Annotated in this window: 58 protein-coding genes and 2 other RNA genes (2 of these 60 only partly in view); 22 read left to right on the top strand and 38 right to left on the bottom strand. The window is 65.5% G+C overall.

Annotation, left to right across the window (positions count from 1 at the left end; genetic code table 11):
• Both BES08_RS01775 and BES08_RS01770 read left to right on the top strand, forming a co-directional pair.
• A protein-coding gene (locus BES08_RS01775) for a TonB-dependent receptor (RefSeq protein WP_231958128.1) crosses the window boundary here: on the top strand, nt 1–1,707 show its 3' portion. It extends 1,077 nt beyond the left edge of the window; only the last 1,707 of its 2,784 coding nucleotides appear in the window; the start codon falls outside the window, past its left edge; its stop codon occupies nt 1,705–1,707.
• A gap of 145 nt (nt 1,708–1,852) precedes the next feature.
• Entirely contained in the window at nt 1,853–2,641 is a 789-nt protein-coding gene (locus BES08_RS01770; RefSeq protein WP_036522615.1) for a sulfotransferase family protein, read from the top strand.
• Here the strand turns inward: BES08_RS01770 and BES08_RS01765 are convergent.
• A complete protein-coding gene (locus BES08_RS01765; protein WP_069707538.1) occupies nt 2,592–4,415 on the bottom strand; it encodes a M2 family metallopeptidase in 1,824 nt (607 codons plus the stop codon). The two genes, BES08_RS01770 and BES08_RS01765, sit on opposite strands and share 50 nt — an antisense overlap.
• Before the next feature lie 205 nt (nt 4,416–4,620).
• Here BES08_RS01765 and BES08_RS01760 point away from each other — a divergent pair, with 205 nt between their 5' ends.
• The gene (locus BES08_RS01760; RefSeq protein ID WP_197524415.1) at nt 4,621–5,034 is read left to right on the top strand and encodes a hypothetical protein; all 414 of its coding nucleotides are present in this window, start codon (nt 4,621–4,623) and stop codon (nt 5,032–5,034) included.
• Nucleotides 5,035–5,132: 98 nt separating this feature from the next.
• On the opposite strand, the gene BES08_RS01755 is transcribed toward BES08_RS01760, so the two are convergent.
• The 14 genes from BES08_RS01755 to hrpB all read right to left on the bottom strand — a co-directional run bounded on the left by BES08_RS01755 (nt 5,133) and on the right by hrpB (nt 18,840).
• A complete protein-coding gene (locus BES08_RS01755; RefSeq protein WP_069707536.1) occupies nt 5,133–5,891 on the bottom strand; it encodes an alpha/beta fold hydrolase in 759 nt (252 codons plus the stop codon).
• A 19-nt stretch (nt 5,892–5,910) separates the two neighbouring features.
• The gene (locus BES08_RS01750; RefSeq protein ID WP_069707535.1) at nt 5,911–6,354 is read right to left on the bottom strand and encodes a GFA family protein; all 444 of its coding nucleotides are present in this window, start codon (nt 6,352–6,354) and stop codon (nt 5,911–5,913) included.
• The gene (locus BES08_RS01745) at nt 6,351–6,890 is read right to left on the bottom strand and encodes a DUF1993 domain-containing protein (protein ID WP_008830020.1); all 540 of its coding nucleotides are present in this window, start codon (nt 6,888–6,890) and stop codon (nt 6,351–6,353) included. The genes BES08_RS01750 and BES08_RS01745 overlap by 4 nt, the downstream gene beginning before the upstream one ends.
• 68 nt (nt 6,891–6,958) lie before the next feature.
• Complete coding sequence (locus tag BES08_RS01740; RefSeq protein WP_008830021.1) at nt 6,959–7,984, bottom strand: aspartate-semialdehyde dehydrogenase; 1,026 nt, start codon at nt 7,982–7,984, stop codon at nt 6,959–6,961.
• 107 nt (nt 7,985–8,091) lie between these two features.
• A complete protein-coding gene (locus BES08_RS01735) occupies nt 8,092–9,468 on the bottom strand; it encodes a DUF418 domain-containing protein (RefSeq protein ID WP_069707534.1) in 1,377 nt (458 codons plus the stop codon).
• Nucleotides 9,469–9,568: 100 nt separating this feature from the next.
• A complete protein-coding gene (locus tag BES08_RS01730) occupies nt 9,569–10,108 on the bottom strand; it encodes a HEAT repeat domain-containing protein (protein WP_069707533.1) in 540 nt (179 codons plus the stop codon).
• Nucleotides 10,109–10,192: 84 nt separating this feature from the next.
• Nucleotides 10,193–12,541 carry an endopeptidase La gene (gene lon / locus BES08_RS01725; protein ID WP_231958209.1) on the bottom strand — a complete coding sequence of 783 codons (2,349 nt, stop codon included), beginning with the start codon at nt 12,539–12,541 and terminating at the stop codon, nt 10,193–10,195.
• 411 nt (nt 12,542–12,952) lie between these two features.
• Nucleotides 12,953–13,288, bottom strand: a complete 336-nt coding sequence (locus tag BES08_RS01720; RefSeq protein WP_008830943.1) for a YbaB/EbfC family nucleoid-associated protein — start codon at nt 13,286–13,288, stop codon at nt 12,953–12,955.
• Nucleotide 13,289: 1 nt separating this feature from the next.
• Nucleotides 13,290–15,194, bottom strand: a complete 1,905-nt coding sequence (locus BES08_RS01715; RefSeq protein WP_037519972.1) for a DNA polymerase III subunit gamma/tau — start codon at nt 15,192–15,194, stop codon at nt 13,290–13,292.
• Nucleotides 15,195–15,315: 121 nt separating this feature from the next.
• An RNA gene (gene ffs, locus BES08_RS01710) (signal recognition particle sRNA small type) lies at nt 15,316–15,412 on the bottom strand.
• 36 nt (nt 15,413–15,448) lie between these two features.
• Nucleotides 15,449–15,718, bottom strand: a complete 270-nt coding sequence (locus BES08_RS01705; protein ID WP_069707532.1) for a Txe/YoeB family addiction module toxin — start codon at nt 15,716–15,718, stop codon at nt 15,449–15,451.
• A 9-nt stretch (nt 15,719–15,727) separates the two neighbouring features.
• On the bottom strand, nt 15,728–15,982 hold the full coding sequence (locus BES08_RS01700) for a type II toxin-antitoxin system Phd/YefM family antitoxin (protein WP_069707531.1): 255 nt from the start codon (nt 15,980–15,982) through the stop codon (nt 15,728–15,730).
• A 53-nt stretch (nt 15,983–16,035) separates the two neighbouring features.
• Nucleotides 16,036–16,314 carry an ETC complex I subunit gene (locus BES08_RS01695; RefSeq protein ID WP_008830939.1) on the bottom strand — a complete coding sequence of 93 codons (279 nt, stop codon included), beginning with the start codon at nt 16,312–16,314 and terminating at the stop codon, nt 16,036–16,038.
• A gap of 45 nt (nt 16,315–16,359) precedes the next feature.
• Complete coding sequence (gene hrpB / locus BES08_RS01690) at nt 16,360–18,840, bottom strand: ATP-dependent helicase HrpB (protein WP_069707530.1); 2,481 nt, start codon at nt 18,838–18,840, stop codon at nt 16,360–16,362.
• Nucleotides 18,841–19,031: 191 nt separating this feature from the next.
• Here hrpB and BES08_RS01685 point away from each other — a divergent pair, with 191 nt between their 5' ends.
• Nucleotides 19,032–20,960 (top strand): putative bifunctional diguanylate cyclase/phosphodiesterase, encoded by a 1,929-nt coding sequence (locus BES08_RS01685; protein WP_069707529.1) that lies wholly within the window; start codon nt 19,032–19,034, stop codon nt 20,958–20,960.
• A 2-nt stretch (nt 20,961–20,962) separates the two neighbouring features.
• Here BES08_RS01685 and BES08_RS01680 read toward each other — a convergent pair whose 3' ends face one another.
• Both BES08_RS01680 and BES08_RS01675 read right to left on the bottom strand, forming a co-directional pair.
• Entirely contained in the window at nt 20,963–21,721 is a 759-nt protein-coding gene (locus BES08_RS01680) for an energy transducer TonB (protein WP_069707528.1), read from the bottom strand.
• A 242-nt stretch (nt 21,722–21,963) separates the two neighbouring features.
• Nucleotides 21,964–22,980, bottom strand: coding sequence for a polyprenyl synthetase family protein (locus BES08_RS01675; protein WP_036522601.1), 1,017 nt, complete (start codon nt 22,978–22,980; stop codon nt 21,964–21,966).
• 108 nt (nt 22,981–23,088) lie between these two features.
• Between BES08_RS01675 and BES08_RS01670 the strand changes: the two genes are divergently transcribed.
• Nucleotides 23,089–23,403, top strand: a complete 315-nt coding sequence (locus BES08_RS01670; RefSeq protein ID WP_008832035.1) for a chorismate mutase — start codon at nt 23,089–23,091, stop codon at nt 23,401–23,403.
• A 135-nt stretch (nt 23,404–23,538) separates the two neighbouring features.
• Here BES08_RS01670 and BES08_RS01665 read toward each other — a convergent pair whose 3' ends face one another.
• From BES08_RS01665 to BES08_RS01650, 4 genes are all read right to left on the bottom strand, one after another.
• On the bottom strand, nt 23,539–23,742 hold the full coding sequence (locus tag BES08_RS01665) for a hypothetical protein (RefSeq protein WP_008832034.1): 204 nt from the start codon (nt 23,740–23,742) through the stop codon (nt 23,539–23,541).
• 100 nt (nt 23,743–23,842) lie between these two features.
• Nucleotides 23,843–25,159, bottom strand: a complete 1,317-nt coding sequence (locus tag BES08_RS01660) for a sensor histidine kinase (protein WP_231958208.1) — start codon at nt 25,157–25,159, stop codon at nt 23,843–23,845.
• A gap of 61 nt (nt 25,160–25,220) precedes the next feature.
• Complete coding sequence (locus BES08_RS01655; RefSeq protein ID WP_008832032.1) at nt 25,221–25,898, bottom strand: response regulator transcription factor; 678 nt, start codon at nt 25,896–25,898, stop codon at nt 25,221–25,223.
• 104 nt (nt 25,899–26,002) lie between these two features.
• On the bottom strand, nt 26,003–26,302 hold the full coding sequence (locus tag BES08_RS01650; RefSeq protein WP_008832031.1) for a PepSY domain-containing protein: 300 nt from the start codon (nt 26,300–26,302) through the stop codon (nt 26,003–26,005).
• A gap of 272 nt (nt 26,303–26,574) precedes the next feature.
• Here BES08_RS01650 and BES08_RS01645 point away from each other — a divergent pair, with 272 nt between their 5' ends.
• From BES08_RS01645 to BES08_RS01635, 3 genes are all read left to right on the top strand, one after another.
• Nucleotides 26,575–28,359, top strand: coding sequence for an ABC-F family ATP-binding cassette domain-containing protein (locus BES08_RS01645; protein ID WP_069707527.1), 1,785 nt, complete (start codon nt 26,575–26,577; stop codon nt 28,357–28,359).
• A 160-nt stretch (nt 28,360–28,519) separates the two neighbouring features.
• The gene (locus tag BES08_RS01640; RefSeq protein WP_069707526.1) at nt 28,520–29,092 is read left to right on the top strand and encodes a helix-turn-helix domain-containing protein; all 573 of its coding nucleotides are present in this window, start codon (nt 28,520–28,522) and stop codon (nt 29,090–29,092) included.
• A gap of 23 nt (nt 29,093–29,115) precedes the next feature.
• A complete protein-coding gene (locus BES08_RS01635) occupies nt 29,116–30,336 on the top strand; it encodes a glycosyltransferase (protein WP_069707525.1) in 1,221 nt (406 codons plus the stop codon).
• A 43-nt stretch (nt 30,337–30,379) separates the two neighbouring features.
• Here BES08_RS01635 and BES08_RS01630 read toward each other — a convergent pair whose 3' ends face one another.
• Nucleotides 30,380–31,138, bottom strand: a complete 759-nt coding sequence (locus tag BES08_RS01630) for a glucose 1-dehydrogenase (RefSeq protein ID WP_008830437.1) — start codon at nt 31,136–31,138, stop codon at nt 30,380–30,382.
• Between the two features lie 133 nt (nt 31,139–31,271).
• On the opposite strand from BES08_RS01630, the gene BES08_RS01625 reads away from it, so the two are divergent.
• Nucleotides 31,272–31,634 carry a putative quinol monooxygenase gene (locus tag BES08_RS01625; protein ID WP_069707524.1) on the top strand — a complete coding sequence of 121 codons (363 nt, stop codon included), beginning with the start codon at nt 31,272–31,274 and terminating at the stop codon, nt 31,632–31,634.
• Between the two features lie 135 nt (nt 31,635–31,769).
• On the opposite strand, the gene BES08_RS01620 is transcribed toward BES08_RS01625, so the two are convergent.
• From BES08_RS01620 to BES08_RS01610, 3 genes are read right to left on the bottom strand one after another with little or no spacing between them, the layout of a single operon-like run.
• The gene (locus tag BES08_RS01620; RefSeq protein ID WP_069707523.1) at nt 31,770–32,189 is read right to left on the bottom strand and encodes a nuclear transport factor 2 family protein; all 420 of its coding nucleotides are present in this window, start codon (nt 32,187–32,189) and stop codon (nt 31,770–31,772) included.
• On the bottom strand, nt 32,186–33,511 hold the full coding sequence (locus BES08_RS01615; protein WP_069707522.1) for an aromatic ring-hydroxylating oxygenase subunit alpha: 1,326 nt from the start codon (nt 33,509–33,511) through the stop codon (nt 32,186–32,188). The genes BES08_RS01620 and BES08_RS01615 overlap by 4 nt, the downstream gene beginning before the upstream one ends.
• A gap of 28 nt (nt 33,512–33,539) precedes the next feature.
• On the bottom strand, nt 33,540–34,082 hold the full coding sequence (locus tag BES08_RS01610; protein ID WP_069707521.1) for a nuclear transport factor 2 family protein: 543 nt from the start codon (nt 34,080–34,082) through the stop codon (nt 33,540–33,542).
• Between the two features lie 244 nt (nt 34,083–34,326).
• Here BES08_RS01610 and BES08_RS01605 point away from each other — a divergent pair, with 244 nt between their 5' ends.
• The 3 genes from BES08_RS01605 (at nt 34,327) to BES08_RS01595 (ending at nt 36,345) form a co-directional block, all read left to right on the top strand.
• Nucleotides 34,327–35,034, top strand: coding sequence for a TetR/AcrR family transcriptional regulator (locus BES08_RS01605; RefSeq protein WP_069707520.1), 708 nt, complete (start codon nt 34,327–34,329; stop codon nt 35,032–35,034).
• A gap of 167 nt (nt 35,035–35,201) precedes the next feature.
• Nucleotides 35,202–35,888 carry an SDR family NAD(P)-dependent oxidoreductase gene (locus BES08_RS01600; protein ID WP_069707519.1) on the top strand — a complete coding sequence of 229 codons (687 nt, stop codon included), beginning with the start codon at nt 35,202–35,204 and terminating at the stop codon, nt 35,886–35,888.
• 13 nt (nt 35,889–35,901) lie between these two features.
• Nucleotides 35,902–36,345 (top strand): nuclear transport factor 2 family protein, encoded by a 444-nt coding sequence (locus BES08_RS01595; RefSeq protein ID WP_069707518.1) that lies wholly within the window; start codon nt 35,902–35,904, stop codon nt 36,343–36,345.
• A gap of 41 nt (nt 36,346–36,386) precedes the next feature.
• On the opposite strand, the gene BES08_RS01590 is transcribed toward BES08_RS01595, so the two are convergent.
• On the bottom strand, nt 36,387–37,160 hold the full coding sequence (locus BES08_RS01590; protein WP_069707517.1) for an SDR family oxidoreductase: 774 nt from the start codon (nt 37,158–37,160) through the stop codon (nt 36,387–36,389).
• A 99-nt stretch (nt 37,161–37,259) separates the two neighbouring features.
• On the opposite strand from BES08_RS01590, the gene BES08_RS01585 reads away from it, so the two are divergent.
• A complete protein-coding gene (locus BES08_RS01585) occupies nt 37,260–37,646 on the top strand; it encodes a winged helix-turn-helix transcriptional regulator (protein WP_069707516.1) in 387 nt (128 codons plus the stop codon).
• A gap of 46 nt (nt 37,647–37,692) precedes the next feature.
• Here BES08_RS01585 and BES08_RS01580 read toward each other — a convergent pair whose 3' ends face one another.
• Together BES08_RS01580 and BES08_RS01575 are read right to left on the bottom strand one after the other, a co-directional pair.
• The gene (locus tag BES08_RS01580) at nt 37,693–38,043 is read right to left on the bottom strand and encodes a hypothetical protein (protein ID WP_008830426.1); all 351 of its coding nucleotides are present in this window, start codon (nt 38,041–38,043) and stop codon (nt 37,693–37,695) included.
• Nucleotides 38,044–38,153: 110 nt separating this feature from the next.
• Entirely contained in the window at nt 38,154–40,259 is a 2,106-nt protein-coding gene (locus BES08_RS01575; protein ID WP_069707515.1) for a malate synthase G, read from the bottom strand.
• Nucleotides 40,260–40,570: 311 nt separating this feature from the next.
• Here BES08_RS01575 and BES08_RS01570 point away from each other — a divergent pair, with 311 nt between their 5' ends.
• Nucleotides 40,571–40,846, top strand: coding sequence for a hypothetical protein (locus BES08_RS01570; protein ID WP_069709114.1), 276 nt, complete (start codon nt 40,571–40,573; stop codon nt 40,844–40,846).
• Between the two features lie 3 nt (nt 40,847–40,849).
• On the opposite strand, the gene BES08_RS01565 is transcribed toward BES08_RS01570, so the two are convergent.
• The 3 genes from BES08_RS01565 to mscL form a co-directional block, all read right to left on the bottom strand.
• Nucleotides 40,850–41,200 (bottom strand): GFA family protein, encoded by a 351-nt coding sequence (locus BES08_RS01565; RefSeq protein ID WP_069709113.1) that lies wholly within the window; start codon nt 41,198–41,200, stop codon nt 40,850–40,852.
• A gap of 91 nt (nt 41,201–41,291) precedes the next feature.
• Nucleotides 41,292–41,655, bottom strand: a transfer-messenger RNA (tmRNA) gene (gene ssrA / locus BES08_RS01560).
• A 156-nt stretch (nt 41,656–41,811) separates the two neighbouring features.
• A complete protein-coding gene (gene mscL / locus BES08_RS01555) occupies nt 41,812–42,276 on the bottom strand; it encodes a large conductance mechanosensitive channel protein MscL (RefSeq protein WP_069707514.1) in 465 nt (154 codons plus the stop codon).
• Between the two features lie 200 nt (nt 42,277–42,476).
• On the opposite strand from mscL, the gene BES08_RS01550 reads away from it, so the two are divergent.
• From BES08_RS01550 to BES08_RS01530, 5 genes are read left to right on the top strand one after another with little or no spacing between them, the layout of a single operon-like run.
• On the top strand, nt 42,477–43,079 hold the full coding sequence (locus BES08_RS01550) for a LemA family protein (protein WP_008830421.1): 603 nt from the start codon (nt 42,477–42,479) through the stop codon (nt 43,077–43,079).
• A gap of 4 nt (nt 43,080–43,083) precedes the next feature.
• Nucleotides 43,084–43,902 carry a TPM domain-containing protein gene (locus BES08_RS01545; RefSeq protein WP_069707513.1) on the top strand — a complete coding sequence of 273 codons (819 nt, stop codon included), beginning with the start codon at nt 43,084–43,086 and terminating at the stop codon, nt 43,900–43,902.
• 3 nt (nt 43,903–43,905) lie between these two features.
• Nucleotides 43,906–44,589, top strand: a complete 684-nt coding sequence (locus BES08_RS01540; RefSeq protein ID WP_069707512.1) for a TPM domain-containing protein — start codon at nt 43,906–43,908, stop codon at nt 44,587–44,589.
• Complete coding sequence (locus tag BES08_RS01535; RefSeq protein WP_375154512.1) at nt 44,586–45,134, top strand: NUDIX hydrolase; 549 nt, start codon at nt 44,586–44,588, stop codon at nt 45,132–45,134. The genes BES08_RS01540 and BES08_RS01535 overlap by 4 nt, the downstream gene beginning before the upstream one ends.
• A gap of 1 nt (nt 45,135) precedes the next feature.
• Nucleotides 45,136–45,372, top strand: a complete 237-nt coding sequence (locus tag BES08_RS01530) for a hypothetical protein (protein ID WP_036522589.1) — start codon at nt 45,136–45,138, stop codon at nt 45,370–45,372.
• 89 nt (nt 45,373–45,461) lie between these two features.
• Here BES08_RS01530 and mmsB read toward each other — a convergent pair whose 3' ends face one another.
• The 6 genes from mmsB to BES08_RS01500 all read right to left on the bottom strand — a co-directional run bounded on the left by mmsB (nt 45,462) and on the right by BES08_RS01500 (nt 51,476).
• Complete coding sequence (gene mmsB / locus BES08_RS01525) at nt 45,462–46,331, bottom strand: 3-hydroxyisobutyrate dehydrogenase (protein WP_069707511.1); 870 nt, start codon at nt 46,329–46,331, stop codon at nt 45,462–45,464.
• A gap of 123 nt (nt 46,332–46,454) precedes the next feature.
• A complete protein-coding gene (locus tag BES08_RS01520) occupies nt 46,455–47,240 on the bottom strand; it encodes an enoyl-CoA hydratase-related protein (protein WP_008830415.1) in 786 nt (261 codons plus the stop codon).
• Nucleotides 47,237–48,280, bottom strand: coding sequence for an enoyl-CoA hydratase/isomerase family protein (locus BES08_RS01515; protein ID WP_069707510.1), 1,044 nt, complete (start codon nt 48,278–48,280; stop codon nt 47,237–47,239). The genes BES08_RS01520 and BES08_RS01515 overlap by 4 nt, the downstream gene beginning before the upstream one ends.
• A 10-nt stretch (nt 48,281–48,290) precedes the next feature.
• Nucleotides 48,291–49,433, bottom strand: a complete 1,143-nt coding sequence (locus tag BES08_RS01510; RefSeq protein ID WP_036522582.1) for an acyl-CoA dehydrogenase family protein — start codon at nt 49,431–49,433, stop codon at nt 48,291–48,293.
• 46 nt (nt 49,434–49,479) lie between these two features.
• Nucleotides 49,480–49,977: a hypothetical protein gene (locus BES08_RS01505; protein ID WP_069707509.1), complete on the bottom strand. Its 498-nt coding sequence runs from the start codon at nt 49,975–49,977 to the stop codon at nt 49,480–49,482.
• 74 nt (nt 49,978–50,051) lie between these two features.
• Nucleotides 50,052–51,476 carry an aldehyde dehydrogenase family protein gene (locus tag BES08_RS01500; RefSeq protein WP_069709111.1) on the bottom strand — a complete coding sequence of 475 codons (1,425 nt, stop codon included), beginning with the start codon at nt 51,474–51,476 and terminating at the stop codon, nt 50,052–50,054.
• A gap of 391 nt (nt 51,477–51,867) precedes the next feature.
• Here BES08_RS01500 and BES08_RS01495 point away from each other — a divergent pair, with 391 nt between their 5' ends.
• The 3 genes from BES08_RS01495 to BES08_RS01485 all read left to right on the top strand — a co-directional run bounded on the left by BES08_RS01495 (nt 51,868) and on the right by BES08_RS01485 (nt 54,122).
• Nucleotides 51,868–52,359, top strand: coding sequence for a flavin reductase family protein (locus BES08_RS01495; RefSeq protein WP_036523302.1), 492 nt, complete (start codon nt 51,868–51,870; stop codon nt 52,357–52,359).
• Between the two features lie 113 nt (nt 52,360–52,472).
• Nucleotides 52,473–53,225 carry an SDR family NAD(P)-dependent oxidoreductase gene (locus BES08_RS01490; RefSeq protein ID WP_036522578.1) on the top strand — a complete coding sequence of 251 codons (753 nt, stop codon included), beginning with the start codon at nt 52,473–52,475 and terminating at the stop codon, nt 53,223–53,225.
• A 102-nt stretch (nt 53,226–53,327) separates the two neighbouring features.
• A complete protein-coding gene (locus BES08_RS01485) occupies nt 53,328–54,122 on the top strand; it encodes an alpha/beta fold hydrolase (protein WP_069707508.1) in 795 nt (264 codons plus the stop codon).
• A 177-nt stretch (nt 54,123–54,299) separates the two neighbouring features.
• On the opposite strand, the gene BES08_RS01480 is transcribed toward BES08_RS01485, so the two are convergent.
• Nucleotides 54,300–54,394, bottom strand: partial view of an SDR family NAD(P)-dependent oxidoreductase gene (locus BES08_RS01480; protein ID WP_231958127.1) — the end only. The gene runs 346 nt beyond the window's last position; only the last 95 of its 441 coding nucleotides appear in the window; its start codon lies beyond the right edge, outside the window — the gene reads right to left on this strand; it ends in the stop codon at nt 54,300–54,302.

Raw genomic sequence — 54,394 nt, 5'->3', positions numbered from 1 at the left:
GCCAACATCTACCGCCGCCTGAGCGAGATCGGCGACCGCGTGCAGGTCACCGACAGCAAGGCGGTGCGCGGCCTGATCGGCGCGCGCGGCGACATCGGCCACGACTGGAGCTACGACGTCTACGCCAGCTTCTCGCGCACCCGGCGGACCGAGTACCAGTACGGCAACATCTCGCGCAGCCGTTTGCAGCAGGGCCTGCTGACGACCTATGACGCCAACGGCAACCTCGTCTGCACCGACACCAGCAACGGCTGCGTGCCCGTCAACATCTTCGGCGAGGGCAACATCAGCGACGCGGCGGTCGACTTCCTGTCGATCGACACCGTCAACCGCTCGACCATCACCGAGAAGGTCGTCAGCGGCGCGATCAGCAACAACAACCTGTTCGACCTCGGCGCAGGCCCGGCCGGTTTCGCGTTCGGCGCCGAGTACCGCTCCGAGCACGGCAGCTACAACCCGGACGAACTGCTGTCCTCCGGCGACGTCGTCGGCTTCAACGCCAGCGATGCCACGGCAGGCGGCTACAACGTCAAGGAACTGTTCGCCGAGATCGACGTGCCGCTGATCGCCGACAAGCCCTTCATCGAGCGCCTCGAATTCAACGGCGCGGCCCGCTACTCGTACTACTCGACGGCGGCCAAGTCGGTGGGCACCTTCTCGGCCGGGCTCGTCTACGCGCCGATCAAGGACATCAGCTTCCGTGGCCAGTTCTCCCGCGCGGTGCGTGCGCCGACGGTGAACGACCTCTACAGCGGCAGCTCGCAGAACTTCGAGACCGCGACCGACCCGTGCTCGACCCCGGACGCGACGAGCTACTCCAACCTTTACGCCGCCTGCGTCGCCTCGGGCGTCGCCGCTGCGGACGTGGGGAACGACCAGTACAACGCCGCCGCGACCCAGATCGAAAGCTACAACGGCGGCAACACCAAGCTGCGCGAGGAGACCGCGAACACCTACACCTTCGGTGTCGTGCTCCAGCCGCAGATGATCCCGGGCCTGTCGATCACGGCCGACTACTATCACATCAAGATCGACAACTTCATCACCGCCGTCGGCACCGCCAACCTGCTCACGGCCTGCTACGGCGACGCGGGCAACAACTACACGTCCTACGACAGCAGCACCTGTTCGCTGCTGCCGCGCGACAGCACCGGCACCATCGTCGGCGCCATCGACAACCTGAGCAACACCGGCGGCGTCAAGACCGACGGCATCGACTTCGACGCGCAGTACACCATCCCGCTGGCGTTCGGCCGCAACAACTCCAGCAAGCTGAACCTGCGCGTCGCGGGGTCTTACCTGATGAACTGGACGTTCCGCCCGATGGCCTCGCTGCCCGACCTCGTGGTCGACTGCGCGGGCAAGTTCGGCCTGAGCTGCAGCAACGTCTACGCCAAGTGGCGCCTCAACAGCCGCGCCACTTGGTCGACCGAGGACCTGAGCGTGTCGCTGGCATGGCGCCACCTCTCGGCAGTGGACGACGACACCGGCGGCTATGCGGTCGACCACATCCCGGCCTATAACTACTTCGACCTCAGCGCGAGCGTCGACGTGGCCAAGCGCTTCACCTGGAACATCGGCATGAACAACATGTTCAACAAGAAGCCGCCGGTCCTTGGTGACAACCAGGAGCAGTCGAACACCTATCCGTCGACCTACGACGTCTACGGTCGGACGTTCTTCACCGGCATCACCGTCGACTTCTGATCGAAGGCGCAGGGGCGATGCGAATCGCCCCTGTCCACCGGGAATGGATGCGTCCTTGCGGTACTCGCCGCAGGGGCGCTTCCGCTCGCCTGAATGAAATATTGATGAAATTGCAGGTTCAAGTTCGCCCCATAGCGTCCGGGGCATGCCAAAGCCCTCCCAGACTTCGACTTCAGGTACCGCCGGCACTGCCGGGATCAACCGCCTGATCGCCTCCGCCTTTCGCGTCCGCCTCGTCAGCGACGTGCCCGAAAGGCTGGCCCGATCCCCGCTGCCCTACCGGCCCAACGCCAAGCGGCGCGAGCGGATCACGACCATCCAGCGGCGCGGCGTGCTGTTCATCCATGTGCCCAAGAACGCGGGCACCTCGGTCTGCCACCAGCTCTACGGAACCCAGATCAAGCACGAAACCGTGCGCTACTACGCCAGCGTCGCCCCGCGCGTGCTCGACCTTCCGAGCTTCGCCATCCTGCGCGACCCGGTCTGCCGGTTCCTTTCGGCCTTCGCCTATGCCAGCAACGGCGGCACCCGCGATCGCAAGGTCGCCCGCCCCTTCAACGCGCGCTACCGCGCGTTCGAAACCGTGGACGACGCCATCGACCACCTCGCCACCGCGCGCAGCCCGTTCGACATCGACCACATCTTCCGCCCGCAGTCCTGGTATCTGACCGACGCCAGGGGCGACTGCCGCGTCGAAAACCTGATCCCCTACGAGGAGATCGACAGCCTCGGCGCCATCATGGGGCTGGACGAACTCGACGCCCTGCCCCGCCTCAACCGCAGCAATAAAGCCGCCGCGCCGATCCGGCTCAATCCCAGCCAGGAAGCCTTCATCGAGGACTTCTACGCCGGGGATTATGCCCTGTGGCGCGGCGCCATGCGGGTCACCAGCCTGAAGTCTCGCCCTTGTTCTGCGCGTCGAGCCACTTCTTGAGCGGCGCGAAGTAGTCCAGCATCGGCTTGGCGCTCATCTGCGGCGAGCCGGTGAACGTCTTGAGCGCCTCGGGCCAGGGCTTCGACATGCCCATCGCCAGCATCGCATTCAGGTTCTCGCCGACCTTCTTGTTGCCGTAGAAGCTGCAGCGGTGCAGCGGCCCCTTCCACCCGGCCTGCTTGCACGCCGCCTGATAGAACTGGAACTGCAGAATCCGCGCGAGGAAGTAGCGGGTGTAAGGCGTGTTGCCCGGAACGTGGAACTTCGCGCCCGCATCGAACCCGTCGTCCGAGCGCGCCGAGGGCGGGGTGATGCCCTGATAGTCGAGGCGCATCTTCGTCCACGCCTTGTTGTAGTCGGCGGGCTGGATCGAGCCGTCGAAGATGCCCCAGCGATAGCGGTCGATCATCAGGCCGAACGGCAGGAACGCGACTTTGTCCATCGCCTGACGCAGCAGCAGGCCGATGTCCTTGTCGGCGCCGGGGACCTTGCTCTTATCGAGCAGGCCGATCTGCACGAGGTACTGCGGCGTGATCGACAGCGCGATGAAGTCGCCGATCGCCTCGTGGAAGCCGTCGTTGGCGCCGTTCAGGTAGAGATATGGCTGCTTGTTGTAGGCGCGCTGGTAATAGTTGTGGCCCAGTTCGTGGTGGATCGTGACGAAATCCTCCGAATTGACCTTCGTGCACATCTTGATGCGGATGTCGTCCTTGTTGTCGACGTCCCATGCCGAGGCATGGCAGATCACCTCGCGGTCGGCGGGCTTGGTGATCATCGAGCGGGTCCAGAACGTGCCCGGCAGCGGATCGAAGCCCAGCGAGGAATAGAAGCCCTCGCCCGCCTTCACCATGTCGAGCGGCTTCTTGCCCTGCGCCTTCAGCAGATCACCGATATCATATCCGAGATCGCCCGCACCCTGCGGCGCGACGAGCGGGTAGACGTTGCCCCATTCCTGCGCCCACATGTTACCGAGCAGGTCGGCGCGGATCGGCCCCTTGCGCGGCTGCACCGCATCGCCGTACTTCTCGTTCAGCTTGCGGCGCACGTAAGTATGCAGCGCCAGATAGAGCGGCTTGGTCTCTTCCCACAGGCGCTGGGTTTCCGCCGCGAACTGCTCGGGCGTCATGTCGTAGCCCGAACGCCACATCGCACCGACGTCTGCATAGCCCAGTTCCTTCGCGCCCTGGTTGGCGATGCCGACCATCTGCGCGTAGTCCGCCTTCATCGGCGCGCCGACGTTGTCGTGCCAGCTGGTCCACATTTCGGCGAATTCGGCCGGGCTGTGCTGCAGGTTGCCCATCTCCGCCTCGATGTCCGAGCCGTTGATCGGCTTGCCGTCAAGCGTGCCCTTGCCCTTGCCATAGGCCGACGATAGCCGCGTGGTGATCTCGCTCAACTGCGCCGCCGCGCCGGGCGTGTTGGGCGCGGGCAGGACGATGCCCTGACGCAGGATGCCCAGCTTGCGCGACACGTCCGCATCGAGACCGGAAACCTTCGCGAACTTCGCCGCCTCGACTGCGTACTTCACCTGCTTCTCGGTGAGGTCGCCGTTGGACTTCGCCGCCAGCGCGTCGGTATCCTCGGTGATGTAGGTGTAATTGACCCAGTTCGCCTGATTGTTACCCAGCGAGAAGTCAAACAGGTCCTTCTCGGCATCGGCGACGAACTTCGCGGCACCCTCTGCCGTCTGCGGGTAATCCTCCGCATGGGCCGGGACGACGGCGAACGAAAGGCTTGCAGCCAATGCGGCAAGCGCGGTGGAGGCGAATTTCATGGGGGAACCTCTCTGAACCTTTGAATGGCCGCGAGACTAGTCGCCCCTCGCGCGGGATCAACCGCTGGCGAAGGAATATCCGCGGTCACGAGTGCAGCAATGCATCGCCACCAAGCGATCAAAGGAGTGGCCGGGCACACTGAAGCGAGGTTTTGCGACCATGCTGCGGGCTGCTTCCATCAAGCAAGGGGGACGCTCGCTCCACATGCCGATCCATGTCGTCTACGCCACGCCGGAAGGCCGCTCCCGCATGAAGCCCGTGACCATGGCGGGCGGCCTGTCCTACCTCGACCCGCCGCGCCCGGCACTTGGCTGGCGCACGGTGATATGGGAAGGCCTCGCCTTCACCGACATCTTCCACACCGCCAGGGACTTCGGCAGCCTCCAGACGATCCTTGAAGGCCGCCTCACCATTACCGTGACGGATGGAGACCTGCGCCGCGTGACCGGCGGCCCCGGCGACGCCTTCGTCTTCGTCGACACGACCGGTGACGGCCATGAGGCCTCCCGCCCGGACGACGCCACCTTGTGTGCGATCAACATCCGCTTCGCAGACGACTGGGCCGCACTCACCGAAACCTTCGACGGCTGGCCGGAAGAGGCCGTGCCTTTCGCCTGAAACATCCGCACCGTCATTGCGAGCGCAACGAAGCAACCCAGAGCCGCTCGGTGTTGCCCTGGATTGCTACGCTGTGCTCGCAATGACGATAGGCGCGGTCAGCCCAGAAACCCAGCGATCGCCCGGCCGAGATCCTTGAACGTCACCGACGACATGTGATTGCCCGGCACTTCGGCATAAGTGCCCTGCGGCAGTGCCGCCGCGAGGTCCTGCGCCGAGCCGTTGTCGCGATCGTCCGCGCCACACACGCACAGCGTCGGCATCGTCACTTGCGCGATGGCGTCGGGCGCGGTGTCGTCCACCGAGCCAAGCAGCAGGCGCGCGGCCACGCGGTCGATCTTCATCGACTTCATGAAAGCCTGCGCCACGAACGCCTTGTCGCCGCGCTCGATGGTCCCGAAGCGGTCGATGGCGTCGACGAAATGCGCGCTGCGCTTCGCCCAGCCCGACAGGCCCGTCAGCCCCATTCCGCCCAGCACCAGCCGCTGCGGCGCCAGCCCCGCCAGCACGCCGCGCACCGCCGTCCGCGCGCCAAGCGAAAAGCCGCCGAGGTCGTATTCCGAAAGGCCCAGCGAGCCGATCACCGCCTTGAGATCGCGCACCAGCACGTCGGACGGATAGGCATCCGCATCGTGCGGGGCGTCGCTCTGCCCGTGAGCGCGCAAGTCCGGCATGAACACCTCGAAGCCCGCATCGGCCAGGATCTTCGCATTGCCGAACTTGATCCAGTTCACCTCGGCGCTGGAGAACAGCCCGTGCAGCAGCACCAACGGCCGTCCGCCGGTATCGCCCATGGTGTGTAGGGCGAGCTTCGCCCCGCCGAAACCTTCGACGAAATCGGTCTTCACATCGCTCACAGGCAAACTCGCTTTCCGGTCATTCAGGCGGCTCGAGACCGGCGGCCTTCCATCGGTCCATGACGCCCGCATTCTCGGCGCTCGTCATGCCGGGCAAGTGCCGCACGTCGGTCCATGCCGTCAACATGCTTTCGGTCGCATAGTTCTGGCTCGGGCGGAACGGCGCGGGATCGTCGAAACTGCCGACGGTCAGGTCGATGTTGTCCCCGTCCAGAAATGCGAAGCCCAGCGGCGTGCCGCACTGCGAGCAGAACGGCCGATGCGCGATCGGCGATGAGGCGTACCAGTCCGGCTCCGTCTCCCACCGCACCGCGGACTGCGGCGCATTGACGAACGCGATCGACACCCCGCCGGTCGCCCGCTGGCACATGCGGCAATGGCACAAGTATGCCTTGTCGGGCTCAACCTCGGCGCGGTAGCGGATGCGGCCGCACTGGCAGCCGCCGGTCATTGCCCGCGTCATGACGCCGGCTCGGGCGCCAGCGGCCGGATATCGCCGCCAATGTGCCGCATGAAGTCGGCCTTGCCCAGCGGCACGCCCTTCATCCGCAGGATCGCGTAAGCCGTGGTCAGGTGGAAGTAGAGGTTGGGCAGGATCCAGTCGTCGAGATAGCGCTGCGCGGGCAGTTCGAGGTAAACGCCCATTCGCTCCAGCACGATCCGTTTGGCTTCGGGCGTGACGGCCGCGACTTCCGTAGCCAGCAGCGCGATCGTGTCTGCAAGCACCGCGCGGGCTTCTGCCCAGTCGACCACCGGCTGCACTTCGTTGGGCAGGTCCGCGCCCCGGCTCCAGGCGACGAACTGCAGCGGCTGCGTGCAGGTTCCCGCGACCTGCCAGGCCAGCGGATGCATGTCCCCGGCCAGCCGCGCCGCCGCCAGTTCGTCAAACGCGACACCCGCCTCTGCCGCCCATTCCTCGGCCTTGTCGAGCACCGCCGACAGCGTCTCCAGCCGCGCGGCCAGCAGTTCGAGGGCGTTCTTCGTCTCGGCGGCGTCCATGCAATCCTCCATCCCGGTATCAGGTGAAGGTTAGGTGGCTACCGCCGAGCCGATTGCAAGCGCGCCCCTCAGCCCTTCTTGAGGTGGCGGCGGCCCAGCAGTTCCGCGATCTGCACCGCGTTGAGCGCCGCGCCCTTGCGCAAGTTGTCCGACACGCACCACAGCGCCAGGCCGTTGTCCACGGTCGGGTCCTCGCGCACGCGGCTGACGTAGGTAGCGCCGTCACCCACCGCCTCGATCGGAGTGACGTATCCACCGTCCTCGCGCTTGTCGACGAGCATCACGCCCGGCGCCTCGCGCAGGATGTCCTGTGCTTCCTCGGCGCTGATCTCGTTCTCGAACTCGATGTTGAGCGCTTCGGAGTGGCCGACGAAGACCGGAACGCGCACGCAGGTGGCCTGCACCTTGATCTTGGGGTCGAGAATCTTCTTGGTCTCGACCACCATCTTCCACTCTTCCTTGGTGGAGCCGTCGTCGAGGAACACGTCGATGTGCGGGATCACGTTGAAGGCGATCTGCTTGGTGAACTTGCGCGGCACGACCGGGTCGGCGACGAAGATCGCGCGGCTCTGCTCGAACAGTTCGTCCATGCCCGCCTTGCCCGCGCCGGACACCGACTGGTACGTCGCGACGACGACGCGCTTGATCTTCGCCTTGTCGTGCAGCGGCTTGAGCGCGACGACCATCTGCGCAGTCGAGCAGTTGGGGTTGGCGATGATGTTCTTGGCCTTGTACCCGTCGATCGCCTCGGGGTTCACCTCGGGCACGATCAGCGGCACGTCGGGGTCCATGCGGTAGAGCGACGAGTTGTCGATGACCACGCAGCCCTGCGAGGCCGCCTTGGGCGCATAGATCTTCGTCGCGTCCGAACCCGCGGCGAACAGCGCGATGTCCCACCCCGTGAAGTCGAAATGTTCCAGGTTCTTCACCTTGAGCATACGGCCGGTATCGCCATACTCGACTTCGGTGCCCACAGAGCGCGAGGAAGCCACGGCGGCGATCTCGTCCGCCGGGAATTCGCGCTCGGCAAGGATGTTGAGCACTTCACGGCCGACATTCCCCGTCGCACCGACGACGGCAACCCGGTAACCCATGGCAAATTCCCTTTAAAGGCGCCCGGGCAAGCGGACGCAGATACGCCGCGCGGGTTACCCGTCCACGCCCCTCAGGGCAAGCTGCGAAGGTTCCGGACGATCCAGCGTCAGGCAAACGCTGCGGTTGCGGAAGGCTCGGACACCTGCGGGCGCAGGAACGGCTGACGCTTCCAGTACGTCAGCGAGCGCCATATCCATTCGAGCGGCCCACTGAGGAAGAACCGCAGCCAGACATTGGCGAGGACCAGCATGACCACATCGATCACCGTCGCCGCTATCGCCAGTTCGGTCCAGCCGAACTTGCCCCACAGCCCCAGCCCCCAAGGCGCGAAGACGAACCACAGCGTGACGATGCTGGTGAGAATGTAGATCGAGAACGCCATCCGCCCCGCCGCCTTGAACGGCGAAAGCACCGTGCGCCCCGCCTGCGTCTTCATCAGCAGGTTGAACAGGCCGACATGCCCCACGGTCACGGCCAGCCTCGCGAACTCACCTGCGATCGTGCCCGGTGTCGGCCAGGGCGTGAACTTGTAGATTTCCGCCACGTCCCAGGCCCGAAGGCCGCAGCCGACTCCATATGCGACGATTGCCAGTCCGGCGTAGAACCCCATCGAGCGCCCGCCCTGGATTACCCCCCACTTGAACAGGGCCATGCCGAGACACATCGCCGGCACCGCCTCCAGCATGGTAAAGAACAGGCCATTGCCGTCGCCGAAAACCTTGTTCCAGATGAACCAGGCGAACATCACGTATTGATGCGGCCATCCCGCCCGCGCCTTGCGCTCGGCATCGATGGCGACCTGCGCTTCCTTGCTGGGCGGCTTGGAGAGGTCATGCGCGTCCACCTTCTCCTGCCATTTGTCGAGCGTCTTCTTGTCCTCGCCCGAGAGCTTCACGCCTTCGGCGCGCTTCTTCTGCAGCGCTTCGACCTTATGGATACGCTCAACCCGCTCCTGATAGCCGATCACGCCGCCCCCGCCCGGCCAGCCCACCGCCATGAGCGCGGCGAAAGCCATGCCCATCGCCAGCAGCACCTTGGGCGGGGTCTTTCGAAACGGAAACAGCAACAAGGCGCACAGGCCGTAAGCAAGGAGAATGTCACCCACCCAGCCGATCACGAAGATATCGGTCAAGCCGAACAGGACGAGCAGCAGATTGCGGCGATAATAGAGATCGGCGACCGCCACCGGATCGTCCGGCTTCATCGCCTTGGCCGTGAAGACCAGCACGCCCGCGCCGAACAGCAGTTCGAACAGCCCGCGCTGCGTACCCTCCCAGAATATCTGGATCGTCGCCCAGGTGGTCTGATCGGCCGCGCTCCAGGACAGTCGGCGGAAGTCGTGCATCCACGACGACACGTTGGTGCCCATGAAAGGGATGTTCATGTAGAGGATACCGAGGATCGCAATCCCACGCATCACGTCGATCACATCGATCCGTGCACGCCCCCTGACCGGGCCGAATTCCGCCACTTCCCCCGCCATGACTGCCCTCACCAGTATTCTGACGGGATCGTAAGTGAGCGGCAAAACACAGTCAATCAAACGCTATTCGCCAGTTCATGACAAATACCGCCACATTGAATTACTTGAACATCAACACGCTGAGAAACTGACCGAAACTGCGGATCGATTTGGACAATGCAAATCTCACTTCACTATCGAGGCGCGGCATGCGGCGATCGCGATTGGCCACCAGAGTGTCGAGAAAGGCATCGTCAGATTCTTCCGCAAAAGCCTCAAGGTCGCAAATCAGCATGGGGTCCGCCACCAGTTCGGCAGCTTCCAGCAAGGGCATGGACACTGTTTCACCGCGCAGGGCCTTCGACAGGAACGGCAAAGCCGCGCGAGGGTCTATCAGCGCGAGCCCATGAATGGCCTCGACGCGTACCTCGGAGGCATCATCCTCAGCCGCCTCGGACAAAGCGGCGCGGACGTCCGGTCGATCCAGTTTCAGTTGAGACAACAGCATCACCGCCCAATCGCGATTGGCCGCGTCTGTGTGACGGGTCGCCGCAATGAGCCGCTGCAGGTTCGCTTCGCCGAACACATGGCCACCGAAACACACGTCATCGACAATGACGGCCTGCAGAAATTCCGAAGGCGGAAAGTAGCGATCGGGCATGGCGACAGTCGGCCCACAGCGTCGGCCAAGAGCGATACCCGGCACCGATCCTCCTCCAGCGGGAAGAGGATCGGCAACCGTTAGTCAGTGCGCGGTGGCTCCGGCCGCAGCCGTGTGCGCTGCCGGCGCAGCGGCGAGTTCGTCCGCCTCGGTCCACTCAATGGCGGTGAGCGGCTCGGTCAGCGCCTTGGCCAGCACTTCATCCACGTGAGCGACGGGGATGATTTCCAGCCCCTGCTTCACGTTGTCGGGGATTTCGGCGAGGTCCTTGCGGTTCTCTTCCGGGATCAGCACCGTGGTGATGCCGCCGCGCAGGGCGGCCAGAAGCTTTTCCTTGAGGCCGCCGATCGGCAGCACGCGGCCGCGCAGGGTGACTTCGCCGGTCATGGCGATGTCCTTGCGCACCGGATTGCCGGTGAGCGTCGAGACGATCGAGGTCACCATGCCGATACCTGCCGAAGGACCATCCTTGGGCACAGCACCTTCGGGAAGGTGGATGTGGATATCCTTCTTGTGGAACACGCTCGGCTTGATGCCGTAATGCGGCGAGCGCGCACGCACGAAGCTGAACGCGGTCGAGATCGACTCGTTCATCACGTCACCCAGCTTGCCGGTGGCCTTGATATTGCCCTTGCCGGGCACGGTCACGCTCTCGATGGTCAACAGTTCGCCGCCCACTTCGGTCCAGGCAAGCCCGGTGACGGCACCAACCTGGTGCTCTTCCTCGCCCATGCCGTGGCGGAACTTCCGAATCCCCGCGAATTCGTCGAGGTTTTCCGGCGTGATGGTGACCGCCTTGGCCTTACCCTCGAGAATCTGGCGCAGCGACTTGCGCGCCAGCCGCGCGATCTCGCGCTCCAGCGTACGTACGCCAGCTTCGCGGGTGTAATAGCGGATCAGGTCGCGCAGGCCTTCCTGCGTCAGCGTGAATTCGCCCGTCTTGAGCCCGTGCGCTTCCACCTGCTTGCGGATCAGGTGACGCTCGGCGATCTCGACCTTCTCGTCCTCGGTGTAACCCTCAAGACGGATGATCTCCATGCGGTCAAGCAGCGGCTGCGGCAGGTTCAGGCTGTTCGCGGTGCACACGAACATCACGTCCGAAAGGTCGATGTCGAGTTCCAGATAGTGATCCTGGAACTTCGCGTTCTGCTCCGGATCAAGCACTTCGAGCAGCGCCGAAGCCGGATCGCCGCGGAAGTCCTGGCCCAGCTTGTCGATCTCGTCGAGCAGGAACAGCGGGTTGGACTTGCCCGCCTTGCGCAGGTTGGTCACGATCTTGCCCGGCAGCGAGCCGATGTAGGTGCGGCGGTGGCCGCGAATCTCGGCCTCATCACGCACGCCGCCCAGCGACTGGCGGATGAACTCGCGCCCCGTCGCCTTGGCGATCGACTTGCCCAGCGAGGTCTTGCCCACGCCCGGCGGGCCGACGAGGCACAGGATCGGCCCCTTCAGCTTGTTGGTCCGCGCCTGCACCGCGAGGTACTCGACGATGCGGTCCTTGACCTTGTCGAGCGCGTAATGATCGGCGTCGAGGATTTCCTGCGCCGAGGAAATGTCGCGCTTGAGCTTGCTCTTCTTGCCCCAGGGCAGGCCCAGCAGCACGTCGAGGTAGTTGCGGATGACGGTTGCCTCGGCGCTCATCGGCTGCATCGACTTGAGCTTCTTCAGCTCGCCGACGGCCTTTTCCTTGGCTTCCTTGGAGAGCTTGGTCTTCTCGATCCGCTCGGCCAGTTCCTGCAGTTCGTTACCTTCGTCGCCCTCGCCGCCGCCGAGTTCCGACTGGATCGCCTTGAGCTGTTCGTTGAGGTAATATTCGCGCTGGGTCTTTTCCATCTGGCGCTTCACGCGGCCGCGAATCTTGCGTTCCACCTGCAGGACGCCGAGTTCGCCCTCCATGAAGGAATAGACCATCTCAAGACGCTTGAGCGGGTCGGACTCGGAAAGCACCGCCTGCTTGTCCGAGACCTTGGCCGACAACTGCGCGGCGACGGTGTCGGCCAGCTTGGCCGCATCTTCGATATCGCCGAGCTGTTCGCCCGCGTCCTGGCTGAGCTTCTTGTTGAGCTTGGCGTATTCGTTGAACTGGTCGACGACGGTGCGCATCATCGCCTCGACCTCGGTGCCCTCGGCCTCGGTCGGCGCTATCGCCTCAACTCCCGCGACCAGCATCTCGCCCTCATCCGTGGTTTCGGAGCGCAGGGTTTCGAGGCGGGCACGGTCCTGCCCTTCGACCAGCACGCGCACGGTGCCGTCCGGCAGCTTGAGCAGCTGCAGGACGCTGGCGATCACGCCGGTATCGTAGAGGTCGTCACGATCCGGATCGTCGCAGCTGGGATCGAGCTGGGCGAGCAGGAAGATGTCCTTGTCTCCCGCCATCGCCGCCTCAAGCGCGGCCACGGATTTCTCGCGGCCCACGAAGAGAGGCACGACCATGCCCGGGAAAACGACGATGTCACGCAGCGGCAGAAGCGGAAGCAGGTTCAATGCACTTGTCCAATCATCTCGCACGGGGACTGCATCTTGGCCCAGCCCCGGCATATTCCCGCAGGATATGGGGGGTTTTGGTCGCCTTGCAATCTTTTCGAGGCGAAAGGCCGTGGAAACCCGCCTGTTCGCTACAGGAAATTACCCTCATCACGTTGCGAGGGCATCCCCAGCTAGGTCCGATTTCGAGGTATAATGGCGTGAACCGCACCGTTTCAGCGCAAGACCTTAGCGTCGGCGCGTGGTCCTTCGACAAGCTCAGGACGAGCGGGCCAGGGGCGAAGACTGCAAAAAAGAAAAGCCCAGCCCGAACCACCGCTCAGGCTGAGCTTGTTGAAGCCCCGAAAAGGCAAACGCGCTTTAGAACGGCAGCTTGAAGCCCGGCGGCAGGCCCATGCCCTGCTGGGCCTTGGCGAGTTCCTCGTTCGCCACCGAGTCGGCCTTGACGCGCGCGTCGTTGTAGGCGGCCGCGATCAGGTCTTCGAGGATCGGCTTTTCCGAGGCCACCATCAGGCTGTCGTCGATGGCCACGCCGATCACGCGGCCCTTCGCCGAACAGCGGATCTTGACGAGACCGCCGCCCGACAGCCCCTCGACCTCAAGCTGGTCGAGCTTGCCCTGGGTTTCGTTCATCTGCTTCTGGATGGTCTCGGCGGCCGCTTGCGCGGCCTGGATCATCTCTTCCATCGACTTCATCTCAACGTCTCCAATTGCGGCCGCCACCGCCGATGGCGGCCTGGCGATCTTCCTGAATGAGTTCGGCGCCGGGGAATGCCGCCAGCGTCGCCTCGACCAATGGCGAGGATCGCAGCGCCTCGGCGTCGGCAGTCTTCTTTACCTGGTGCACTTCGACGAGGGTGGGCGCGCCTTCTCCCGCGACTTTCTCGACCTGCCAGCGTTCGCCGGTCGCGGCTTGCAGGCCGCCGCGCAGAACGGCGACGATGTCCTCGTTGAAGCCCGGCGGCTGGGCATAGCGCAGCAGGCCGGGCGAAAGCTCGACCACCCGCACCTGCATGCGCATGGTGTTCGCGGCGGACATCTCACCCGCATGCTCGACATCATCGACCAGCGCTTCCCAGCGCGGCGAGATCGCAGCCGGTGACATTGCGACAGGCGCGCCCGACGCGGCACTTCCCTGCTCGGCCACAGGAGCCGCAGGCGCTCGGGAGGCGATTTCCTCCAGCTTGCGGACCAGTGCGCCGGGGTCAGGCATGTCGCTGGCGTGCATGATCCGCAGCAGCGCCATCTGCGCCGCGACGAGCGGATCGGGCGCGGACTTCACCTCGTCATGCCCCTTGAGCAGCAGTTGCCACAGGCGATGGAGTTGCCCCGCCCGCAGCGACTTAGCCCAACCCTCGATCGCCTCGCGCTCCTCGGTGGAGTGCGCTTCGGCGCTGCCGCTGACTTGCGCCACGGCGACGCGGTGGGTCAGGTCCATGAGGCCGCGCATCAGCGCGATCGGCTCGACACCGAGCGCGAACTGGTGCGCGACGAGGTCGAGCAGGTCGCCGCCCTTGCCGTCCAGGATCGCGGCGATGAGCTTGCGCTGCACGCTCTTGTCCGAGAGACCGAGCATGTCGCGGACCTTGTCGGCGCGGACCTGGCCTTCTCCATCAAGATCGGCATGCGCGATGGCCTGATCGAGAATCGAGAGGCCGTCGCGCACCGAACCCTCGGCGGCGGCGGCAACCATCGCAAGTGCCTCGGCCTCGGCCTCGACGCCTTCCTTTGCGCAGACGTGCGCGAAGTGGCCCGCCAGCATCGGCGCGGGGATACGGCGCAAGTCGAAGCGCTGGCAGCGCGACAGCACCGTGACCGGCAACTTGTCCACCTCGGTCGTCGCGAAGAGAAACTTCACGTGCGCCGGTGGTTCCTCAAGAGTCTTGAGCAACGCGTTGAAAGCATTGCGCGAGAGCATGTGAACTTCGTCGATGATGTAGATTTTGTAGCGCGCCGAGACGGCGGCATAGCGCACCGCCTCGATGATCTCGCGCACGTCGTCGACGCCGGTGTGGCTGGCGGCGTCCATCTCGATGACGTCGATATGGCGGCCCTCGGCGATAGCGACGCAGGGTTCGCACTGGCCGCAAGGGTCGATCGTCGGGCCACCCTGCCCGTCCGGGCCGATGCAGTTGAGGGCCTTGGCGATGAGGCGCGCGGTCGAGGTCTTGCCGACCCCGCGCACGCCGGTCATCAGGAAGGCATGAGCCAACCGATCGCGCTTGATCGCGTTGGCGAGGGTCTGGACCATCGCCTCCTGCCCGATCAGTTCGGCGAAGGTCTGCGGACGATACTTGCGCGCGAGCACGCGGTAGGGCTGCGCTGTCGTTCCGGCAGGGGCGGGCTTGGCCGAGGGCGCTTCGACGGGCTTTGGCTGAGCGGGAACGACGGCAGGTTCGGTTGCCTCGGCGAACATGGCGCTTTGCCCGGCTGCTTCGAGTTCGGCAGTGGTGGGCTTTGGCTCCGGCGTCGCTTCCGGCTCAGGAGCGCCGAACATCGACTGCTGCCCTGCTGCCTCCAGTTCGGCGGCATCGGGCTTGTCGTCAGCGTCGTCTTCGTCCCAGGGGGGCGTATCGCCGAACATGTCGCGTGAATCGTCCATCGTCGCTCAAACTAGGGGTTCGCGCCCGGGATGTCAGGAGGAAAGCGGCACGCTTACCGGCATGTTCCACAGCCTTCGCATCCAGAAGGACACAAAGACGTGAAAATTCAACGATGTAGAAAAATGAAGGAGCCGAACGACCCGCCGCAACCCGTTGTGGCTGCTTCCTTCCGGACCTGACCAAGTTGGCGGACGCAAACGCCCGTCCGACTCCCGAAGCGCCCTATGGCGGTGGTTTGACAGGAAAGCAAGCGTCAGACGTAATGGAATCGGCATTGGGCGATTTCCAGCCGCTGCTCCGCTCCACTTCCGGCGACGCGATAGACCAGCCTGTCCGCCTGATTGATCCGCCGCGACCACCAGCCCTGCAATTCGCCCTTGAGCGGCTCCGGCTTTCCGGTCCCCTTGAAAGGCGTCCGGCGGCACTGTTCGATCAGCGCATTCAGCCTTTCCAGCGTGGTACGGTCATTGGCGACCCAGTGCTGGTAATCCTCCCAGGTGCGAGAGGCGAAAACGATTTTCACTCCAGCCTCCTATGGCTGGACGAGATTGCGTTCCTGCCCTTCCCCCCCATCGAGTTCCCGAACGGAATCGCGCAGGCGGGTCGAATTCGCCGGGGTCGAGACAAGGTGCATGGTTTCGGCCATTGCGTTCCAGTCGGACAGCGAGACCACGACCACCGCTTCCGCCTTTTGGCGTGTAACGATGACGGGTGAACGATCGTCCACCACATGATCCATCAGCGCCTTGAAATTGGCGCGCGCTTCGGAGAACGGGAGCACTTCCATGACGTAAATATGTACAAAAATTTGTACAACGTCAAGTCGTGCCCCCTAATATCTCAGCGGAAGTTGTCGGCGTAAGCCTGGATCTTGAGCCGGCGCGGCGGCGTGGCGTGGATGGCGGCCTCGATGCCGTACTTATCGGCATAAGCCTTTGCCTCGTCCGAGGTCGGGAAGCGCAGGATGACCTGCTGCTGCATGTCGCCCGAACCGGCCCAACCCATCAGGGGATCGGGCTTCTTAGCCTCCGACGGTGTGAACTCGAGGGTCCACTGATCGAGCAGCGCCTTGCCGGACTGCATGGCGTTCTTCGGGCGTTGATAGATGCGTGCGCTCATGAGCCAGCGCTTTGCCCTCGAATCGAGGCTGAAATCAAGCGCGAATCACGCCTTGCGGCCTCCACCACCTTTCATGGCTTCGAAGGCATTGCGGGTCTTGAGGCTGGGGTCCTCGTTCCAGGGCTCGTCCGGCCAGCGGTGCCGCGGGTAGCGGCCTTTCATGTCGCGCTGCACGTCGCGCCACGATCCGCGCCAGAAGCCCGGCAGGTCGCGCGTGGTCTGGAGCGGGCGGCCGGCGGGCGAAGTCAGCTTGAGCAGGAGCGGCTGCGACGGCTGACCGAAACCGGGATGCCGGTCGAGCCCGAACAGCGCCTGCACGCGTATCTCGACGGAGGGGCCGCCCTCGTCCTCGTAGTCGATCGGATGGCTGGTCCCTACGGGACTGCGGAATTCTGCGGGCGCGAGGCGTTCAAGCTCCTGCTGGTCGTTCCAGTCCATCCGGTTGCGCAAGGCCTGCGACAAGGCGCCGCCATCGAGCGCGTCGAGACGGCGGCCGAGCAGCGGGCCGAGCCAGTCCTCGAGGTCCGCCAGCAGCGCCTCTTCGGACAGCGCCGCGATCCCGGCATAGCGTGCGCGGCGCAGAAACCCTTGCGCGCCCTTGCCCAGCGGCACCAGCGACAGGCCCTTGAGACGGATTCGCTCGATCAGGAAAGCGCGGATCGCCTCGGGATCGGGGGCTGGATCGGGTCCGCTCGTCAGGGTGATGGCGCCCATGCAGCGCTCCAGCCGCGCCTCGACCCGCGCGTCGCCCTCGTTCCAGCGCAGAATGGTGCGACGTTCGATGGCGTCACCCAGCCACGCCTCGACTTCGGCAATCTCCAGCGAGGCACCGGAAAGAATGCGCGCGCCTTTCGCCTGGCCCTGCGCATCACCGATCACCATCCACTCGCGCGCAGCCAGCGGCGAGGCGGGATCGAGCACGTAGCCCCGCCCCCCGGCGCTCAGCCACGTCTCGCCCGAACCGTCGCGGCGGCGTGCCAGCATGTCCGGGCGGCCGAGTGCGAGAAGCACGCCGGGCGGCAGATCGTCCGAAGCGCCCGCCCGCACCAGTCCGGCCGCACGGCGTGCCCAGCCCGAAGCCAGCTTGCGCGAGGCCTGCGCGCGGGGGGCACGATCGGCGTTCCAGCGCGAGAGCCGCTGTGCGAGATCGTCGCTACGGCCACCTAGACCGCGCTCCTGCAACAGCAGCGCCAGTTTCGCGGCATCTTCGCCTGCGCCGTGTTCAGCGGCGCGCAAGATCATCGCCGCCTGTGGCGGATCCATCGGCAGGCTCGCGACCTTGCGGCCGAACGCGGTAATGCGCCCCGCCTTGTCCAGCGCGCCGAGTGCGGCGAGGCCCTTGCGCGCCGCCTCCAGCGCAGGCACCGGCGGCGGATCGAGCCACGCCATCGCCTCGGGAGCGCCTGCCCCCCACTGCGCCAGCGCAAGGGTTAGCGGCGCGAGGTCGCTGGTCAGCATTTCCGGCGGGTCGAACTCGGGGCGGCCTGCATGCGCGGCTTCTTCCCACAAGCGGTAGGCGACGCCGGGCTGCTGGCGTGCGGCGCGCCCCGCACGCTGGGCGGCCGAAGCCCGGCTGGCGCGGTGCGTGACGAGCCGGGTCACGCCCGCCGCCTTGTCGAACTCCGCGCGGCGCGAAAGGCCCGCGTCCACCACCACCGAAACGCCGTCGAGCGTCAGCGAGGTCTCGGCGATGGCGGTCGCAAGCACCACGCGGCGGCGTCCTTCTGGATCGCGCCGGATCGCTGCACGCTGGGCGGCGGGCTCGCACTGTCCGTGGAGCGGGAGGACCAGCGCGGAGGGCAGTTTCTGGACCAGCGCTTCCGCTACGCGCTCGATCTCGCGCACACCGGGCAGAAACGCGAGCACGTCGCCCCCCCGCCCTTCCTGTGCCGTCTCACGCCATGCGGTGAGGACGGCCGAGGTCACCGCATCCTCGATCCGCCTGTCCGGCGCGTGCCCAAGCCAGCGCAGGTCCAGCGGCCAGGCCTTGCCCGCGCTCTCGATGACCGGCGTGCCCTCGCCCAGCAGCCGGGCGAAGCGGGTGCCGTCGATGGTGGCCGACATCACCACCACCCGCAGGTCCTCGCGCAGGATGCTGCGGCTTTCGATCGCAAGGGCAAGGCCGAGGTCGCTGTCGAGATGGCGTTCGTGCGCCTCGTCGAACAGCACGGCGGACACGCCCGGAAGCTCCGGATCGGCAAGGATCGTCGAGACGAAGATCGCCTCTGTCATCACCAGGACACGGGTGCGGGCCGAGCGCTTGACGTCGAGACGGGTGATGTAGCCGATCGTCTCGCCCGCCGCCTCGCCGAGCCCCTCGGCCATGCGTTCCGCAGCGGCGCGCGCGGCGACACGGCGCGGGGAAAGAAGGATGACGGTGCCGGTGCACCAGCCCTCGCCCAGCAGGGCCGGGGCAAGCGCGGTGGTCTTGCCGGCCCCGGGCGGCGCGATCAGCACCGCGCCCGTCCCCGCACGCAAGGCGGCGAGGAGGTCAGGCAGGACGGCATGGATCGGTAGCGTGCTCACGCCCGGGCGTTTAGCGTCTGATCCGCCCACTTGGAAGCGGCGCCGATCCATGCCCTTTACTGCCCCAAAATCACCGGATCGGCTGTAACTACGGGATCGTTTCGCAAGGCACGTGCACTTTTCATAAAGACTTGGACACTATCCGGGATCACTTGCGATCTCCCCGTTCTCGAATTGCAGACGCGCACCCCATGAACGTTGCCGGTCAGTACCCTCTCAGCGTCGCGCAGTATCTGCGCCTGCGCGAGCACATACCACCGCTGTACGGGCTGCTTTCGATCAATGCCGCCGTCCTGGCCTTCACCCATCGCCAGTTGGCGCCAACATTGCTGGTCTACACGATCCCGAGCATCCTGATCGCGGCGTGCGTCGTGCGCATGATCGTCTGGACCCGCCCGGTGAAGCCCGCCGACCTCGAACCCGAGGCGGTCCGCCGACGCCTGCGCCGCACCCATTTCTTCGCGGTGGCCTTTTCGATGGCCTTCGTCGCCTGGTCGCTGACGCTGGACCAGTACGGCGGCCCTTACGAGCACGGCCACGTCGCCGTCTTCGTCTCGGTAACGGTGCTGGGCTGCGTATTCTGCCTCAGCTTCCTGCCCCGCGCGGCCATGGCGGTCTGCGTCACCGTGCTGGGCACGTTCCTCACCTATTCGCTGTTCATCGGCCATGAGGTGCTTGTCGCCATCGCCGCGAACATCACCCTGGTCGCGATCGGTATCCTCAAGATCCTGCGCGATTCCTACCGGTCCTTCGTCGATCTCGAAACGTCCCAGCGCGACCTCAACAACGAGCGCCAGCAGGCGCAGATACTCGGCGAGGAGAATGCCCGCCTCGCCCAGACCGACGCATTGACGGGGATGCCCAACCGCCGCTTTTTCTTCGCCACGCTGGAAGGCCTGCTGGAGCGCGCCGGACCCGACGACCGCTTCAGCGTCGGCCTCATCGACCTCGACCGCTTCAAGCCGATCAACGACACTCACGGCCATGCCCATGGCGATCGCCTGCTGCAGATCATCGGCGCGCGCATGAACGCCGCCTGCCCTCCCGACGCCATCGTCGCCCGGCTCGGCGGCGACGAGTTCGGGCTGATCGTCATGAGCGGGCCACCCGAGGCCGAACGCGTCGCGAGCGACTTGTGCCGCGCCATCCGCGAACCCGCACGCATCGGCGACATCATGGTTTCCGTCGGCTGCTCCGCCGGCCTTGCCGTCTATCCGGAGACCGCAGCCAGCGCCAACCTGCTGTTCGACCGCGCCGACTTCGCGCTCTACCACGCGAAGAACCACAAGCGCGGCCAGTGCGTGCTGTTTTCGCAGGAACTGGAGCGACTGATCCGCAGCGAGCAGGCACTTGACGCAGCGCTGCAGCTGGCCGACCTGGAGAGCGAGCTGTCGCTGAACTACCAGCCGATCGTGGCGACCGACGATCTCGACACGATCGGCGTCGAATGCCTCGCCCGCTGGCACTCGCCCCGGCTGGGCGACATTGCGCCCGAACTGCTGATCGCCTCTGCCGAGCGCGTCGGGCGTGCACGCGACGTCACGTTGACGCTGTTCGACAAGGCGCTCGACGCACTGGCGCGGCTGCCTGCCGGTCTGCGCCTGTCGTTCAACCTGTCGGGCAACGACATCTGCAACCCGCAGACGATCGATGCCCTGCTCCAGCGCATGGCCGCTTCCGCATGCGATCCGCGCCGCGTGCTGATCGAAATCACCGAATCCTCGCTGATCTCGGAGTTCGCCATAGCCAGCGCCGCGCTTGAACGGCTGCGGCAGACGGGGATGCGGATCGCGCTTGACGATTTCGGCACCGGCTATTCCAGCCTGTCCTCGCTGCACCAGTTGCCGCTGGACATGGTGAAGATCGACCGCAGCTTCGCGGTGCGGCTGGACGAGGCTTCCGGCCGCCGCCTGATCACGGCGATCCGTCACCTCGCCCGCTCGCTCTCGCTGGAATGCGTGATCGAGGGAATCGAGACGGAGAACCAGTTTGTCAGCGCAAGGCTGGCAGGGTTTTCGCTGGCGCAGGGCTATTTCATCGCCCGCCCCATGCCGCTGGCAAGACTGCTGGACCGCCTTGCCCATCCGGGAACAGCCCGCTGGGATGCGGTGGCGGGCTGACGTCAGCCCGGACTGGCGCGCACGCCGTAATCGATGCGGATGCGTACCCATTCGCCGACCTGCGGCTTGCCGTTGATGCGCGGCGGGATCACCTGGAACTGCCACGCGGCGTTGAGCACCGCACGCCCGAAGCCCGAACCGCGCGGCGACTCGCCGAGTATCTGGCAGTTCTCGACGTGATAGTGATCGATCGTCTGGCAGGCGACCATGCCCCAGCCCTCGGGCGGGGCATTGGCGGGCATGTAGCCGCCGAGCTGCGCATCGGTGGGCCTGCGGAACCAGTCTGCATTATAGAGCGTGGCGCCGCCCGGCCCCTCGCCGGGACCGTAAGTCGAGCCGCTGTTGCCGCCGCCCGAGGGACTGCCGCTGCCCGAACTCTTCATGCCGCCGATATCGGCCGCCGCCATGTCCGACTTGGAGAGCTTGAGGAAGCTGAAGGCAGGCTTCTCCGGCGTCTGGGTCGGCTTCTCGATCGGCTGTACCGGTGTCTCGACCGCGACCTTGGGCTGTTGGACCTGGTCCTTCTCGGCCTTCTCCGCCTTCTTGGCGGGCTCCGGAGACTTGGCGCCGGTATCGGCATCCTCGCCCTCAACATTAAAGGTGACGGGGTTCTTCGCCTTCTCGCGCAGAGGGGCCACCGCCGTCTGATAGATCGCGATCAGCAAGGCGATCACGATGATCGCCGCCGACAGCAGTGAGGATATCAGGCGTTGGCGAGGCGAACCGGATTGGTATCCGCCCCTGTCGGCGTAGGAGGGCATGGCGCGCCTCATTAAGCGAGCCGTGCTCGCGCTGCAATTACGGCTTTGTTGCAGAGTGTCGCAATCTCTGTGGACTGTGGCGCTTTCGCCCACCCCGTCCGGCTAGGCAGCCCTTCGACAAGCTCAGGACTGCCAAGCCTCCCGGCCCTCCCGCATGCGGGAGAGCAGGTCCGACTTGCTCCCCTCCCGCTTGCGGGAGAGGCTGGGGGTGGGGGTGGGGGTGGGGGTGGGCCTTTTATTGATTAGTAACGCCGCGCAACGGCGAACTCCACCGCCTCGGCCATGGCGTTGCGTGCCTCGCCCGCAGGGAAGCCTGCAATCGCGTCGATCGCGCGCTGGGCGTAAAGCCGTGCCCGCTCGCGGGTCGCCTCGACGCAGCCGTGGCGGTTGATCAGTTCGACCGCATGAGCGAGGTCTTCGTCCTCGGTGCGGAAACCGGCGATGGCGTCCTCCCAGAACTTGCGCTCCTCGGCATTGCCGCGCGCGTAGGCGAGGATCACCGGCAGGGTCATCTTGCCCTCGCGGAAATCGTCGCCCTTGTCCTTGCCCGATTCGGTCACTTCCGAATCGTAGTCGATCGCATCGTCCACCAGCTGGAAGGCGATGCCGAGGTTGCGGCCATAAGCGTCGAGCGCCATTTCCTCCGCCTCGCTCTTTTCCGCAACGATCGCGGAAATGCGGGTGGCGGCGGCGAAGAGCGCGGCGGTCTTGGAGCCGATGATCTGGAGGTAATGGTCCTCGCTCGTCTCGATCCGGCGCTGCGCAGTCAACTGGTCGACCTCGCCGGCCGCGATGATCGAACTGGCCTTGGAGAAGACCCGCAAAACCTTGAGGCTGCCGTCCTCGACCATCAGTTCGAAAGCCCGGGTGAACAGGAAGTCGCCCACCAGCACCGTCGCCGGATTGCCGAACACGATGTTCGCGGCAGCCTTGCCCCGGCGCATGTCCGAACCGTCGACGACGTCGTCGTGAAGCAGCGTGGCGGTGTGGAGGAATTCCACGGCGGCGGCCAGCTTGTGGTGGCGGTTGCCCTGGTAGCCGCACAGCTCAGCAGCCGCGACCATCAGCATCGGGCGCATGCGCTTGCCGCCGCCCGAGATCAAGTGCCCGGCAAGGGCGGGAATAAGGGGAATCTCACTCTGCATGCGGTCGAGAATGACGGCATTGACGCTGTTCATGCCGGACGCGGTAAGCGCCAGCATGGGAGCCAGGGAGGGTTGCTGCCTGCGCGTCTGCAGGGGGACGATATCTGCGCTCATCGCTGCGCGCTTTGGGCTCAAGGCGACCGCAACGCAAGTGCAAACGGTATCAACCGTGGCCGCAACCGGATTGGCAGAAGTGGGAAACCCGTGCTAGCGGGCGCTGCGATGACTCAGCAGACTTCCTCGACCGTCGGCACCGTCGACCCCGTCCTCGCGGGCTTTCGTTCCAGCATCGATAACATCGATGCCGCGCTGATCCACATGCTCGCCGAGCGTTTCCGGATCACCAAGGCCGTGGGCGAATACAAGGCGAAGACCGACCTTCCCGCCTCCGACCCCGGCCGCGAGGAGCGCCAGATCGCCCGCCTGCGCAAGCTGGCCGAGGACGCGCATCTCGACCCCGATTTCGGCGAGAAGTTCATCCGCTTCGTGATCGACGAAGTGATCCGCCACCACGAGCGGGCGAAGAACGAGGGCTGAGTTCCTCCCCGAACTTGTCTCGGGGAGGTGGCGGCGACGCAGTCGCTGACAGAGGGGCTGCGTCCTCTCCCCCTCCACCACCGACTTCGTCGGCGGTCCCCCTCCCCGAGACAAGCTCGGGGAGGAACTACCGACTTACTCTTCCACCAGACCCTGCAGGCGCGCCATCAGCGTCTGGATCCGCGTCGCCGCCTCGGTGAAGGTCGCGACGTCGTCACGGTTGCCGTTGCCGCGCGCTTCCTTGGCCGATTCGAGGTAACCCTCGAGATCGACTTCCAGTGCGTCGACCAGCATTTCGATCTCGTCCGAAGTCAGCGGGACGTTGATGGGCTTGCTCATGAATGCTCCTGAATTGGCTATGCGGCGCAGATAGCCGCCCTGCCCGCGACCGCAAGCCGTGGCAGGGCCGGTTACCCCGAAAAATGTGCCGGGAAACGTATTACGCCCCAGTCCGCGGCAGCTTCAGTTTCACCAGCAGCCCGCCCAGATCCTCGCTCTCGTCGAGTTCGACGGTGCCGCCGTAAATCTCCACCACATCGCGCACGATCGCAAGCCCCAGGCCGGTGCCGGGCTTTCCGGTATCGAGCCGCGCGCCGCGATCGAAGATGCGGGTGCGCTCGGCCTCGGGGATGCCCATGCCGTCGTCCTCGATCCAGATTTCGCAGAACCGCTCGTTCTTCGCCGCATCGACGGTGACGAAGACGCTGCCGCCGCCGTACTTGGCCGCATTCTCGATCAGGTTGCCGAGCATTTCCTCGAGGTCCTGCTTCTCCATCGCCACGATGGCGTCGTGGTTACCGTCGAGATCGAGGCGGGTCTGGTCGTAGAGCCGCTCGACCGCGCGCATCACCGCCTCGAGGCTCGGCCAGACCTCGGCACGTGACTGGCCGACGGCGCGGCGGCCGACGGCGCGGGCGCGGGCAAGGTGATGGTCGACCTGACGGCGCATCACCGCCGCCTCGCGAATCACGGTGTCGGCAAGGTCCGGCGCCTGTGCCGTGGCGGCGTTCATCACCACCGTCAGCGGCGTCTTGAGGGCATGGGCGAGGTTGCCCGCGTGGGTGCGCGCCTCCTCCGCCTGCCGCTCGGTATGGGCGAGCAGCGCGTTCAGCTCGTTCACCAGCGGCTCGACCTCACGCGGGAGCGGATCGTTGACGCGGCTGGAGCCGGTGGTGCGCAGCTTCTGGATCGCGCGGCGCACATGGCGAAGCGGAAACAGGCCGTACCATGTCTGCATCCCCGCCATCAGCAGCAGGCCGACGCCGAGTGCGACGAAGCTGTAAACCAGGATCGAGCGGATCATCTTGATCTGGTCGTCGAGGTCCTTGCGGCTGGCCGCGACGGTGAACATCCACTTGGCATCGCTGCCCGGCAGGATGATCGAGCGCTCCATCACGCGAAGCGGCTCGCCCTCGAACTGGAAGCTGTCATAAACATGGGTTTCGGCGTCGAAGTGGCCGTCCGGCACGTTCAGGCTGCGGTCCCACAGCGAGCGCGAGGGAAAATCCTCGTGCCCCTTGGCGCGAATCTGCCAGTAGAGGCCGGAATTGGGTTCGAGGAACCGCTGGTCGCCCAAGGGACGCAGGAAGAAAACCTCGCCGTCCTGCGAAATCTCGGCCGAGCCGATCATGCCGGTCAGCATGTAGCCCAACTGTTCGTCGAAGTTGCGCGTGACGATGCCGGTGACGGTGTGGTCGAGCGCCAGTCCACCCGCGAGCAGGAGGAAAGAGATCCACCCCGCCGCGATCAGCATCATGCGCCGCGCGAGCGAGCCGGTACTACCGGCCCGCTTCACGGGCGCCTGAGATGGGGCGGCGTCAGCCGCGGCCGGGTTCGGCGGGATCGTCGAGACTGTATCCAAGGCCGCGGATCGTCGTGATGACATCGGCACCCAGCTTCTTGCGGATGCGCGTGACGAAGACCTCGATCGTGTTCGAATCGCGGTCGAAATCCTGATCGTAGATGTGCTCGATCAGTTCGGTGCGGCTGACCACCTTGCCCTTGTGGTGCATCAGGTAGGACAGCAGCTTGTATTCTTGCGCGGTCAGCTTGACCGGCTCGCCGGACAGCGTGACGCGGCCCGAGCGGGTGTCAAGGCGCACAGGCCCCGCCGTCAGCTCGCTGGAGGTATTGCCCGAGGCGCGGCGGATCAGCGCGCGCAGGCGGGCGATCAGTTCCTCGGTCTGGAACGGCTTGGCCAGATAGTCGTCGGCGCCGGCATCGAGGCCCGCGACCTTGTCCGACCAACTGTCGCGCGCGGTCAGCACCAGCACCGGGAACGTGCGGCCCTCGCGGCGCCACATGCCCAGCACGGTCAGTCCGTCGATCTCGGGCAGGCCGAGGTCGAGGATCACCGCATCGTAGTCTTCGGTGGAGCCGAGGAAATGCCCATCCTCGCCATCGGCGGAGAGGTCCACGGCATAGCCGTTCTGCTCCAGCGTGGTCTTGAGCTGGTTGCCCAGGGTGGGCTCATCCTCGACGATCAGGATGCGCAATGTACCGTCCTCCTAACATGAACGAGGTTGAGATGGGCCGAAAGGGTGAAACGGTCAAGCAACAGGGCGTCGCTAAGTTCCCGGCCCGTTCCCGTACGAGCGCTCTAGCGCGACTGGCCGATGATGCGCCCCGTCCGGGCATCCACATCGACGAAATAGACCTTCCCGTTCTTGATGAACTTGAGGCGATAGGTCATCGCCGCCGGGTCGTACTCCGGCCCGATGTACTGCATTCCCGACATGCGGGGCAGCACTTCGCGCTCGATCTCGCGCGGGGGCAGCACGTTGCCGGCGCGGCGCTCACGCCGCAGTTCGCCTTGCTCGCCGCCGGAAGCATGCGCCACCGGAACAATCAGGGCGGGAAGCACGGCCAGCGCCGCAAGGAGGGTCGAAATCCTTTTCATCACGGCTTCGGTGCCTAAAGTTGAAGGCTTGAACAAGTCCTGAATGTGGCGGGAAGGTGGCAGACAGGTTTCCGGTGTGGCCGATGGGCAACGCAAACCTGATCCTCCCTGTCGCGCAGCGATGGGGAGGTGGCAGCCCGCAGGGCTGACGGAGGGGTCGCGTATTCCCCCTCCACCACCGACTGCGTCGGCGGTCCCCCTCCCCATCGCTGCGCGACAGGGAGGACTTGCGGTACTTCCCTTCCCCCTCACTCCCCTGTAGGGCGCGGCCCATGGCACTCGCACCGATCCTCAGCTGGGAAAATCTTGGCCTCGTCCAGGGCAATGGTTGGCTCTTTCAGGGCCTCGACATCAACGTGGGGCCGCGCGACCGGCTGGCGCTGATCGGCCGCAACGGCGCCGGGAAAACCACGCTGCTCAAGCTGCTGGCGGGGATCGTCGATGCCGACAAGGGCACCCGCTCGGTGCAGCCGGGCACGCGCGTCGTCACGCTGGAACAGGACCCGTTCTTCACCGGCTACAACACCCTGCTCGACTTCGCGATCCATGGCGACGACGCCCCCGCGCAGCACGAAGTCGAGGCGATCGCCGACCAGCTCGGCATCGACCTTTCGCGCGAGGCCGCCAGCGCATCGGGCGGTGAGCGCCGCCGCGCCGCGCTGTGCCGTGCGCTGGCGATGGAGCCCGACCTGCTGCTGCTCGACGAGCCGACCAACCACCTCGACCTCGCCGCGATCGACTGGCTGGAATCGTGGCTGCAGCGCTACAACGGCGCCTTCGTGGTCATCAGCCACGACCGCACCTTCCTCACCCGCCTGACCAACGCGACGCTGTGGCTCGACCGCGGCGGCCTGCGCCGCAAGGACATCGGCTTCGGCGGCTACGAGGCATGGGAAGAGGAAGTCTACGCCGAGGAAGCGCGCGCCGCGCAGAAGCTCGACGCCAAGCTCAAGATCGAGGCGCACTGGCTGGAACGCGGCGTAACCGCGCGCCGCAAGCGCAATCAGGGCCGTCTGGCGAAGCTGTGGGAAATGCGCGCCACCCGCGCCGCGATGGTCGGCCCGCAGGGCGCGGCCAAGCTGGAAGTCGTCGCCAACGACAGCAAGACCAAGTCGGTGATCGTCGCCGACAAGGTGACCAAGGCCTTCGGAGACCGCACGGTCATCAAGGACTTCTCCCTACGCATCCAGCGCGGCGACCGCATCGGCATCGTCGGCGCCAACGGTTCGGGCAAGACCACGCTGCTCAAGCTGCTGATGGGCGAGATGCAGCCCGATTCCGGCACGATCACGCAGGCCGCCAGCATGGAGCCCACTGTGATCGACCAGCAGCGCAGCCGCATGGAGCCGGAAATGCGTATCCGCGACGTGCTGGCCGAAGGCAGCGACTGGATCGACGTGCGCGGGGTGCGCAAGCACATCCAAGGCTATCTCAAGGACTTCCTGTTCGATCCGGGTCTGGTCGAGGCGAAGGTCGGCACCCTTTCGGGCGGCGAGCGTTCGCGCCTGCTGTTCGCGCGCGAATTCGCCACCACCTCCAGCCTGCTGGTGCTCGACGAGCCGACCAACGATCTCGATCTGGAAACGCTCGACCTGCTGCAGGAAGTGATCTCGGACTACGACGGCACCGTGCTGATCGTCAGCCACGACCGCGACTTCCTCGACCGCACGGTGAACATCACGCTGGGCCTCGACGGCTCGGGCCACATCGACGTGATCGCGGGCGGCTATGCCGACTGGGAAGCCAAGCGCCGTGAGCGCACCGTGGGCGCGGCGAAGAAGGCCAAGGCGGAAACCGCAGCCGCCGCGCCGCAGATGCCCGCCAAGAAGGCCAAGCTGTCCTACAAGGACCAGCGCGACTACGAACTGCTGCCCAAGCGGATCGCGGAACTGGAAGGCCTGATCGCGCGCGACGAGACGGCACTGTCCGACCCGGCGCTCTATACGCGCGACCCGAAGAAGTTCGCCGCGCTGACCGACGCCATCGCCAAGGCACGGACTGAAAAGGATACGGCGGAGGAGCGCTGGCTGGAACTGGCGGAGCAGGTCGAGGGCTGAAACCCACCCCCAACCCCTCCCGCGAGCGGGAGGGGAGCGAGACTTGGCGATTTATCGACTAGTCGCAGCGGGGTGGGCATACCGTGCGCAACGCCCCCTTGCCAAACCCCGCCAATCGGCCGATAGCCCCCTTAAACCAAATCGGTTACAGAGGCTCCGCATGATAAACCGCATCCGCGACATCCGCCGCCAGAAGAACATGACTCTGGCCGACGTGGCGCTGGCCTGCGATCCGCCGACCACCGCGCAGACCATCGGCCGCCTCGAAACCGGCATGCGCAACCTGTCGCTGGTATGGATGAACCGCATCGCCGCCGCGCTGCAGGTGGAGCCGGAAACGCTTCTGCGCTCCGAAGGCGCCGAGCCCGCCCGCCTAGTCGCCACGCTGGGCACTAAAGGCGCCGAGGCGCTGAAGAAGCCGGTCGATGCCGTGCTGCCCAACGATCTCTCCGCCGATGCGCCATGGGTCGTGGTTTCAGTGGACGCCGCCGTCGGCGAATACCGCGAGGGCGACCAGCTGTGGCTGCGCCAGCACCGTCCGGAAGAGGCCACCGACCTGCTCAACCGCGACGTCCTCGCGCCCATGCCGGGCGGACGCTTCGCGTTCGGTCGGCTTATCGAGGGTAGTGCACAAACCGTCACCCTCCTGCCGCCCGCCGCTGGCAAAAGCCCGGTCGCGGTGGAACAACCCGCCTGGCTCGCGGTTGCCGAAATGCTGGTCCGCAAGCTCTGACCCTCGGCCGCCACGGGAAATCCATGCACGTCCTGTCCATCGCCACGCTGTTTCCCAACCCGGTGAAGCCCTCGTTCGGCGTTTTCGTCGGCAACCAGATGCGCGCGGTCGTCGCCAGCGGTCAGGTGGAACTGACGATGGTGAGCCCCATCGGCATCCCGCCCTGGCCACTCTCCACGCGCGAGCCCTACGCGCGGCTGAAGGACATTCCGGAGGTGAGCGACGCGGTGGGCCTCAAGGTCCACTACCCCAAGTTCACCACGTTCCCGAAAGTCGGCGGTGACACCAATCCGGGGCGCATCGCCCGCGCCGTGCTGCCGTTGGTGCGCAAATTGCACAAGGAGAAGCCCTTCGACCTCGTCGATGCGCAGTTCTTCTTCCCGGACGGCCCGGCCGCGGCGATCGTCGCGCGTGAACTGGGCATTCCGCTGACAATCAAGTCGCGCGGGGCGGACATCCATTTCTGGGGCCAGCGCCCGCATGCCCTGAAGCAGATGCTGGAGGCGGCGCACCAGTCCGCCGGGCTGCTCGCGGTCAGTCAGGCGCTGCGCGAGGACATGATCCAGCTCGGCATGCCCGCCGACCGGATCGACATCCACTACACCGGCCTCGACCGCGAGAAGTTCCATCCGATCGAGCGCGGCGCCGCTCGCGCCCTCGTCTCGGCGATGCCGAATCTCGGCATCTGGTCCGAAGGTCCGCTGCTGGTGACGCCCGGTGCGCTGATCCCGCGCAAGGGTCAGGCGCTGGTGATCGAGGCGCTGTGCCGCCTGCCCGAAGCCCGCCTTGCGCTGGCCGGTAGCGGCGAGGACGAGGCACGGCTGAAAGCCCTCGCCCAGCGCCTCGGCGTGGCCGAGCGCGTGCAGTTCCTCGGCCTCGTCGATCACGAACTGCTGCCGCACGTCCTGTGCGCGGCGGACGTGCTGGTACTGCCCTCCGCCAGCGAGGGACTGGCGAACGTGTGGGTGGAGGGCCTCGCCTGCGGCACCCCGATCGTCATTCCCGACATCGGCGGCGCGCGCGAGATTGTCAGCGACGCCAGCGCCGGACGCATCGTCGAACGCACCCCCGACGCCATCGCGGCAGCGGTGGAGGACATCCTCGCCGATCCGCCGACACAGGCGCAAGTAGCCGAACACGTCAGCCGCTTCTCGTGGGGCGTCAATGCCGAGAACATCGTGCACTTCTGGAAGGGCGTGCTGGGGCAGGACGAACCCGCCCCGGAGCTTGAGGAAACCGCCTGACTTTTGCTTCGTCATTGCGAGCGCAGCGAAGCAATGACGGATTTCAGAGCGACGAGCCGCCGTCCAGCACGAACTCCGCGCCGGTGGCGAAGGCGCTCTCGTCGCTGGCGAGGTAGAGGCACAGCGCCGCCACTTCCTCCGGCTTGCCGAGACGGCCGATCGGGTGGCCCGCGACCCATTCGGCGTAGAGCTTTTCGGGCTGGTCGGATTGCGCCAGCACTTTGTCGAGGATCGGCGTGTGGATCACGCCGGGATGCACCGAATTGCAGCGGATGCCGTACTTCTCGTGCGCGTAGTGCAGCGCGATCGACTTGGTCATGTGAGTGACGCCCGCCTTCGCGGCGTTATAGGCGGCCAGATAGTCCCGAGCACGGATGCTCGCCATCGAGGCGATGTTGATGACCGAACCGCCGGTGCGCTTCATCAGCGGAACGACATGCTTGCAGCCAAGGAACGGCCCGGCAAGATCCACGTCGAGTTCATGGCGGAAAGCGTCCAGAGTCAGCGCCTCCACCGAACCGACGGTGGTGATCCCGGCGCAGTTCACAAGCACGTCGAGGCGGCCATGCAGTTCGTCCGCCCGAGCGAAGGCGGTGATCCACTGATCTTCCTGCGTCACGTCGAGAGGGACGAAATGCGCCGCCGCGCCAAGGTCTGCGGCCAGCCGCTCGCCCGCAGCCGCGTCGATATCGGCGACCAGCACCGCTGCGCCCTCGGCCATGTAACGGCGCACGATCGCCTCGCCCAGCCCCGAGGCGGCGCCGGTGACCAGCGCCACTTTGCTTTCGATCCGTCCCGTCATGCCGCTCTCTCCGTTTTTCTTCGGCCACGGACTTGGCCCGCGGCGTCGCTCTCGGCCACCTGTGCAAAGTGAGAGCGGCGCTTCGCCCGGGGCGCCCCTAGCCTTCGCGGCACAACGAAGAGAGGACAATTCCATGCGCATCATCGTGGCCGGCTGGCTGCGCTATGCAGGCGACGAGAGCACCTGCGCCGAGATCATCACCACGGGCCGCGACCACATCCTCGCCGCGCGCGAGGAGAAGGGTTGTCTCGCCTATACGTGGGCGGTCGATCCGATCGATCCCGGCGTGATCCAGGTCTACGAGGAATGGGAGAGCGAGAAAGACCTCCTCCAGCACTTCGCCGACCCGCCTTACGCCGACATGCGCGCGCATCTGGAGCAGTGGGAGATCACCGGGTTCGGCGTGCAGCTTTACGGCGCGGGCATGCCGGAGGCGGTCTATGCGGATGACGGCTGGCCGCGGAAGGAGATTTTCGGGGTAACGCTGGAAGGCTGACACCGGGCAAATGTGCGTCGTCCCGGACTTGATCCGGGACCGCTGGCCGTGAACCACCGAACCATCGGCAGGGTGCTTCGCGGCGAGCACGCATCTAAAGACAGCCAGCGGCCCCGGATCAAGTCCGGGACGACGTCACCCCTCGATCGGGATCAGGAAATCCATCGTGTAGCGCTTGGCCTTCCAGCCCTCGGGCGTGCGCACGACGTCGAAGTAGTAGCGCCCGTTGACGGTGATCCCGCCGCCCGCCTTGTACTTGCCCATGCCGATCACATAGGCGCGGATCGACGCGGTATCGCCGTCGTAGGCGGTGATCGCGAAGTTCGTCAGGTAATGCGCGTGAGCCGCCATCGCCGTGAAGGTGTCCTCGAAGAACTTGCGGATCTCGCCGTGTCCATTGAGGCTGGGAAAACCGATGCCCGACAGGTCGAACACCGCGTCCTCCACGAAGACGGCGCAGATGCCGTTAAGGTCATGCAGGCTGTCGACGGCATGGGCATAGGACACAAGCAGGTCCTGGATCGCCAGACGATCCTCGATGGGGCAGGCGATCATTCTGACGCACCCTTCACGTAATCGTTGAGCAGTTCGTGGAAGCGCTGGATACGCTTTTCCTGACCCGGCAGGATGCAGCCCTTGAACCCGCGGGAGTTCAGGCCCTGTTGCTGGCTGGTGCCGATCGACAGGTCCTGATCGGCCACGTAGCCCACCGAAACGCCGTCGCCGTAAACCGAATGGCGCGCCACCGCGTCATGCTGCAGCGGCAACATGCCGAGCGGGGTGAAGACCTCCTTCATGCCCTCGACCGGCGGATAGAGGCACCAGTGCTGGAACACGCACTTTTCCGGATCGGTCGGGTGCGGCTCGGTGCGCAGGACCTGCAACTGCTCGGGGCTCATGGTGAGCGTCAGGTTGGGGAACAGAGTGCAGTGGAAATAGTCCACCAGCTGCTGGTCGCTCATGTTGTCGTAATTGGTGTAGCCCCGGCCCGGACCGAGGCGGCGCTTCGCCTCGATGATCGCTTCGCGCAGATCACCCGTGCGGCCGTTGTATTCCTCGGGATCGATGCCCCACGCCCGCGCTGCCTCGCCCAGCGGAGCGGGCACTTCGGAGGTGTGGTAATCGACGCGGGTGGTCGCCTGATGGCCCTTCATCCACATCGAGTTGTGGCCCGAGGGGTACATCTCGAACAGGGTGTCGGGCAGGCCGTCGTTGATGAAGGTCGCCAGTTCGGGGTGGATCGTCGGGAGGTGATAGCTCTCGTTGAAGTTGTCGCGGATGATCTTCCAGTTGAAGTCCGCATCGGCCGAGACGTTGAGCACCCGCACCCAGTTCTCGATTCCGTAGCCCTTAAGGCGCTCGGGGAACGGTTCGAGCCATTCGTGCAGCGGGGCGACGTCGTCGTCCATGCACCAGAACACGAACGGGCCCCATGTCTCGCAGCGCAGTTCGGAAAGGTGGACCTTGCCGCAGGGCGTGCCGCCTTCGAAATCGTCGGGGTCCTGCACTTTGGCGAGGGTGCCGTCGAGGTCGAAGGTCCAGTTGTGATAGCCGCAGACGATGCGCGGCACGCTGGCCATCTCGCCCAGCACGAGCCGGTTACCCCGGTGCGGGCAGGAGTTGTAGAACGCCTTGATCGAGTCGTCCTCCTGCTTGACCATGATGACGGATTCTTTGGCGAAGTTGTGGCGGATGATGTCACCCGGCTCCTCCAGTTCCGCCAGCAACCCGCCAAGGTGCCAGACCTTGGGCCAAAGGTTCTTCATCTCGCCGTCCATCCACTCCTTAGTGGTGTAGCGGTCGGCGGTGATGGTATCGCCGCGCACCGGCGGATCGAATTCCTGCGAGTAGCGGGAAACCTTGGTATGGATGTTCATGGCTTCAGGTATCCTGTGGTTATCGCTGTTATCGTTGGCCAGAATTGGACTGGCTGGGATCGGTGCCGGCCCGGCCGCCGCGCGGGGCTTCCGGATTGGCGGCGAAGAAGTCGAGGGTGCCCGGATCGTCCTTGACCCAGTCGGTCACCAACGTGCGGGTGACGATGCGCCATTCGCCGTCGCGGCAGGCATAAGTGTCGAGGTAGCGGCCCGAGATGAACAGGTCGCGCACGCCCCCGTCCTCGCTCGAAACCGAGTGCCACGCCTGGAAGTACCACTCGCCGGTAGCGCCATCCCCGTCGACGGCGATGCGCGACTGGCCGAGCAGGTGGTGCGTGGCGTTCATGTCGGCGAGGAAGCCTTGCGCGAAGGCCACGAATTCGTCGGCGCTGCCCTTCATCAGGCCGCAGTCGACGACGGCGTCGTCATGGAAGGCGCTGCGCTGCAGGTCCGGTTCCAGCCGGTCGAGACCGCGCATGTAGCGCGCCGCCGCATCGGCGATGTCGCGCCGCGCAGCGAGGTCGCGGACTTCAGCCTCGAGGTCGAAGCGGGTGGTCGTCAGAGTGTCCAAGAGGCAGGACTCCGGACAGATTGCTCGCGTGCGCTGGGCATGGCCTTTCACTCTCCCGTTCCCGGACAGGGCGCGTCTGTTTTCTTGCGCGCCTCTGGCCTTGAGTGCGGCCGGCGATAAATAAACCGGCTCAACTGCCGGTTTTTATGCTACGCTCCGGCGCATCTGCTAACCTGCGACTTAGGATAGGTTCGGGCGAACCCGCTGATAGCGCAGGGAAACAAAGGGATACGGGGGAAGGACGATGAAGGCCGAGGCACTGCAGGACCGGATGCTCAACGCGCTCATGCCCGAACTGCATGCCCGCCTGCCGGAGAATGGCGTCCCCGAAAAGTGGCAACAACGCAAGAGCGCGATGATGCGCGAGCGGCTGGTTTCCGGAGCGATCGACTGCCTCGTGGAGAGCGGCTACCCCGGCCTTACCACCGCCGCGGTGGCGAGCGCCAGCGAGGTGTCGCGCGGGACGATGCACCATCACTTCCAGACCAGAATGGAACTCGTGTCCGCCGTCGTCGATCAGGTCGTCTACCACCGGATGCGCACGTTCCTTGCCGACTACTTCGACGCGGTTTCGCGCCGCACCGACGAGCCGATGATCGAACTGGCCTGCGATGCCCACTGGCGCTCGGTCCAGACGCGGGACTATGCGGCATGGCTCGAACTGGCCGTCGCGGCCCGCACCGACGCGGAACTGGCGGCAATCTTCGAACCCGCCGCGCGCCGCTACGACGCCATCTGGGCAAGCGAGATGATCGAGGCCTTCCCGCAATGGCGGGAGGACTGGGACAACCTGAAGCTCGCGCACGACTTCACCAGCGCGGTGCATGCCGGGATGCTCCTGCACAAGCCGATCTTCGACGACACGCGGATCGACCGCCTGCGCCGCTTCGCCGCACGCACGATGCAGAAGCTGAGTGAGGATGCGGCGGGGGCTTCGACAAGCTCAGCCTGAGCGGGATCGGGAACAGAGCCCTACCTCCGCTCACCCTGAGCTTGTCGAAGGGGCGCAGCACCCGCGCTTCTCTCAAAAGTCACAGGTGTCGCTGCGGCGATCCCTCTTCCAGACTTGCTCCCGATAACGAATCCCGAAAACCGGGCATCGAAGGAAAGGATATCCCGATGGCGACAGTGGCAATCACCGGAGCAGCGCGCGGCATCGCGTACGAACTCGTCAAGCAGCATGCCGAGCGCGGCGACCGGGTCTATGCCCTCGCCCGCGATCCCTCGGGCGCGGCCGCGCTCAACGAACTGGCAGCCTCCTCGGACGGCAGGATCACGGTCCACGCGATGGACGTGGGCGACAATGCCTCGGTCGCCTCGGGCGCTGCGGATACCGGCAGCGAACCGGTCGACGTGCTGTACAATGTCGCCGGCGTCACCGGCAAGGCGGAACCGCAGTTTGACGGGATCGACTGGGACGACTTCGACAATTCGATCGAGATCATGCTGAAAGGCCCGCTGCGCGTGCTCAGCGCCTTCCTGCCGCGCCTGCACGACGGTTCGAAGGTCATCAACTTCTCCAGCCAGCTCGGCGCATCGACCTGGCCTTACGGCGGCTACTGGCCTTACGCGGCGGTCAAGGCAGGTCTGAACCGCATGATGCGCTCGGTCGCGTTCGACCTGATGGAACGCGGCATCGTGGTCGGCGTCATTCACCCCGGCTACGTCGCCACCGACATGAGCGGCCCCGGCGCCGACATCTCCCCGCAGGAAAGCGCGTCCTCGATCATGGCCCTGACGGATGGCTGGGCGATCGAGGAGACCGGCGAATTCTACAAGTGGAACGGCGAAAAGCACGCCTGGTAAGGAGACCCCGACCATGGCATTCACCGGACCGCTGGAGGACCGCATCCTCATCCGCGAATTGCTCGATACTTATGCCCACGCGGTGATGACCCGCGATGCCGAGACATGGGCCTCGACCTGGGCGGAGGATTCGTACTGGGCCTTGCCCGAATTTCCCGACCTTGGCGGCTTCACCGGCAAGGAAACGATCGTTTCCGCCTGGGTGGAATCGATGAAGAACTATGGCCTCGGCGGCAATGCCGCCAAGCCGATGGTCTACGTGGCCCACCCCGGCGAGATCCGCATCGAGGGCGACCGGGCCTCGGCGATCTCCTATACCTCGGAGATCTTCGAGGACCCGGCCTCGGGCAAGACCATGCGCCTTCGCGGCCGCTACGTGGACGAACTTGCGAAAGCGGACGGCCAGTGGCGCTTCACCCGCCGCGAATACACGACCTTCGACGCGCGCGAGGATTGATGCCCCGTCGTCCCGGGGCCAAGCCCGGGACGACGACGGCTTCACAGCCCCAACTGCTCGAACATCTTGCGGGTCATCGCGCTCATGTGAGCCATGACTTGCGCAATGGTGCCCTGCACTTCCGCGAAGCGCAGCGGCTTCACGCGCTCGACCAGCACTTCCTCAGGCGTTGGCTGCTGCGCAAAAAGCGCCATGACCTCGTCGGCGAATTCATCGAGCGGTTGGTAGCCTTCGCGCGTGCTCTGTCCGGGGGTGAGGTCGGTCTGCACGGCGGGAGGAGCAAGTTCGATCACCTCGACGCTACCGCGCAGCATCTCGCGAAGCGACATCGTGTAGCTGTGGATCGCAGCCTTGGTCGCATTGTAGGTCGGTGTGCCCGGCAGCGGCACGAAGGCCAAGCCCGACGTAACGTTGACGATCGTCCCGTCGCCCCTGGCCACGAGATGATCCACCAGCGCGTCGATGAGCCGGATCGGGCCGAGCAGGTTGGTGGTGATCGTCGCCTCGGCGTCCGACAAGTCGCGGGCGCGGTCCAGCCGCTCGTAGCGCATGATGCCGGCATTGTTGACCAGCACGTTGAGCGCCGGGAACTTCTCCAGCACTTCTGCGGCGAACGCAGCTACGCCTGCGGCGCTTTCCACGTCGAGCCTGATCGCATGCATGTTCTCGCGGCCCGCACAGGCGGCTTCCAGCGCGTCAAGGCGACGCCCGGCGACGATCACGGTGTTACCCGCATCGTGGAAGCGCTGCGCCAGCGCCTCGCCGATGCCCGAGCCGCCGCCGGTGATGAGGATGGTGTTTCCGGTGGTCTTCATGGGGACACTCCTTGGTTGACGCCTCCGATCTAGCACTCCACATTCTATCGGAAAGAAGGCACCCAAAAGATTTATACTTACCCGAAAGAGAGTGACCCAATGGCCGCCCGTCCCGCCCCCGACAAGAACTGCGAGCACATCGACCCGCGCGTGGAAGCGCTCGTCACCGAGCTGATCGGGCGTGTAGCGGACAAGTGGACGATGATCCTGCTCGAAGTGCTCGAGGAAAACGGCGTGCAGCGCTTCACCCAATTGGCCCGCGCCGTGCCGGATATCAGCCAGAAGATGCTGACCCAGACGCTGCGCCGCATGGAGAGGGACGGGATGCTGACTCGCACCGTCCATCCCGTAGTCCCGCCGCGAGTGGACTATGCCCTAACCCCGCTGGGCGAGACGCTGTCCGAGGCCTTCTGCGGCGTATGGATGTGGGCGGAAGCGAACCTTGATCGCGTGGAAAGAGCACGCGAGGAATTCGACGCGCGTTAGAGCGGCTCCCGAGTCATCAGGTGATTCCCCCTGCTTAGAAAATGCTCTAATTCAGGAGGCTGCGCAGCAGTTCCATCGCGCTGCGCCGGGCCAGTCGCTCCGGGACGTAGACGACCGGGACGGCCTTTCCCTCGATCAGTTCGGCGACGTCGATGGTTTCCTTGAGCGCGATGCCGCAGCGGTCATGCGCGCGCCAGCGGACCTGTCCCTTGATCACCTGATCGCCGACGACAAGCTCTACCGCGACGCCGCGTGCCGGAGGTGCATCGACCAGCGCCAGCACACCGCGCGAAGAGGCATTGGCCAGCGTCGCCTCGGCAACGCGGCTACCGATGCGGATGTTGGCCTTGATGGCCAGCATCGTGCGCGTTTCCATCCGCTGACGGTGAATGAACATGCCCGCTCCCTGCAAAGAACCGGGTCCGAGTATACGGGATGAATGCCTAAAACGGAGTTAAATCGCCTTTAACATCCCGGCCCGCCTTCACGGCGGGCCGGGAGCGTGGATCACGCCGCCTTCTTCTTAAGGCGCCAGGCATGCAGCAGCGGCTCGGTATAGCCGCTCGGCTGCTCGACGCCCTTGAACACGAGGTCGCAGGCCGCCTGGAAGGCCATGCTGGTGTCCCAGTTGCCCGCCATCGGTTCATAGAGCGAATCGCCCGCATTCTGCGCATCGACCTTGGCGGCCATGCGCTTGAGCGATTCCATGACCTGCTCCTTCGAGCAGACACCGTGCAGCAGCCAGTTCGCCATGTGCTGGCTGGAGATGCGCAGCGTCGCGCGGTCCTCCATCAGCCCGACATCGTTGATGTCCGGCACCTTGGAGCAGCCGACGCCCTGGTCGATCCAGCGCACGACATAGCCGAGCAACCCTTGCGCATTGTTGTCGAGTTCCTCGCGAACCTCTTCCTCGGACCAGTTGGTGCCTTCGGCCAGCGGCACCAACAGTAGCAGGTCGAGCCCGGGAATGTCCTCATTGGCGATGCCTTCGCGCAGGCCGAAGACATCGACCTGGTGATAATGCATCGCGTGGAGTGTCGCAGCGGTCGGCGACGGCACCCAGGCAGTGTTAGCGCCGGTCTTCGGGTGGCCGATCTTCTGCTCCATCATGTCGCGCATCATGTCGGGCGCCGCCCACATCCCCTTGCCGATCTGCGCCACGCCCGAAAGACCATGGCGCAGGCCGATGGCGACGTTGCGCTTCTCGTAGGCCGCGATCCACGCCGAGCCCTTGATCGCGGCCTTGCGGATCATCGGACCCGCATGCATCGAGGTGTGAATCTCGTCGCCGGTGCGGTCGAGGAAGCCGGTGTTGATGAAAACGATACGGTCCTTCACCGCCTCGATGCAGGCACCAAGGTTCGCCGACGTCCGGCGCTCCTCGTCCATGACGCCGACCTTGATGGTGTAGCGCGAGAGGCCCAGCAGGTCCTCCACCGCATCGAACAACGCGTTGGTGAAGGCGCACTCCTCAGGCCCATGCATCTTGGGCTTGACGATGTAGATGCTGCCCTCGCGGCTGTTGCCGTACTTCGTGAGGCCCCGAACGTCCTGCGTCGAGATTGCGCTGGTGATCACCGCGTCCATGACGCCCTCGGGGATTTCCGAGCCATCGGGCAGCAGGATCGCCGGGTTGGTCATGAGGTGACCAACATTGCGCACGAACAGCAGCGAGCGGCCGGACAGCGCCTTCTCGGCCCCATCCGCAAGCGTCACCGTCTTGTCGGCCGCCAGTTCGCGCGTGAGCGTCCGGCCACCTTTTTCGAAGGTGTCGGTCAGGTCGCCCCGGATGATGCCAAGCCAATTGGAATAGCCGGCGATCTTGTCTTCGGCATCGACCGCCGCGACCGAATCCTCGAGATCGACGATGGTGGTCAGCGCGGCTTCGAGGACGATGTCGGCGATGCCAGCCTTGTCCGTGCTGCCGACCTGGCTGGCCGCATCGACGACGACTTCGATGTTGAGGCCGTTGTTGGCGAACAGCAGGCCCTTGGCGGTACGACCGATGAACTGCGACGCGTCGGCGATTTCGACTGTATCGACATCTGCCAGATCAGCCCACGAGCCTGCCTTCAGCGGCACCGCCCGGTCGAGGAACGCCCGACCCGCCGCGATGACTGCGGCGCCGCGCACCGCGTCGTAGCCCGGCCCCTGCGCGGGCGCGGCGTCGAGCGCATCGGTGCCATACCAGGCGTCATAAAGGCTGCCCCAGCGAGCATTGGCGGCGTTCAGCAGAAAGCGCGCGTTGAGCACGGGCACGACCAATTGCGGCCCGGCCATCGTCGCGATTTCGGGATCGACGCCCTGGGTGCCGATGGTGAAGTCGGCCGGTTCGGGCACGAGATAGCCGATCTCGCGCAGGAAGGCCTGATACTCGGCCTGGTCGATCGGCTTGCCCGCACGCGCAAGGTGCCACTCATCGATCCGGGCCTGAAGCGAATCGCGCTTGTCGAGGAGTGCGCGATTGCGCGGCGCAAACTCGGCCACGAGCGACGCGAAGCCCTGCCAGAAGCCGGCAGCATCCTGTCCGATCGGGGGCAGAACCTGCTCCTCCACGAACTTCGCCAGCCCCGCATCGACCTGCAGCCCCGAACGATCAACTCTGTCAGTCATTGCCATCTTCACCCTTTGGCCTCGCAATGGTTTGGAACGCGCACGGGTATCGTGCCACGCTCTCGTCAAATACCAAAACTGCCCTGGGGAAGGATGTGAGCCCTATGGCCGATGCGCGCGGCCTTGGCAACCGCGCCGAAAGTATCGTCATCCATCAGTCGGTTGCGACGCGGGACACCTTTTACGGGCCCGTCCTGATTTATTAATCGTCGGAAACCCTTACATTCAAGGTTTCGTTAAGCACGAGACTCGGCGGGAACGCGCGGTTGGCACGAACGTTGCTGAACTGTGACCAGAACAAAGGGATGAAAATGCTCCGGAAAGTCGGTCGCCTGTTCGTGATCAAGAGCAACTGGGAAGCCTACATGATCATCTACGCCCTCGCGCTGGGCGCGGTGGAGCGTGGCAGTGTGTACCTTACCCGGTTCCCCGGATTCGGTGGCAAGCTCCTGTTCCTGGCTTGCACCGGCGCCGTGTTCATGGCCGGCGCCAAGATTCTCGACTGCATCAAGTTCGAGAAGGCCGCGCTGCTTGCGAAGGCACAAGCCTCCTCTCCCGACCATGGGGTCGAGCGAAAGGCCGCGTAACTGTCAGAAATTCGCCCCGTCGATCTTTTTGACCGTCAGCGCGTCAAGGTCGGCGTCCGGCACGCAGCGCAAGTTTATCGCCGCCATCTTCGCGCCGTCGGGCCCCTCTCCTCGCGCAAAGGCCTCAACCCCGCAGGTCGGGCAGAACTGGTGCCCGATCACGTGCCGGTTGAAGCGATACTCGACGAGATCATCCGCCCCGCTCCCGATCGTCAGGGCCTCGTGCGGGACGAAGGCAAGGAGGAATCCCTTGCGGCGGCAATGTGAGCAATTGCAACTCATTGCCTCGGCAGGAATTTCTCCGGAGACCGAGAACGTCACCTTGCCGCAATGGCAGCTGCCTGAAAATGTCATGGCCGAACCATCCTTTCCGTGAAGCGGCCGCAAGCCGGGCATGGAGCGGAGAGGTGGGGCGATTCTGTTGATAGGCTCGCCCCCAGCCCCCGGAATCCGCTTCTGTTACCCGGTGGGTCCAACCGTGTTCTAACTTTGTAACTTCAGGGCGTTAGCCCCTAGAATTACGCCGCGAGAGCAAGTGCTTCGTTGTCGTTGGCACTTATGAGTTTTGAGCCTTGAACGGGTTACTCAGCCCGGAAGAAAACACCGCTTTTCAACACACGTCGATCCTAGTTCGGCCCCGTCATCACCCCTGCGACAACAGGGTTGTTCCCGTATGGAAACGGGTGATGGTGGAGCCGCCGGGTACCGCCCCCGGGTCCGCTGCGTCTATTGCACGGGGCAATTTATCCTCATAGCCGACCGAGGCCGGCAGGAGCCCATATAGGGGCTCCCGCCTGAATGTGAAGTGAAAGTGGATGAGTTGTTTGGGGAATGCCCATGCTGGGCATTCCCGTTGCGGCACCGGCCCACGCCCCCACCCGACCACCCAACGATAGTACCCTAAGGGTGGTCGGGTGGGGGCGTGGGCCGGTGCCGCAAAAATCCGCCTGCGGCGGATTTTCAGATTACTTCTTGCGCAGTTCCTCGAGGATTTCCTTCAGCGCGATCAGTTGCGGATCAACCGGGGCTTCCGGTGCCGGAGCGGCTGCAGCGGCTTCGGCTTCCTGCTTCTTCACCGAATCGATCATCTTGTTGACCGAACGGACCAGCAGGAACAGCACGAAGGCGATAATCAGGAAGTTGACCACCTGGGTGATGAACTCGCCGTAGCCGATCATCGGCACGCCGGCCGCCTTCAGCGCGGCATAGTCGGTAAGGCTGCCCTTGTAGTCCGCCGGTGCGTCGCCCAGCTGGAAGAAATACTTCGAGAAATCGATGCTGCCGAACAGCCAGCCGATTACCGGCATGATCATGTTCTCGTTCAGTGACGACACGATCTTGCCGAAGGCAGCACCGATCATCACACCGACTGCGAGGTCCAGCACGTTGCCGCGTGCAATGAACTTCTTGAATTCGTCTACGATTGCCATGCGCCTGGTTCCCCTTCTGCCGGCCAAATGGAAATAAATCTGAGTGCTGTTTGACACACTCCACCCGGCCCCTCAAACGTTTGTTAACCGACCGGGTTTCCACCGAGCCCGCCCGGCGTCCTTGATCCGCCATCGCGGAGCGCTATCTATCCCGTGGAAGCCGCCGGTTCGCCCGGCGCGCAGTGGAGGAACGAAGTCCGATGACGCTCTTCAACGCCCGCTCGGCAAAGACCGGTCTGGTTCTCGCGGCCGCGCTTTCGCTGTCCGCTTGTGGTTTCAACTCGGTGCCTACCAAGCAGGAGGCTGCCAAGGCCAAATGGGCCGATGTCGAGGCCGCTTTCCAGGAACGCTCGAACCTCGTTCCCAACCTTGCCGCCGTCGCCAAGGGTGCGGCCGAGCAGGAAAAGTCGATCCTCGTCGGCGTGACCGAGGCCCGCGCCAAGGCCACCTCGGTGCAGATCAGCGCCGACGACCTCGGCGACCCGAAGAAGATGGAGCAGTTCCAGCAGGCGCAAGCCAACCTTGGCGCCGGCATCGGCCGCCTGCTCGCCAGCGTGGAAGCCTATCCGGACATCAAGTCCAGCACCAACTACCAGATGCTGCAGAGCCAGCTCGAGGGTCAAGAAAACCGCATCCGCGTCGCCATCCGCGACTACAACGGCGCGGTTCAGGACTACAACACCGAAGTCCGCACTTTCCCCTCGATGATCGGCGCGCGCCTGCGCGGAGCCGATCCGCTGGTGCCCTACAAGGCCGTTACGCCCGGCGCCGAAGCCGCCCCGAGCCTCGAAGGAAAGCTCTGATCCGATGGCCCGCATCCGGGCCGTCTCGCTGGCCGCGCTTCTGTGCCTGCTGGCCCTCGTTTCGGGGGCTGGCAGCGCATGGGCGCAGGCCGCGCAACTGCAGTTCCCCAAACTCACGGGGCGCGTCGTCGATGCCGCGAACATCATCCCCGACGCCGAGGAAGCGCAACTGACGCAAAAGCTGGAGGCGCTGGAGAAGCAGTCGCACCGCCAGCTGGTGGTGGCGACGATCCCTTCGCTCAATGGCTACGAGATTTCCGACTACGGCTACCAACTCGGCCGCGCCTGGGGGATCGGGCAGAAGGGTGACAACAACGGCGCCATCCTCATCGTCGCACCCAACGAGCGCAAGGTGCGCATCGAGGTCGGCTACGGCCTCGAAGGCACACTGACCGACGGGATGAGCTTCCTCATCATCAACCAGCAGATCCTCCCCCGCTTCAAGGCCAACGATTACCCCGGCGGGATCGAGGCAGGCACCGACGCCATCATCAGGCAACTGACCCTGCCCCCCGAAGAGGCGCAGAAGATCGCCGCCCAGGCCGACAAGGCGCGCGCCGATCAGGGCGACGACATCTCGCCCGGCACGGTCATCTTCATCCTCTTCGTGATCTTCTTCTTCGTCCTGCCGATCATGCGCGCGGCCAGCCGCGGCGGACGGCGCAGCCGCTACGGCAGCATCGACACACCGATCATCTGGTTCCCCACCAATTCCGGCGGTAGCAGTTGGGGTGGCGGCGGTGGCTGGGGCGGCGGAGACGGCGGCGGCTTCTCCGGAGGCGGCGGCGATTTCGGCGGCGGCGGCGCGAGCGGGGACTGGTAGGCCATGGCAAGACCCAAATACCTCACCCCCGAGGACCACGAGCGCATCCGCGCCGCGGTGGCCGAGGCCGAACTGCTCAGTTCAGGCGAGATCGTCACGATGCTGACCGACCGATCGGACGGCTACACCGACGTCGCGCTGGCGTGGTCGGCCTTCGTGGCGTTCCTGGCCCTCTCCGCGCTGGCGATCGCGCCTGATTTCTACATGGGTCTCTACGACGCACTGATCGCCGACTGGGGCCATGAGTGGTCGCCCGGAATGATCCTCTCGCTGGCGCTGGGCGTGGCGACGATCAAGTTCGCGGGGATGACGCTGCTGCAGCTGTGGCAGCCGCTCAAGTTCTTCCTGATCCCGGCGCCCATCCGCACCACCCGCGTCCACGGCCAGGCCACCCGCGCCTTCCGCATGAGCGCGGAGCGGCGCACCACCGGGCGCACCGGCATCCTCATCTACATCTCGATGCGCGAACACCGCGTCGAGATCCTCGCCGACGAGGCCATCGCCAGCAAAGTAGAGCCCGGCACCTGGGCCGACGCCATCGCCGCGATGCTGGGCGAACTGCGCGAGGGCCGCACCGCCGACGCCATGATCGCCGGCGTCGCCAAAGTCGGCGCGATCCTCTCCTTGCACGTCCCGCGCCTGCCGGACGACGTCAACGAACTGCCCGACGGAACCATCGAATTATGAGCATGCCGGATCATTACGATGCCGATCACCCCGTCGAGACGATGTGGGAAGGCCGCTTCATCACCGTGAAGAAGAAGGGCCGCTGGGAATACGTCGGCCGCGCGCGCGGCATCCGCGCGGCGGTGATCCTGGCGATCGACCCGGAAGACCACGTCATCCTCGTCGACCAGTACCGCGTGCCGCTCGGCAAGCGCTGCATCGAACTGCCCGCAGGGCTCGTCGGCGACGATGACGATAAGGCCGATGAGCACGCCGCCACCGCCGCCGCGCGCGAACTGGAGGAGGAAACCGGCTACCACGCAGGCCGCATCGAGAACCTCGGCGAGTTCTACTCTTCGCCCGGCATGGTCTCCGAAAGCTTCACGCTGTTCCGCGCGCACGATCTGGTGAAGGTCGGCGAAGGCGGCGGCGTCGACAGCGAGGACATCGTGGTGCACCGCGTGCCGCGTTCGGGGCTTGCACAGGCGCTCGAAACGTGGCGCGGCGAGGGATACGCGATCGACGTGAAGATGCTCACGCTGCTCGGCCCGTCCATCCTCGGCTGACATGCGCACCAACCCCGGCGTCTGCCAGCGCAAGGCGCGCTACGCCAGCGAAGCCGAGGCGCTGGAAGTCGCCGCGCGGGCACCCTTCCCGCTGCGTCCGTACAAGTGCGGGCTGTGTCGCAGGTATCACCTGACCAGCCGGACCAAGGGCATGAAGCTGCCGAAGTTCGAACTGGAGAGGCGATCGAGTAATTCCTCCCCGAGCTTGTCTCGGGGAGGTGGCAGCCCGGAGGGCTGACGGAGGGGGAATTTCCGGAACTCGCGCCCTCCACCACCCGCTGCGCGGGCGGTTTCCCTGCCCGAGACAAGCTCGGGGAAGAATTTTACTTACAGCGTCGTGAAGATCGCGCCGAAGTCCTTGCCGCCGTTGCCGGCCTCGACGAAGGCTTCGTAGATCTTCGTCGCGTGCTCGCCCATCGGCACGGTGGCGCCCGCCGTCTCAGCGCCGCCCATGGCGAGACGCAGATCCTTAAGCATCAGCGCCGAGGCGAAACCGCCCGCATAGCCATTGTCCGCCGGGCTGGCCGCGCCGACGCCCGGTGCCGGGGTATAGTCGTTGAGCGACCAGCAGTAGCCGGTGGACTTCGAGCTGATCTCGTAGAACTTCTGCGGATCGAGGCCCGCCTTCTCGGCCAGCGCCAGCGCCTCGCAGGTGCCGATCATGTGGACCGCGAGCAGCATGTTGTTGCACATCTTGGCAACCTGCCCCGCGCCGCTCTCGCCCGCGAGAATGACGGCTTTGGCCATCGGTTCGAGCACGACTTTCGCCTTCTCGAACGTGGGTGCCGGACCGCCCACCATGAAAGTAAGCGTGCCGCCGTTGGCCGCCGCGATGCCGCCCGAGACCGGGGCATCGACCATCTCGTAGCCCGCCGCCGTCGCCAGCTCGGCCACTTCGCGCGCCGTGGCGAGGTCGATGGTCGAGCAGTCCAGGAACAGCGCGCCCGCCGGGGCCTTGCCGATCACGTCGGCAGTGTAGACCGCCTTCACGATGCCGCCGTTGGGCAGCATCGTGACGACGGCTTCGGCGTCCTTCACCGCGTCGGGGACGGCGGTATAGGTGGCGCAGCCGTTCTCGGCCGCCTTGGCCAGCGCGTCGGCGGACAAGTCGAAGGCGTGGACTTCGTGGCCCGCCTTGACGAGGTTTGCGGCCATGCCGCCGCCCATATTGCCCAGGCCGATGAATGCGATCTTCATGGAATATCTCCCCTCCCGCTTGCGGGAGGGGCCGGGGGTGGGCCTTCTCCCGAAACTAATGGTGGACCTGTCTAAATCAGGCCCACCCCTGCCCCCTCCCGCAAGCGGGAGGGGAATGCGACGTTACTTGCCCTTCCACACCCCGGGGCGCTTCTCGACGAAGGCGGCCATGCCTTCGGCCTTGTCCTCGGTCGCGGTGAGCACCTGGAACATGCGGCGCTCCAGCACGAGGCCGGTGTCGAGCGTGGTCTCGAAGGCGAGGTTGACCATTTCCTTGTTCATGGTCGCGGCGAGCGGCGGCATCGCGGCGATCGTCGCGGCCGACTTCAGCGCCGTCTCCAGCAGGTCGGCGAGCGGTACGACTTGGCTGACGAGACCCGAGCGCTCCGCCTCCGCAGCATCCATCATGCGGCCGGTGAGGCACATGTCCATGGCCTTCGACTTGCCGACGGCGCGGGTCAGGCGCTGCGAGCCGCCCATGCCCGGCGCGACGCCGAGCTTGATCTCGGGCTGGCCGAACTTCGCGTTTTCCGAGGCGATGATGAAGTCCGCCATCATCGCCAGTTCGCATCCGCCACCCAGCGCGAAACCGTTGACGGCCGCGATCCAGGGCTTGCGGGTGGTCTTGACGATCTGGCTGGTCCAGCCAGCGAAGAAGTCCTCCGAATAGAACTCGGCGCTGGGCTTGTCCGACATCTCCTTGATGTCGGCGCCAGCCGCGAAGGCCTTCTCGCCCGAACCGGTGATGACCGCGCAGCCCTGCGACGGGTCTGCCTCGAAGGCGGCGAAGGCCGCGATCAGATCGGCCAGAACCTTCGAATTCAGCGCGTTGAGTGCCTGCGGACGGTTGAGCGTGATGAGCGTGACGCCGCCCTTCTGCTCGACCAGGATCGTTTCGTACGTGCTCATAGGGGCTTCCATTCCTCTTCGGGGGAAAGGGGCGCGAAGATCGCGTCCAGCATCTCTTCGGTCACGCCTTCGGGCGTAGCCGGGTTCCATTGCGGATTCTGGTCCTTGTCGACGATGACCGCGCGCACCCCTTCCGCAAAGTCCGGCAGGACCAGCACGCGGGCGCCGAGGCGGTATTCCATGGCCATGTTCTGCGCGAACGTCTCCAGCCCCAGCGAGGCTTCGAGCTGGCGCAGCGAGACCTTGCAGGCCTGCGGGCTCTTGGTGCGCAGGCTCGCGAGTTCCTTCACCGCCCATTCGCCGCCATCGCTTTCCAGCGAGGCCAGCACCTGTTCCAGCGTGTCGAAGACGAAGTGCTTGCGGATCGCACCGGCGTTGGCGGCGACCTTGGGTTCCGGCGCCTTGACCGAGAGCGCGGCGAGGACGCCGCCGATCTCGTCGCCCGCAGCGATCCGGCTCTTGGCCTCGGCCAGCGCTTCGGAGGGAAGGTAATGGGTGGAAAGGCCAGCCCAAAGGCATTCCGCGCCGTCGAAGCGCGCGCCGGTCAGCGCCAGGAACTGGCCAACGCGACCATCTAGGCGCGAGAGATACCAGCCGCCGCCGACGTCGGGGAACAGGCCGATACCGGTTTCGGGCATGGCGTAGCGGGTGTTCTCGGTCGCCACGCGGTACTTCGCGGGCTGCGAGATGCCGACGCCGCCGCCCATGGTGATGCCGTCCATGAAGGCGACGATCGGCTTGTCGTACGTGAACAGCTGGTGGTTGAGGCGGTATTCCTCGAAGAAGAACCTGCGTCCCTCCACGCCGCCGTCGTTAAGCGCGGAATGGCGCAGCAGGTTGATGTCGCCGCCCGAGCAGAACCCGCGCCCTTCGGCGTGGTCGATCAGCACGACTTCCACCGCGTCGTCGGTGGCCCACGCGGTCAGCTGCGCGCTCATCGCCTCGCACATGGTGAGCGTCAGCGCATGGATTGCCTTGGGGCGGTTGAGCGATATGACGCCTGCGACGCCTTCGCGCCGGAACAGCACTTCGTCAGTCATGAAGGCCCCCTTACTTGACCAGTTCGCGGCCGACGATCATGCGCATGACCTCGTTGGTGCCTTCGAGGATGCGATGGACGCGCAAGTCGCGCCAGAAGCGCTCGATCGGATAGTCCTTGAGGTAGCCGTAGCCGCCGAAGATCTGCAGCGCGCGGTCCACCACCGAGGAGCCGGTGTCGGTGGCGATCAGCTTGGCCATGGCGGAGAAGCGCGTCTTGTCGGGCGCTCCCGCCGTCACCTTGGCGGCGGCGAGGTAGAGCAGCGCGCGGGCGGCCTCCAGTTCGGCGGCCATGTCGGCGAGGCGGAACTGGGTGTTCTGGAACTCGGCGATCGGCTGGTCGAACTGCTTGCGGTCCTTGGCATACTGCACCGCCTCGTCGAGGCAGCGCTGCGCTCCGCCGAGCGAGCAGGCGCCGATGTTGAGGCGGCCGCCGTCGAGGCCCGCCATCGCGAACTTGAAGCCGTCACCCTCGGCGCCGACGCGGTTCTCGGCCGGGATGCGCGCGTCTTCGAAGACGACCTGCGCGGTGGGCGAGCTGTTCCACCCCAGCTTCTTCTCCGGCGCACCGAAGCTGACGCCGGGGGTGTCCTTGTCGACCACGAAGCAGGAGATGCCGCGCGACTTGTGCTCGCCGGTGCGGGCCATGACGACGTAGACGTCGTTGACGCCGCCGCCCGAGATGAACTGCTTGGTGCCGTTGAGGACGTAGTGGTCGCCATCCAGCCGCGCCGTCGTCTTGAGCGCCGCCGCGTCCGATCCCGAGCCGGGTTCGGTCAGGCAGTAGGACGCGATCTTCTCCATCGACACGAGGTCTGGCAGGTAGCGGTCCTTGAGCTGCTGGTCGCCGAATTTGTCGATCATCCACGCGCCCATGTTGTGGATCGAGATATAGGCGCTGGTCGCCGGGCAGCCGTAGGACATGGCCTCCATGATGAGCGCCGCGTCGAGACGGCCAAGGCCGATGCCGCCGCTTTCCTCGGACACGTAGATCGCGCCGAAGCCCAGTTCGCCCGCGGCCTTCCAGACGTCGACGGGATAGTGATGCTGCTCGTCCCACTCCGCCGCGAAGGGGGTGATCCGGTCGGCGGTGAACCGCTGCGCCGTTTCCTGGATCGCGAGCTGGTCTTCGGTGAGGCCAAACTGTTCGGTCATCGTGATTCCTGTTTGGCCATGGGGCCCTGTTTCGTCATGGGCGCTGTCAACCGCAGCGGGTGTATGTGAGCGGTCCCGGCATCGCGTCCTTGCCGTAGTCCCGCCGGATCATCATCTTGCCGTCCTCAGCCACGTCGAGCACGACGTCGTTGGTCCAGCTCTGGCCTTCGCCGGTGTAGTCGAAGGTGCCCCGGATGCGGCTTTCGCCGGCTTCCTTGATTTCGCCCAGCTTCGCCACCGACTCGTAGAACTTGAGCTGGTCGGCCGAGACTTCGAGCAGGCCCTTCGCATCGCCCTTCGTACTGGTGCAGTCGGCCGGGACGAGGCCCCAGCGGCCGCGGATCGTCTCGGGGATTTCCGATGCGCTCGCGCCGCCGCCGGCATCGAGCCCCGCTTCGCTCGCCTCGACCGGGGCGGGCGATTCCTGGAACACTTCCTCGGTCTCGGTCGGCGCCGCCGAGGTGGCGGGCGTCGCGGGCTCTTTCGAGCAGGCACCCAGCGCCAGCGCGGCGGTCAAGGCGAGAAAGGGAAGCGTGCGGGTCATCGGTCATCTCCATCCACGGAACCGGATAAAAGGTGTGGAACGCTCCACCCCTCTACCCGGTTGCCGCACGAAGATCAGCCCACCAGTGCGATGATATCCTTGCCGAACAGCGCTTCGTCCGACGGGATCACCTTGTGCTGCGCCAGCGGCTTCGACACCCAGGTCTCGTTGATGAGATCGCGCCACGTCACGTTGTTGTTGGTGCCGTTGCCGCCCCACGAACCGCAGCCCAGCGAGAAGGTCTGGCGCATGCCGTTCCACACGTTGCCCGAGTTCGAGGCCGACTGCGGCTGGTTCACCATCACGCGGCTGGTCTTGGTGCCCTCGGCCAACTTCATGATGTTGGCGTCGCTCTGCGAATAGATGCCGCAGGAATGGCCCTGGCCCTGGTAGCCCTGGATGGCGTTGGTCAGGCGGATCGCCTCGTCGATGTCCTTCGCGCGGTAGAGCGCCATGGTGACGGTCATCTTCTCGCCCGAGAACTTGTAGTCCGGGCCGTAGCCGGTTTCGGGCACGATGAAGAAGGCAGTGCCTTCGGGGATCGCGAAGCCGGCATAATCGGCGATGAACTTGGCCGACTGGGCGACGACCTTGGCGTTGATGTGCTCGCCGTCTTCCCAGATCGCGTTCTGCAGCTTGGTCTTATTCTCACCCTCGATGATGAAGCCGCCCTTGGCCTTCAGCTTTTCGAGCATGGTGTCGTAGATCGCGTCTAGCAGGATCACCGCGTTGTCCGACGAGCACGAAGCGGCATAGTCCAGCGTCTTCGACAGCAGGATCTTGGCGGCGGCGTCATCGAGGTCGGCGGTGTCGTCGACGGTGATGACCGCGTTGCCCACGCCCACGCCCAGCGCCGGGGTGCCCGATGAATAGGCCGCCTTCACCATCGGCGTGCCGCCGGTGGCGAGGATGCGGTCGCACTGCTTCATGACTTCGTTGGTCTTTTCGACCGAGGGCTGCTCGATCGGGATCACGAGGTCGGCGGGCGCGCCCATCTTGACCAGTGCATCGCGCATCAGGTTGCAGATCTTGGCGTTGATGAACTTCGCGCGTGGGTGCGGGCAGATGATGATCGAGTTCCGGCCCTTGACCGCGCTGATCGCCTTGATGACCGGGGTAGCCTCAGGGTTGGTCGAGGGCGACAGCGCACCGATCACGCCGACGGGCTTGGCCAGCTTGACGATGTTCCGCTCGGGGATCTCGTCGATCACGCCGACCGACTTGTCGTCGATGATGTCGTAGAGGGTGGCGCGGGTCTTGACCGAAATCTTCTTGAACTTGCCCTCGTAGTTGCCGAGCTGGGTTTCCTCGACGGTCTCACGGGCGATTTCCTCGTCCATGCCGGGCTTGCACACGGCGTAAACCATGCCGCGGATCCAAGTGTCGACCTGCTCCTGCGTGGCGTTTTCGATCTGCGCCTGCGCGGCGCGCGAACGGGCGACCAGTTCGGCGACTTCGGCGGCGACGGGGGTTTCGGCGATCAGTTCGGCAGTGGCCATGTCCATCTTCCCTTAAAATTTGCGCGCAGGTGTCCGGCGAGGCCCCGCGTTTCGCTGGCATCCGGATCGTCCCTCGCCTTCACGAGTAGGCGATCCGCCACACACTCCTCACCTGCACCTTTGAGCAGGGCGAAGCAAGTTTAATTAATCGCGCGATTAAAACGCCGGGTTGCAAAAACAGCATCTGAGGACGCGGTTCGTGCAATGATCGCCCGCCGGACGATTTCGCCATGAATACCGGTGCCCCCTTGCCCGGCACAGGCCTTACAGGCACTAGGGATGCACGATATCGCGATGGCGCTTCCGTTCGGAAATGCTAACTGCGGTTCCATATGACGAACACCCGGCGCGCAAGGTCGCCGCCGGCACAACAGACGAAGGTGACATGCGCGTGAGTGAGACGACCATCGATGCGGCGGAATTCCGTAAGGTCCTGGGCACCTATCCCACCGGCGTCTGCGTCATCACCGCGCTGGACGAAGGCAAGCCGGCCGGCATGGTGGTCGGCAGCTTCACCTCGGTATCGCTCGACCCGCCGCTGGTCGGCTTCTTCCCGGACAAGTCATCGACCTCGTGGCCGCTGATCGAGAAGGCCGGCCACTTCTGCGTGAACGTCATGGCCAGCGACCAGGGGCCGGTCTGCAAGGCCGTCACCGCCAAGGGCGAAGCCAAGTTCGTCGGCGTCGAATACGCCATCTCGGACCATGACCTGCCGGTCATCGCCGACTCCATCGCCGCGATCGAGTGCAAGCTCTACTCGGTGACCGAAGCGGGCGATCACTGGTTCGTGCTGGGCCAGGTGCTGCGCATGGAGACCGTGCGCGAGGACGAGCCGATGCTGTTCCATCGCGGCCGCTACGGCAGCTTCGCGGAGAAGATGTAACAATCCCGTGTCCCGGACTTGCTCCGGGGCGACGTATCGCTTCGGCGGTTTGACTCTCCCGGCACATATGCTGTTCACCTGTTCAGCATTATTGATCCGGGAGAGCATTGCACATGACACGTTCGCTTGACGGCAAAGTCGCCGTCGTCACCGGCGCGGGTTCGGGGATCGGCCGGGGCATCGCGCTGCGGCTGGCCGAGGACAAGGCCGCCATTGCGGTGTGGGACCTCAACCCCGAAGGCGCGGCAGAGACGGTGAAGCAGATCGAGGCGGCGGGCGGCAAGGCGCTGGCCATCACCGTCGACTGCTCGGACAAGGCCGCGATCAAGGCTGCTGCCGACGAGACCCGCGCGAAGTTCGGCGCCATCACCATCCTCGTCAACAACGCCGGCATCGCACCGTTCACGCCGTTCATGGACGTGCCGGAAGAGGAATTCGACAAGGTTATCCGCATCAACCTCAAGGGTCCCTGGCTAGTGACCCGGGAGATCGTGCCGGACATGCTGGCCGCCAGCTGGGGGCGGATCATCAACATCACCTCCTCTTCCACGCAGTCGGGTTCGTTCGCGCAGAGCCATTACGTCGCCTCGAAGGGCGGGCTGCTGGGGCTGACCAAGGCGCTGGCAATGGAACTGGGCAAGACCGGGATCACCGCCAACATGATCCCCCCCGGCTCGATCGACACCCCCATGCTGCGCGGCGCGCCGATCGACGCGGATGCCTATGGCGCCTCGCTGCCGGTCGGGCGGCTCGGCCAGGTGGCGGACATCGCGGCGGCGGCGGCGTTCCTCGCTTCCGATGAAGCGGGCTACATGACCGGGCAGACGATCAGCACCAACGGCGGCCGCTACATGGGTTCGGCCTGAGCCATCCTGGGTCCCGGGCTTGCCCCGGGACCGGCGACGGCCATTAGACGAGAGCTGCGACGGGTGCTTTCATCCCGGCGCGCCGCGCTTTAAGGTCTTGGCATGACCTCGCAATTCCGCATCCCCGTGGGCGGCGCCGTCCTCAGTGGCGAGCGCCGCGACGCCCCCGGAACGCCGCTGGTACTGGCACACGGCTTCGGCGGATCGCGGCGCGACTGGGACCCGCTGGTCGCCGCCCTCACCGTGCCGCGCCCGTTGATCGTCTACGATCAGCGCGGCTTCGGCGACTCCGACATTGGCACCGACATTGACGACTCGGCTTATTCGCATGCCGACGACCTCCTCGCCGTGCTCGATGCGCTGGGGATCGCCGAGGCGGACTTGTGCGGCATGTCGCTGGGCGGCGCGACGGTACTGAATTTCGCGCTCGACCACCCGGAGCGGGTGCGGCGGCTCGTTCTGGTGAGCCCCCTGATAGTCGGCTGGACCTGGACCACCGACTGGGTCGAGCGCTGGAAGGCGATCGGCCGCGCCGCCCGCGCGGGCGACATGGCGCAGGCACGCGCGCTGTGGTGGGAGCACCCGCTGTTCGACGCGGTGCGGGAAACCACCGCCGCAGCCGCCATGCGCGCCTCGATCGAGGCTTTCCACGGCCGCCAGTGGGTGCAGGACGCCCAGCGCCCCGCCCTCCCCGACAGCGAGCGGCTGGGCCAGCTCGCGATGCCGGCCCTGCTGCTGACCGGCGGGTGCGACACCGCCGACTTCCGCATGATCGCCCAGGCCATCGCCGCGATGGGACAGCGCGTCATCCGCATAGACCATGAAGCGGCGGGGCACATGCTCAACCTCGAAATGCCCGGGACGATCGCGGCCGAGATAGAGCGGTTCCTCGGCTAGACCGGTGCATCCTCCACCATCATCGCCGCCGCGCGCGCATCGAGAATATCCTGCAAATGGTTGACCGGATCGCCCACGGTCACCCCGCCCTCCACCGGGATCGCCGCGCCGGTCATGTGCCGCGCGGTCGCTGGCGAGGAACAGCGCGACTTGGGCCGCGTCCTCGGGCTCTCCCCGTCACTTGATGAGCTGGTTGGAGAGGTAGACCGCGTTCACCCCCTCCTCGATCCCCGCCGCCAGCGCGGTGTCGGGGCCCGCCTGCCCGAACGAGG

Origin of the sequence: Novosphingobium resinovorum (genome assembly GCF_001742225.1) — a bacterium.
Taxonomy (GTDB): Bacteria; Pseudomonadota; Alphaproteobacteria; order Sphingomonadales; family Sphingomonadaceae; genus Novosphingobium; species Novosphingobium resinovorum_A.
The sequence above is the reverse complement of the archived record's forward strand: the minus strand, read 5'-3'. Positions and strand labels throughout refer to the sequence as shown.

Excerpts from the sequence above, each read along its gene's own strand:
- BES08_RS01580 (WP_008830426.1), bottom strand. The coding sequence starts at position 38,043 with ATGTTCATTCACCGTCAGCGGATGGAAACGCGCACGATGCTGGCCATC.
- BES08_RS01590 (WP_069707517.1), bottom strand. The coding sequence starts at position 37,160 with ATGAAGACCACCGGAAACACCATCCTCATCACCGGCGGCGGCTCGGGC.
- BES08_RS01570 (WP_069709114.1), top strand. The coding sequence starts at position 40,571 with ATGCTCCGGAAAGTCGGTCGCCTGTTCGTGATCAAGAGCAACTGGGAA.
- BES08_RS01685 (WP_069707529.1), top strand. The coding sequence starts at position 19,032 with ATGAACGTTGCCGGTCAGTACCCTCTCAGCGTCGCGCAGTATCTGCGC.
- BES08_RS01670 (WP_008832035.1), top strand. The coding sequence starts at position 23,089 with ATGACTCAGCAGACTTCCTCGACCGTCGGCACCGTCGACCCCGTCCTC.
- BES08_RS01715 (WP_037519972.1), bottom strand. The coding sequence starts at position 15,194 with ATGGACGATTCACGCGACATGTTCGGCGATACGCCCCCCTGGGACGAA.
- lon (WP_231958209.1), bottom strand. The coding sequence starts at position 12,541 with ATGGTCGTGCCTCTCTTCGTGGGCCGCGAGAAATCCGTGGCCGCGCTT.
- BES08_RS01625 (WP_069707524.1), top strand. The coding sequence starts at position 31,272 with ATGCGCATCATCGTGGCCGGCTGGCTGCGCTATGCAGGCGACGAGAGC.
- BES08_RS01660 (WP_231958208.1), bottom strand. The coding sequence starts at position 25,159 with ATGATGCTGATCGCGGCGGGGTGGATCTCTTTCCTCCTGCTCGCGGGT.
- BES08_RS01635 (WP_069707525.1), top strand. The coding sequence starts at position 29,116 with ATGCACGTCCTGTCCATCGCCACGCTGTTTCCCAACCCGGTGAAGCCC.
- BES08_RS01615 (WP_069707522.1), bottom strand. The coding sequence starts at position 33,511 with ATGAACATCCATACCAAGGTTTCCCGCTACTCGCAGGAATTCGATCCG.
- BES08_RS01620 (WP_069707523.1), bottom strand. The coding sequence starts at position 32,189 with ATGATCGCCTGCCCCATCGAGGATCGTCTGGCGATCCAGGACCTGCTT.
- BES08_RS01770 (WP_036522615.1), top strand. The coding sequence starts at position 1,853 with ATGCCAAAGCCCTCCCAGACTTCGACTTCAGGTACCGCCGGCACTGCC.
- BES08_RS01650 (WP_008832031.1), bottom strand. The coding sequence starts at position 26,302 with ATGAAAAGGATTTCGACCCTCCTTGCGGCGCTGGCCGTGCTTCCCGCC.
- BES08_RS01645 (WP_069707527.1), top strand. The coding sequence starts at position 26,575 with ATGGCACTCGCACCGATCCTCAGCTGGGAAAATCTTGGCCTCGTCCAG.
- BES08_RS01585 (WP_069707516.1), top strand. The coding sequence starts at position 37,260 with ATGGCCGCCCGTCCCGCCCCCGACAAGAACTGCGAGCACATCGACCCG.
- BES08_RS01730 (WP_069707533.1), bottom strand. The coding sequence starts at position 10,108 with ATGCCCGATCGCTACTTTCCGCCTTCGGAATTTCTGCAGGCCGTCATT.
- BES08_RS01665 (WP_008832034.1), bottom strand. The coding sequence starts at position 23,742 with ATGAGCAAGCCCATCAACGTCCCGCTGACTTCGGACGAGATCGAAATG.
- BES08_RS01640 (WP_069707526.1), top strand. The coding sequence starts at position 28,520 with ATGATAAACCGCATCCGCGACATCCGCCGCCAGAAGAACATGACTCTG.
- BES08_RS01675 (WP_036522601.1), bottom strand. The coding sequence starts at position 22,980 with ATGAGCGCAGATATCGTCCCCCTGCAGACGCGCAGGCAGCAACCCTCC.
- BES08_RS01485 (WP_069707508.1), top strand. The coding sequence starts at position 53,328 with ATGACCTCGCAATTCCGCATCCCCGTGGGCGGCGCCGTCCTCAGTGGC.
- mscL (WP_069707514.1), bottom strand. The coding sequence starts at position 42,276 with ATGGCAATCGTAGACGAATTCAAGAAGTTCATTGCACGCGGCAACGTG.
- BES08_RS01605 (WP_069707520.1), top strand. The coding sequence starts at position 34,327 with ATGAAGGCCGAGGCACTGCAGGACCGGATGCTCAACGCGCTCATGCCC.
- BES08_RS01550 (WP_008830421.1), top strand. The coding sequence starts at position 42,477 with ATGACGCTCTTCAACGCCCGCTCGGCAAAGACCGGTCTGGTTCTCGCG.
- BES08_RS01515 (WP_069707510.1), bottom strand. The coding sequence starts at position 48,280 with ATGACTGACGAAGTGCTGTTCCGGCGCGAAGGCGTCGCAGGCGTCATA.
- BES08_RS01680 (WP_069707528.1), bottom strand. The coding sequence starts at position 21,721 with ATGCCCTCCTACGCCGACAGGGGCGGATACCAATCCGGTTCGCCTCGC.
- BES08_RS01745 (WP_008830020.1), bottom strand. The coding sequence starts at position 6,890 with ATGGACGCCGCCGAGACGAAGAACGCCCTCGAACTGCTGGCCGCGCGG.
- BES08_RS01595 (WP_069707518.1), top strand. The coding sequence starts at position 35,902 with ATGGCATTCACCGGACCGCTGGAGGACCGCATCCTCATCCGCGAATTG.
- BES08_RS01740 (WP_008830021.1), bottom strand. The coding sequence starts at position 7,984 with ATGGGTTACCGGGTTGCCGTCGTCGGTGCGACGGGGAATGTCGGCCGT.
- BES08_RS01505 (WP_069707509.1), bottom strand. The coding sequence starts at position 49,977 with ATGACCCGCACGCTTCCCTTTCTCGCCTTGACCGCCGCGCTGGCGCTG.
- BES08_RS01500 (WP_069709111.1), bottom strand. The coding sequence starts at position 51,476 with ATGGCCACTGCCGAACTGATCGCCGAAACCCCCGTCGCCGCCGAAGTC.
- BES08_RS01630 (WP_008830437.1), bottom strand. The coding sequence starts at position 31,138 with ATGACGGGACGGATCGAAAGCAAAGTGGCGCTGGTCACCGGCGCCGCC.
- BES08_RS01720 (WP_008830943.1), bottom strand. The coding sequence starts at position 13,288 with ATGAAGTCGATGGAAGAGATGATCCAGGCCGCGCAAGCGGCCGCCGAG.
- BES08_RS01765 (WP_069707538.1), bottom strand. The coding sequence starts at position 4,415 with ATGAAATTCGCCTCCACCGCGCTTGCCGCATTGGCTGCAAGCCTTTCG.
- BES08_RS01760 (WP_197524415.1), top strand. The coding sequence starts at position 4,621 with ATGCCGATCCATGTCGTCTACGCCACGCCGGAAGGCCGCTCCCGCATG.
- BES08_RS01695 (WP_008830939.1), bottom strand. The coding sequence starts at position 16,314 with ATGAGCGCACGCATCTATCAACGCCCGAAGAACGCCATGCAGTCCGGC.
- BES08_RS01735 (WP_069707534.1), bottom strand. The coding sequence starts at position 9,468 with ATGGCGGGGGAAGTGGCGGAATTCGGCCCGGTCAGGGGGCGTGCACGG.
- BES08_RS01575 (WP_069707515.1), bottom strand. The coding sequence starts at position 40,259 with ATGACTGACAGAGTTGATCGTTCGGGGCTGCAGGTCGATGCGGGGCTG.
- BES08_RS01510 (WP_036522582.1), bottom strand. The coding sequence starts at position 49,433 with ATGACCGAACAGTTTGGCCTCACCGAAGACCAGCTCGCGATCCAGGAA.
- BES08_RS01700 (WP_069707531.1), bottom strand. The coding sequence starts at position 15,982 with ATGGAAGTGCTCCCGTTCTCCGAAGCGCGCGCCAATTTCAAGGCGCTG.
- BES08_RS01545 (WP_069707513.1), top strand. The coding sequence starts at position 43,084 with ATGGCCCGCATCCGGGCCGTCTCGCTGGCCGCGCTTCTGTGCCTGCTG.
- BES08_RS01750 (WP_069707535.1), bottom strand. The coding sequence starts at position 6,354 with ATGACGCGGGCAATGACCGGCGGCTGCCAGTGCGGCCGCATCCGCTAC.
- BES08_RS01565 (WP_069709113.1), bottom strand. The coding sequence starts at position 41,200 with ATGACATTTTCAGGCAGCTGCCATTGCGGCAAGGTGACGTTCTCGGTC.
- BES08_RS01520 (WP_008830415.1), bottom strand. The coding sequence starts at position 47,240 with ATGAGCACGTACGAAACGATCCTGGTCGAGCAGAAGGGCGGCGTCACG.
- BES08_RS01535 (WP_375154512.1), top strand. The coding sequence starts at position 44,586 with ATGAGCATGCCGGATCATTACGATGCCGATCACCCCGTCGAGACGATG.
- BES08_RS01490 (WP_036522578.1), top strand. The coding sequence starts at position 52,473 with ATGACACGTTCGCTTGACGGCAAAGTCGCCGTCGTCACCGGCGCGGGT.
- BES08_RS01540 (WP_069707512.1), top strand. The coding sequence starts at position 43,906 with ATGGCAAGACCCAAATACCTCACCCCCGAGGACCACGAGCGCATCCGC.
- BES08_RS01530 (WP_036522589.1), top strand. The coding sequence starts at position 45,136 with ATGCGCACCAACCCCGGCGTCTGCCAGCGCAAGGCGCGCTACGCCAGC.
- BES08_RS01600 (WP_069707519.1), top strand. The coding sequence starts at position 35,202 with ATGGCGACAGTGGCAATCACCGGAGCAGCGCGCGGCATCGCGTACGAA.
- mmsB (WP_069707511.1), bottom strand. The coding sequence starts at position 46,331 with ATGAAGATCGCATTCATCGGCCTGGGCAATATGGGCGGCGGCATGGCC.